Annotated in this window: 53 protein-coding genes (2 of these 53 running past the window's edge); 26 read left to right on the top strand and 27 right to left on the bottom strand. The window is 65.6% G+C overall.

Annotation, left to right across the window (positions count from 1 at the left end):
* Window positions 1–148, top strand: partial view of a DUF3050 domain-containing protein gene (locus ACYVGK_RS00250; protein ID WP_460731213.1) — the final stretch only. Its footprint begins 659 nt before the window's first position; 148 of the gene's 807 nt are visible here — the last part of the coding sequence; the start codon falls outside the window, past its left edge; it ends in the stop codon at window positions 146–148.
* 70 nt (window positions 149–218) lie between these two features.
* On the opposite strand, the gene ACYVGK_RS00255 is transcribed toward ACYVGK_RS00250, so the two are convergent.
* The 3 genes from ACYVGK_RS00255 to ACYVGK_RS00265 form a co-directional block, all read right to left on the bottom strand.
* Window positions 219–1,241 (bottom strand): 3-oxoacyl-ACP synthase III, encoded by a 1,023-nt coding sequence (locus ACYVGK_RS00255; RefSeq protein WP_460731214.1) that lies wholly within the window; start codon window positions 1,239–1,241, stop codon window positions 219–221.
* Window positions 1,242–1,499: 258 nt separating this feature from the next.
* Window positions 1,500–1,823: a DUF4156 domain-containing protein gene (locus tag ACYVGK_RS00260; RefSeq protein ID WP_460731215.1), complete on the bottom strand. Its 324-nt coding sequence runs from the start codon at window positions 1,821–1,823 to the stop codon at window positions 1,500–1,502.
* A 298-nt stretch (window positions 1,824–2,121) separates the two neighbouring features.
* On the bottom strand, window positions 2,122–4,998 hold the full coding sequence (locus tag ACYVGK_RS00265; protein ID WP_460731216.1) for a M16 family metallopeptidase: 2,877 nt from the start codon (window positions 4,996–4,998) through the stop codon (window positions 2,122–2,124).
* Window positions 4,999–5,312: 314 nt separating this feature from the next.
* Here ACYVGK_RS00265 and ACYVGK_RS00270 point away from each other — a divergent pair, with 314 nt between their 5' ends.
* The 9 genes from ACYVGK_RS00270 (at window position 5,313) to ACYVGK_RS00310 (ending at window position 13,929) form a co-directional block, all read left to right on the top strand.
* On the top strand, window positions 5,313–6,020 hold the full coding sequence (locus ACYVGK_RS00270; RefSeq protein ID WP_460731217.1) for an SDR family oxidoreductase: 708 nt from the start codon (window positions 5,313–5,315) through the stop codon (window positions 6,018–6,020).
* 179 nt (window positions 6,021–6,199) lie between these two features.
* On the top strand, window positions 6,200–6,700 hold the full coding sequence (locus ACYVGK_RS00275) for a tRNA (cytidine(34)-2'-O)-methyltransferase (protein ID WP_460731218.1): 501 nt from the start codon (window positions 6,200–6,202) through the stop codon (window positions 6,698–6,700).
* 76 nt (window positions 6,701–6,776) lie between these two features.
* Complete coding sequence (locus tag ACYVGK_RS00280) at window positions 6,777–7,673, top strand: helix-turn-helix domain-containing protein (RefSeq protein WP_460731219.1); 897 nt, start codon at window positions 6,777–6,779, stop codon at window positions 7,671–7,673.
* 79 nt (window positions 7,674–7,752) lie between these two features.
* On the top strand, window positions 7,753–8,112 hold the full coding sequence (locus tag ACYVGK_RS00285) for a VOC family protein (RefSeq protein WP_460731220.1): 360 nt from the start codon (window positions 7,753–7,755) through the stop codon (window positions 8,110–8,112).
* Window positions 8,113–8,537: 425 nt separating this feature from the next.
* Entirely contained in the window at window positions 8,538–8,933 is a 396-nt protein-coding gene (locus tag ACYVGK_RS00290; RefSeq protein WP_460731221.1) for an ArsR/SmtB family transcription factor, read from the top strand.
* Complete coding sequence (locus tag ACYVGK_RS00295; RefSeq protein WP_460731222.1) at window positions 8,930–9,475, top strand: SRPBCC family protein; 546 nt, start codon at window positions 8,930–8,932, stop codon at window positions 9,473–9,475. The genes ACYVGK_RS00290 and ACYVGK_RS00295 overlap by 4 nt, the downstream gene beginning before the upstream one ends.
* 190 nt (window positions 9,476–9,665) lie before the next feature.
* A complete protein-coding gene (locus tag ACYVGK_RS00300; RefSeq protein ID WP_460731223.1) occupies window positions 9,666–11,795 on the top strand; it encodes a TonB-dependent receptor family protein in 2,130 nt (709 codons plus the stop codon).
* A 102-nt stretch (window positions 11,796–11,897) separates the two neighbouring features.
* Window positions 11,898–13,217 carry a PQQ-dependent sugar dehydrogenase gene (locus ACYVGK_RS00305; protein WP_460731224.1) on the top strand — a complete coding sequence of 440 codons (1,320 nt, stop codon included), beginning with the start codon at window positions 11,898–11,900 and terminating at the stop codon, window positions 13,215–13,217.
* Window positions 13,218–13,395: 178 nt separating this feature from the next.
* Entirely contained in the window at window positions 13,396–13,929 is a 534-nt protein-coding gene (locus ACYVGK_RS00310) for an outer membrane beta-barrel protein (protein ID WP_460731225.1), read from the top strand.
* Between the two features lie 58 nt (window positions 13,930–13,987).
* Here ACYVGK_RS00310 and ACYVGK_RS00315 read toward each other — a convergent pair whose 3' ends face one another.
* Window positions 13,988–14,932, bottom strand: coding sequence for a rhodanese-like domain-containing protein (locus ACYVGK_RS00315; RefSeq protein ID WP_460731226.1), 945 nt, complete (start codon window positions 14,930–14,932; stop codon window positions 13,988–13,990).
* Window positions 14,933–15,189: 257 nt separating this feature from the next.
* On the opposite strand from ACYVGK_RS00315, the gene ACYVGK_RS00320 reads away from it, so the two are divergent.
* Window positions 15,190–15,759: an outer membrane beta-barrel protein gene (locus ACYVGK_RS00320; RefSeq protein WP_460731227.1), complete on the top strand. Its 570-nt coding sequence runs from the start codon at window positions 15,190–15,192 to the stop codon at window positions 15,757–15,759.
* Window positions 15,760–15,958: 199 nt separating this feature from the next.
* Window positions 15,959–16,099, top strand: a complete 141-nt coding sequence (locus ACYVGK_RS00325; protein WP_460731228.1) for a hypothetical protein — start codon at window positions 15,959–15,961, stop codon at window positions 16,097–16,099.
* A gap of 48 nt (window positions 16,100–16,147) precedes the next feature.
* On the opposite strand, the gene ACYVGK_RS00330 is transcribed toward ACYVGK_RS00325, so the two are convergent.
* The 6 genes from ACYVGK_RS00330 to ACYVGK_RS00355 all read right to left on the bottom strand — a co-directional run bounded on the left by ACYVGK_RS00330 (window position 16,148) and on the right by ACYVGK_RS00355 (window position 21,407).
* Window positions 16,148–17,176, bottom strand: coding sequence for an NAD(P)H-dependent glycerol-3-phosphate dehydrogenase (locus ACYVGK_RS00330; protein WP_460731229.1), 1,029 nt, complete (start codon window positions 17,174–17,176; stop codon window positions 16,148–16,150).
* Window positions 17,177–17,205: 29 nt separating this feature from the next.
* A complete protein-coding gene (gene secB / locus ACYVGK_RS00335) occupies window positions 17,206–17,721 on the bottom strand; it encodes a protein-export chaperone SecB (RefSeq protein ID WP_460731230.1) in 516 nt (171 codons plus the stop codon).
* Between the two features lie 152 nt (window positions 17,722–17,873).
* Window positions 17,874–18,311, bottom strand: a complete 438-nt coding sequence (locus ACYVGK_RS00340; RefSeq protein ID WP_460731232.1) for a rhodanese-like domain-containing protein — start codon at window positions 18,309–18,311, stop codon at window positions 17,874–17,876.
* An 81-nt stretch (window positions 18,312–18,392) separates the two neighbouring features.
* Window positions 18,393–19,055 (bottom strand): hypothetical protein, encoded by a 663-nt coding sequence (locus tag ACYVGK_RS00345; RefSeq protein ID WP_460731233.1) that lies wholly within the window; start codon window positions 19,053–19,055, stop codon window positions 18,393–18,395.
* 41 nt (window positions 19,056–19,096) lie between these two features.
* A complete protein-coding gene (locus ACYVGK_RS00350) occupies window positions 19,097–19,477 on the bottom strand; it encodes a hypothetical protein (protein ID WP_460731235.1) in 381 nt (126 codons plus the stop codon).
* An 85-nt stretch (window positions 19,478–19,562) separates the two neighbouring features.
* Window positions 19,563–21,407: a 3-hydroxybutyrate oligomer hydrolase family protein gene (locus tag ACYVGK_RS00355; RefSeq protein ID WP_460731236.1), complete on the bottom strand. Its 1,845-nt coding sequence runs from the start codon at window positions 21,405–21,407 to the stop codon at window positions 19,563–19,565.
* A 107-nt stretch (window positions 21,408–21,514) separates the two neighbouring features.
* Between ACYVGK_RS00355 and ACYVGK_RS00360 the strand changes: the two genes are divergently transcribed.
* From ACYVGK_RS00360 to ACYVGK_RS00375, 4 genes are all read left to right on the top strand, one after another.
* Entirely contained in the window at window positions 21,515–22,285 is a 771-nt protein-coding gene (locus tag ACYVGK_RS00360; RefSeq protein ID WP_460731237.1) for a 3-hydroxybutyrate dehydrogenase, read from the top strand.
* A gap of 3 nt (window positions 22,286–22,288) precedes the next feature.
* A complete protein-coding gene (locus ACYVGK_RS00365; protein WP_460731238.1) occupies window positions 22,289–22,744 on the top strand; it encodes a GNAT family N-acetyltransferase in 456 nt (151 codons plus the stop codon).
* Window positions 22,745–22,751: 7 nt separating this feature from the next.
* Complete coding sequence (locus ACYVGK_RS00370) at window positions 22,752–23,411, top strand: response regulator transcription factor (protein WP_460731239.1); 660 nt, start codon at window positions 22,752–22,754, stop codon at window positions 23,409–23,411.
* Window positions 23,412–23,578: 167 nt separating this feature from the next.
* Window positions 23,579–23,803 carry a hypothetical protein gene (locus ACYVGK_RS00375; RefSeq protein WP_460731240.1) on the top strand — a complete coding sequence of 75 codons (225 nt, stop codon included), beginning with the start codon at window positions 23,579–23,581 and terminating at the stop codon, window positions 23,801–23,803.
* A 104-nt stretch (window positions 23,804–23,907) separates the two neighbouring features.
* Here ACYVGK_RS00375 and ACYVGK_RS00380 read toward each other — a convergent pair whose 3' ends face one another.
* The 6 genes from ACYVGK_RS00380 to ACYVGK_RS00405 form a co-directional block, all read right to left on the bottom strand.
* The gene (locus tag ACYVGK_RS00380) at window positions 23,908–24,261 is read right to left on the bottom strand and encodes a hypothetical protein (protein WP_460731241.1); all 354 of its coding nucleotides are present in this window, start codon (window positions 24,259–24,261) and stop codon (window positions 23,908–23,910) included.
* Between the two features lie 85 nt (window positions 24,262–24,346).
* Window positions 24,347–24,736: a DUF1801 domain-containing protein gene (locus ACYVGK_RS00385; RefSeq protein WP_460731242.1), complete on the bottom strand. Its 390-nt coding sequence runs from the start codon at window positions 24,734–24,736 to the stop codon at window positions 24,347–24,349.
* 41 nt (window positions 24,737–24,777) lie between these two features.
* Window positions 24,778–24,993 (bottom strand): hypothetical protein, encoded by a 216-nt coding sequence (locus ACYVGK_RS00390; RefSeq protein WP_460731243.1) that lies wholly within the window; start codon window positions 24,991–24,993, stop codon window positions 24,778–24,780.
* A 91-nt stretch (window positions 24,994–25,084) separates the two neighbouring features.
* The gene (locus tag ACYVGK_RS00395) at window positions 25,085–25,495 is read right to left on the bottom strand and encodes a VOC family protein (RefSeq protein ID WP_460731244.1); all 411 of its coding nucleotides are present in this window, start codon (window positions 25,493–25,495) and stop codon (window positions 25,085–25,087) included.
* A gap of 10 nt (window positions 25,496–25,505) precedes the next feature.
* Window positions 25,506–25,928 (bottom strand): helix-turn-helix transcriptional regulator, encoded by a 423-nt coding sequence (locus tag ACYVGK_RS00400; RefSeq protein ID WP_460732407.1) that lies wholly within the window; start codon window positions 25,926–25,928, stop codon window positions 25,506–25,508.
* Between the two features lie 433 nt (window positions 25,929–26,361).
* Window positions 26,362–27,966 (bottom strand): sensor domain-containing diguanylate cyclase, encoded by a 1,605-nt coding sequence (locus tag ACYVGK_RS00405; protein ID WP_460731245.1) that lies wholly within the window; start codon window positions 27,964–27,966, stop codon window positions 26,362–26,364.
* A 168-nt stretch (window positions 27,967–28,134) separates the two neighbouring features.
* Between ACYVGK_RS00405 and ACYVGK_RS00410 the strand changes: the two genes are divergently transcribed.
* The 4 genes from ACYVGK_RS00410 to ACYVGK_RS00425 all read left to right on the top strand — a co-directional run bounded on the left by ACYVGK_RS00410 (window position 28,135) and on the right by ACYVGK_RS00425 (window position 29,967).
* Window positions 28,135–28,509 carry a hypothetical protein gene (locus ACYVGK_RS00410; RefSeq protein ID WP_460731246.1) on the top strand — a complete coding sequence of 125 codons (375 nt, stop codon included), beginning with the start codon at window positions 28,135–28,137 and terminating at the stop codon, window positions 28,507–28,509.
* A gap of 74 nt (window positions 28,510–28,583) precedes the next feature.
* Window positions 28,584–29,237: a hypothetical protein gene (locus ACYVGK_RS00415; protein WP_460731247.1), complete on the top strand. Its 654-nt coding sequence runs from the start codon at window positions 28,584–28,586 to the stop codon at window positions 29,235–29,237.
* Between the two features lie 9 nt (window positions 29,238–29,246).
* On the top strand, window positions 29,247–29,579 hold the full coding sequence (locus ACYVGK_RS00420; protein WP_460731248.1) for a heavy-metal-associated domain-containing protein: 333 nt from the start codon (window positions 29,247–29,249) through the stop codon (window positions 29,577–29,579).
* Complete coding sequence (locus ACYVGK_RS00425; protein ID WP_460731249.1) at window positions 29,572–29,967, top strand: hypothetical protein; 396 nt, start codon at window positions 29,572–29,574, stop codon at window positions 29,965–29,967. Before ACYVGK_RS00420 ends, ACYVGK_RS00425 begins: the two co-directional genes overlap by 8 nt.
* Window positions 29,968–30,096: 129 nt before the next feature.
* On the opposite strand, the gene ACYVGK_RS00430 is transcribed toward ACYVGK_RS00425, so the two are convergent.
* Window positions 30,097–33,129, bottom strand: a complete 3,033-nt coding sequence (locus ACYVGK_RS00430; protein WP_460731250.1) for an ATP-binding protein — start codon at window positions 33,127–33,129, stop codon at window positions 30,097–30,099.
* Between the two features lie 315 nt (window positions 33,130–33,444).
* On the opposite strand from ACYVGK_RS00430, the gene ACYVGK_RS00435 reads away from it, so the two are divergent.
* Complete coding sequence (locus tag ACYVGK_RS00435) at window positions 33,445–33,996, top strand: outer membrane beta-barrel protein (protein ID WP_460731251.1); 552 nt, start codon at window positions 33,445–33,447, stop codon at window positions 33,994–33,996.
* Window positions 33,997–34,216: 220 nt separating this feature from the next.
* Here ACYVGK_RS00435 and ACYVGK_RS00440 read toward each other — a convergent pair whose 3' ends face one another.
* The gene (locus ACYVGK_RS00440; protein WP_460731253.1) at window positions 34,217–42,943 is read right to left on the bottom strand and encodes a calcium-binding protein; all 8,727 of its coding nucleotides are present in this window, start codon (window positions 42,941–42,943) and stop codon (window positions 34,217–34,219) included.
* 305 nt (window positions 42,944–43,248) lie between these two features.
* The gene (locus tag ACYVGK_RS00445; protein ID WP_460731255.1) at window positions 43,249–43,515 is read right to left on the bottom strand and encodes an HlyD family efflux transporter periplasmic adaptor subunit; all 267 of its coding nucleotides are present in this window, start codon (window positions 43,513–43,515) and stop codon (window positions 43,249–43,251) included.
* Here ACYVGK_RS00445 and ACYVGK_RS00450 point away from each other — a divergent pair.
* Window positions 43,505–43,810, top strand: a complete 306-nt coding sequence (locus ACYVGK_RS00450; protein ID WP_460731256.1) for a hypothetical protein — start codon at window positions 43,505–43,507, stop codon at window positions 43,808–43,810. The genes ACYVGK_RS00445 and ACYVGK_RS00450 overlap by 11 nt on opposite strands.
* Window positions 43,811–44,160: 350 nt before the next feature.
* On the opposite strand, the gene ACYVGK_RS00455 is transcribed toward ACYVGK_RS00450, so the two are convergent.
* From ACYVGK_RS00455 to ACYVGK_RS00465, 3 genes are all read right to left on the bottom strand, one after another.
* Window positions 44,161–44,466: a PepSY domain-containing protein gene (locus ACYVGK_RS00455; protein WP_460731257.1), complete on the bottom strand. Its 306-nt coding sequence runs from the start codon at window positions 44,464–44,466 to the stop codon at window positions 44,161–44,163.
* 193 nt (window positions 44,467–44,659) lie between these two features.
* Window positions 44,660–45,607, bottom strand: coding sequence for an alpha/beta fold hydrolase (locus ACYVGK_RS00460; protein WP_460731258.1), 948 nt, complete (start codon window positions 45,605–45,607; stop codon window positions 44,660–44,662).
* 121 nt (window positions 45,608–45,728) lie between these two features.
* Window positions 45,729–46,133: a VOC family protein gene (locus ACYVGK_RS00465; RefSeq protein WP_460732408.1), complete on the bottom strand. Its 405-nt coding sequence runs from the start codon at window positions 46,131–46,133 to the stop codon at window positions 45,729–45,731.
* Between the two features lie 399 nt (window positions 46,134–46,532).
* Between ACYVGK_RS00465 and ACYVGK_RS00470 the strand changes: the two genes are divergently transcribed.
* Complete coding sequence (locus tag ACYVGK_RS00470) at window positions 46,533–47,156, top strand: hypothetical protein (protein WP_460731259.1); 624 nt, start codon at window positions 46,533–46,535, stop codon at window positions 47,154–47,156.
* On the top strand, window positions 47,153–48,469 hold the full coding sequence (locus ACYVGK_RS00475) for a hypothetical protein (RefSeq protein ID WP_460731261.1): 1,317 nt from the start codon (window positions 47,153–47,155) through the stop codon (window positions 48,467–48,469). Before ACYVGK_RS00470 ends, ACYVGK_RS00475 begins: the two co-directional genes overlap by 4 nt.
* A gap of 173 nt (window positions 48,470–48,642) precedes the next feature.
* Here the strand turns inward: ACYVGK_RS00475 and ACYVGK_RS00480 are convergent, their stop codons facing one another.
* Complete coding sequence (locus ACYVGK_RS00480) at window positions 48,643–49,398, bottom strand: isocitrate lyase/PEP mutase family protein (RefSeq protein ID WP_460731262.1); 756 nt, start codon at window positions 49,396–49,398, stop codon at window positions 48,643–48,645.
* Window positions 49,399–49,445: 47 nt separating this feature from the next.
* A complete protein-coding gene (locus ACYVGK_RS00485) occupies window positions 49,446–50,453 on the bottom strand; it encodes a saccharopine dehydrogenase family protein (RefSeq protein WP_460731263.1) in 1,008 nt (335 codons plus the stop codon).
* A gap of 97 nt (window positions 50,454–50,550) precedes the next feature.
* On the opposite strand from ACYVGK_RS00485, the gene ACYVGK_RS00490 reads away from it, so the two are divergent.
* Window positions 50,551–51,171: a TetR/AcrR family transcriptional regulator gene (locus ACYVGK_RS00490; protein WP_460731264.1), complete on the top strand. Its 621-nt coding sequence runs from the start codon at window positions 50,551–50,553 to the stop codon at window positions 51,169–51,171.
* A 297-nt stretch (window positions 51,172–51,468) separates the two neighbouring features.
* Here ACYVGK_RS00490 and ACYVGK_RS00495 read toward each other — a convergent pair whose 3' ends face one another.
* Together ACYVGK_RS00495 and ACYVGK_RS00500 are read right to left on the bottom strand one after the other, a co-directional pair.
* Window positions 51,469–51,897 (bottom strand): hypothetical protein, encoded by a 429-nt coding sequence (locus ACYVGK_RS00495; protein WP_460731265.1) that lies wholly within the window; start codon window positions 51,895–51,897, stop codon window positions 51,469–51,471.
* Between the two features lie 116 nt (window positions 51,898–52,013).
* On the bottom strand, window positions 52,014–52,565 hold the full coding sequence (locus ACYVGK_RS00500; RefSeq protein WP_460731266.1) for a YdeI/OmpD-associated family protein: 552 nt from the start codon (window positions 52,563–52,565) through the stop codon (window positions 52,014–52,016).
* A gap of 108 nt (window positions 52,566–52,673) precedes the next feature.
* Between ACYVGK_RS00500 and ACYVGK_RS00505 the strand changes: the two genes are divergently transcribed.
* Window positions 52,674–53,693: a DUF4238 domain-containing protein gene (locus ACYVGK_RS00505; protein WP_460731267.1), complete on the top strand. Its 1,020-nt coding sequence runs from the start codon at window positions 52,674–52,676 to the stop codon at window positions 53,691–53,693.
* 46 nt (window positions 53,694–53,739) lie between these two features.
* Here the strand turns inward: ACYVGK_RS00505 and ACYVGK_RS00510 are convergent, their stop codons facing one another.
* On the bottom strand, window positions 53,740–55,740 hold the 3' portion of the coding sequence (locus ACYVGK_RS00510) for a hybrid sensor histidine kinase/response regulator (protein ID WP_460731268.1). Its footprint extends 1,377 nt past the window's final position; 2,001 of the gene's 3,378 nt are visible here — the last part of the coding sequence; the start codon falls outside the window, past its right edge; the stop codon is at window positions 53,740–53,742.

Consider the following 55,740-nt stretch of genomic DNA (forward strand, 5'->3'; position numbering starts at 1 on the left):
GGCGCAGCAGATCATCGATCGCGCGGTCGGCAACGACGCCGGTCGCAAGCAACAGGTGATGGAAGCGGCGGTGGAGGCCGTGCGGGCCCGCATCGCCCTGTGGGACGGCGTGCTGGTGACGCTGCAGGAGCAGCCGCAGGCCGCCTGACCGAACGCACAGGGGAAAATAAAACGGGGCGCTCGAAGCGCCCCGTTTTTTCATGCGTGAACCGCGCGCCTTACCAGACCACTTCGGCCATCGAGCAGTTCAGGCCGGAACCGATGCCGAGCAGCGCCACGCGCGTGCCCTTCTTCAGGCGGCCCATTTCGCGCAGCTTGCTCAGCACGATCGGCACCGAAGCCGGGCCGATGTTGCCGTGCTCGCCGAAGATGGTCATGACCTTCTTCGGGCTGATGCCGAAGGCCTTGAGGAAGGCCTGGGTGTGCGCCTTGCTGACCTGGTGGATGACGAATTCGTCGAGCTCCTCGACCACCCAGCCCAGCGCCTGCTTGGCGGCGGCAAAGGTCTTCTGGCCGAGCTTCACGCCTTCGATCATCAGCATGCGGCCGTCGGCGACCATGCGGTCGTGGGCGACGTCGCCGCGGCACAGGTGATTCCACTCGGTGGCCGAGCGGGTGACGCTGCCGCGGTAGCGCGGCGCACCCGGCACGAGTTCGGCACGCGCCAGCACCATCGCGGCGGCGCCCGAACCCAACGTCAGCGTGGCCATCTCGTCGCGGAACTGCTCGGCGGTGACGCCTTCCTTGCTCAGGCGCTCCATCGTCTTCTCGTAGGCGAGATTGGCGGTTTCGCCATCGACGACCAGCGCGTATTCGATCTCGCCGCGCTCGATCATGCGGCTCGCCACGTCCATGCCGTTGAGGAATGCGAGGCAGGCGTTGGCGATGTCGAAGTTCTGGCAGTTCTCGCCCAGGCGCAGGTTGCCGGACACGATCGAGGCCGTGGACGGCTCGAGGTAGTCGCGGCTGACCGAGGTGTTGACCAGCAGGCCGATGCGGTCGGCGTCGATGCCGGCGTCGGCCAGCGCCTTCACACCGGCGAGGGTGGCGGCATCGGACGGCAGCACGTCGCCGTCCCACAGGCGGCGTTCGTTCACGCCGGCCACGTCCTGCAGCACGTTGGCCTTGATGCCCAGACGGTCCATCGTCGGCTTGAGTCGGGCGTGGATCTCGTCGGAAGTCAGACGACGCGGGGCGTCGATATGGGCCAGACCGGCGATGGCAACGTGTTGGAACAGCATGGCGGGCAACCGTGTGGCGAACAAAGCGCGTCAGATTAACGCTTTGTCGACATGGATGCACCGGCCGCCGGTCGCAAGTCCCGGCAAGGGGTCGGGAAGATGCCGGGTTCAGGCCGGGAAAGCCCCTCAAACGAGCAGGTCAGGGCTACCCGGCGGGCGGGCCTGGCATACGCCAGCGCACGGTTCGCGTCCGGCCGAGGCTGGGCGGCACCCAGCCCCGACCATTCCGATCGGCGCTTGCGGCCGCTCTGGTACCGGTCAACCGGCGCAGCGATAGGCCGCGAAACGCTGCTCGCCGTTCTTGGGCTCGCTCAGCGGCTGCATGGTGTCGGCCTGCAGGGCGGGTGCCTCGTTGCGCGCCGACGTCTCCAGCTCCTCGCGCACGCGCACCGGATTGCGTTCGTAGAAGCCGACCTTGTTGGTCACCGTGACGGTGATTTCGCCGCGCTGTTGGCAGCCGGTCGGTGCCGCGCCGGCGGGGATCACCCGCACCGCGGAGGCGCCCGGGGCCATGTGGACCCAGGTGCAACCCGACAGGGCGGAGAGGACGGTAATGGAAGCGACAACCACGGCAAGGCGCATGCGACATCTCCGGAAGCGATGCGGCTCATTGTTGCCGGCGCGGGTGAATCAGGCAAAAACCGGCGTCATGGACTCAGAAAAAAGGCCCGCGGTGCGGGCCTTTTTTGTTCTTGCCCTTCTCCCCGCTGGCGGGGAGAAGGTCGAAGCGGGCGATAGCCCGCGGAGGGAAGGGCGGATGAGGGGCGCTTTTCGCGATCGCGCCACGGCCCCTCACCCTGCGTTGCTAACGCAACGCGGTCCCTCTCCCCGCAAGCGGGGAGAGGGGTGAAGCAACGCAAGCGGGGTGAGTTCGCCGACCTTACTTCGCCGGCTTACTCGAACCCACCGGCTTGCCGTCGGCGTCGAGGATGATGACCTCGCCGATGTTCAGCGCGCGCACCTTGGCTTCCATCTGCTTGAGGTCGCCGACCACGACCCAGGTCAGGGCCTTCGGATCGATCGCCTTGGCGGCAGTGTTCACCTGCGCCGCGTCCATGCCTTCGATCTCGGCCTTGCGCTTGAACACGTAGTCGTCCGGACGCTGGTAGCGGACGATGCCCGCGATCGTGCCCATCACCGAACCGGCGGTCTCGTACGCACCCGGCAGGCTGCGGATCTTGATCGCCTGGATGCGCGCGACTTCGGCCGGCGTGGCCGGCTTGCTGCCATCGGTGTACTCGGTGATCTCGCGACGCATCTCGGCCATCGACTCGGACGCCTTGTCGATCTGCACCGGCGCGACCGCCAGCCACGGACGCTGGCCCAGCGCATCACGCAGCGAGCTGCGTGCGCCGTACGACCAGTGCTTGTCTTCGCGCAGGTTCATGTTGAGGCGCGCGGTGAAGTCGCCACCGATCACGGTGTTGGCGATGTCGAGCTTGATCGCGCCCGGGTCCATCGTCGACGGCATCAGCTCGCCGGCGTAGATGTTGGCCTGCACCGAACCGGGTTGGTCGATCAGGAACACGCGCGGCTGGGTCGGACGCGCCACTTGCGGGATCTGCAGCGCGGCCGGCTTGGCGCCCTCGACCTTCCAGTTGCCGAAGTGCTTCTCGAGCAGCGGCACGATGTCCTTCAGCGTGGTGTCGCCGACGACGACCAGGGTCGCGCCCTCCGGACGCACCCAGGCGCGGTGGTAGGCGAGCAGATCGTCGCGGCCCAAGGCCTTGATCGACTCCTCGGTACCGGTGCCGCTCAGCGGCATCGCATACGGATGGTTGGCGCCGAACAGCAGCGGCGGCAGCACGCGGGTGGCGGCGCCGTTCGGCTCGGCCTTCTCCTGGGCGATGCCGGCCAGCCAGGTGCCACGCAGGCGCTCGATGTCATTCGCTTCGAAGCGCGGACGCTGCAGCATGTCGGCGAACAGCGACAGCGACGGGTCCAGGTTCTCCTTCAGCGACGACAGGTAGGCATTGCCGCCGTCCAGCGAGGCACCGGCGCCGAGGCTCGCGCCCAGCGATTCGGCGCGATCGCCGAAGGCCAGCGCGTCGTACTGGCCCGCGCCTTCGTCAAGCATGCCCAGGGTGAAGTTGGCGGTGCCCAGCTTCTTGCCCGTGTCGGTGGCGTAGCCGCCGTCGAACAGGTAGCTGAACTGCACGACCGGCACGTCATGGCGCTCGGCCAGGACCACGGTGGTGCCGTTGGACAGCGTGGCGCGCTGCAGCGACGGGAACTTCAGTTCCGGGAAGTTCTTCGGCACCTGCACGCCGGTCTTGCGATCGGCGCCAGCGGTGGTCTTGTACTTGGCATCGACCTTCGGCAGGGTCAACGCGGTCGCCGCGACGGCCGGTTCTTCCGGCAGCGCGGTGCGCGCACCCGGCTCGATCACCAGGGTGTGGTCGCCCTTGCCCAGCCAACGCTGGCCAGCCGTCTTCAGATCAGCCGCAGTTGCGGTCTCGATGGTCTTCAGGCTGTCGCGGTAGCAATCCGGCTTGCCGGTGTAGACGGTGCATTCGGCCAGCGTGTCGGCCTTGCCGCCGAAACCACCGATGCGCTCGATGCCGCGAATGAAGCCGGCCTTGAACACGGTACGGGCTTGGCTCAGTTCGCTGGCGCTGGGGCCTTGCGCGAGCAGCTTCTTCAGCTCCTCATCGATCACCGCTTCGACCTTCTTCGCGTCCACGCCCTGCTTCACGTCGGCGGTGATGACGAAGTTGGAGCCCAGCTGCGAGGCGTAGGCGCCGGCGGAGACGCTGTCGACCAGCTTGTCCTGGTGCAGCAGGCGCTTGTCCAGGCGCGAGCTGCGGCTGCCGCCGAGCACCTGTGCCAGCAGCTGCAGGCGGTCGAGGTCGGTCGCGCCGTATTCGGCGACGTTCCACAGGCGGTAGATGCGCGTCTGCGGCACCTTGTCCTGCATCACCGAGCGGGTGGATTCCGCACGCGGCGACGGATCGATCTTCGGCTGCGCCATGGTCGGCGTGGCGGGGATGTCGCCGAAGTACTTGGCGACCTTCTCCTTCGCGGTCTTCGCGTCGATGTCGCCGGCGAGCACCAGCACGGCGTTGTTCGGGCCGTACCAGGTGCGGAACCAGTTCTTCACGTCTTCGAGCGAAGCCGCGTTGAGGTCGTTCATCGAACCGATCACGGTGTGGTGATACGGGTGGCCCTTCGGATACATGATCTCGGTGAGCACGTCGAAGGCCTGGCCGTAGGGCTCGTTCTCGCCCTGGCGCTTCTCGTTCTGGACCACGCCGCGCTGCTCATCGAGCGTGGGCTGGTCGATCGCGCCGAGCAGGTGACCCATGCGATCGGATTCCATCCACAGCGCCATGTCGAGCGCAGTGCTCGGCACGTTCTCGAAGTAGTTGGTGCGGTCGGTGTTGGTGGTGCCGTTCTGATCGGTCACGCCGACCTGCTTGAAGGGCACGAAGTATTCGCCCGGATGGTTTTCCGAGCCGTTGAACATCAGGTGTTCGAACAGGTGCGCGAAACCGCTGCGACCCAGGGGTTCGTCCTTGCTGCCCACGTGGTACCAGATGTTCACCGCCACGATCGGGGCCTTGCGGTCGGTATGCACGATCACGCGCAGGCCGTTGGGCAGGGTGAATTCCTCGTAGGGGATCGCGACGTTGGCGGCGGGCGCCTTGGCATAGGCCGCCTGCGGGGCGAATGCCGCACCACCCATCGCGGTGGCCAGGGCAACGGCGAGTACGGCGGCACGCGGTGTGGCGGCGCGCTTGAGCGAAGCGAAGGACATGCAAGAACTCCTGTTAATGAAGCGAGATAAACGGGCACACGATGGTTGGCCCCTACCACCGGCTGGCGGCATCGTACGAGCCCCGTCGGGGCGGGGCATGGGTCACAAGTCCCGTTCGCGGCGCGCCGCGAGCCATCCGAAAGCCCGCCACGATGATGAACGCGCCGCAGCGCGCGGCAATATCCCAGTCCTGTCGCTTGATGGCCGATGCCCGTCCGACTGGGCCGGCCAGCCTGCAGTTCCCATGGCCGCGCCCACCCCCTGATTCCGGGGGTGTTTCGCCGATACTGGTGCGGCCTCCGCCGGAGAACCCCATGCCCGCCACGCCTCCCCGCCGCAGCGTCGTCACTGGCGCCAATCGCGGCCTCGGCCTCGAATTCGTCCACCAGCTGCTGGCCCGCGGCGACCATGTCATCGCCGCCTGCCGCCACCCGGGCAAGGCCTACGAGCTGAACCACCTCGCCGGCGACCACCCCGGCCGCCTGCATGTGTTGCCGCTGGACGTGGCCGACGAGAAGTCGCGCATCGCCTTCGCCCACGAGCTGCCGCTGGTCGTGGACGGCATCGACCTGCTGATCAACAACGCCGGCGTGCTGCATTCGGGCGAACGCTGGGGCCATGTCAGTGCGGCGATCCTCGAGGACAGCCTGCGCACCAATGCGATGGGCGCGTTCCTGCTTACCCAGGCACTGGACTCGCAGCTCGCCGACGGCGCCACCGTGGCCAACATGTCTTCGATGATGTCGTCGCTGGGCACGCGCACCGAATTCCGCTCACCCAGCTACTGCATCAGCAAGGCCGCGGTGAACATGGCCACGGTGATGCTGGCCAAGGCGCTGGCGCCGCGCGGGATGAAGGTAATCGCGCTGTGTCCGGGCTGGGTGCAGACCGACATGGGCGGCGAGAGCGCACCGATCACCGCGACGCAATCCGTCACCGGTCTGCTGCGCGTGCTCGCCGGAGTAACCGATGCCGACAGTGGCCGCTTCCTCAATTGGGAAGGCACCTCGATGGCGTGGTGACGCGAGCATCTCCGCCTTGTAGAGCGGAGCTTGCTCCGCTGCCTTTGCGTAGCGCCGAGCCTGCTCGGCGCGCCCTTCCCGCCGGATCAAGAACGATCCGAGCAGGCTCGGATCTACAAGGGCAGGAGCAGCGGAGCAAGCTCCGCTCTACAAAGCAAAACCATCATCCACGCCGACCAATGGCCGCTCGCGACGCCTCCATGTTCCACGTCATCCTGTTCCAGCCCGAAATCCCGCCCAATACCGGCAACGTGATCCGGTTGTGCGCCAACACCGGTGCGCAACTACATCTGGTCAAACCGCTCGGCTTCACCCTCGAGGACGCGCAACTGCGTCGCGCCGGACTCGACTATCACGAGTACGCGACGTTGCGCGTGCACGAGTCGCTGGCCGATGCACTCGCGTCGATCGCCAGCGATACCGGCGCCGCACCGCGCGTCTTCGCGCTGAGTACGCGCGGCAGCGCCCGCTTCGATCAGATCGACTACTGCCCTGGCGACGCCTTCCTGTTCGGTCCTGAGACGCGCGGCCTGCCCGCGGATGTCCTCGAGAGCGTGCCTCCCGAACAACGCCTGCGCCTGCCGATGCGGCCGGACAACCGCAGCCTCAACCTGTCCAACACCGTCGCGGTGATGGTGTTCGAAGCCTGGCGCCAGCACGGGTTCGCCGGCGGCGCGTGAAATCGCGCGCTGCGGGAACGCAGTGCCGCCAGGATCGTTACAGCCGCGCAGCGTGGACCGGCGTACCCTTCGCCACATGTCCGGGCCCCCGCCGCCGATCCGCGATTCCGATCCGACGATGCGCGTGACCGCGTTGCATCGCGGCGCGTTGTCGGTGCTCGATTTCCGCTGCCTCGCCGGTCCGCATACGCCGACGCATGCCGAGCAGCACGACTGCACGTCGGTGTCGTACGTGCGGCGCGGCAGCTTCGGCTATCAGGCGCGCGGCGAGGAATGCGAACTGGTCGCCGGCTCGGTACTGGTCGGTCACGCCGGCGATGAGTTCGTGTGCACGCATGCGCATCATCAGGGCGGCGACGAATGCCTGTCGTTCAAGCTCGCGCCCGAACTCGCCGACGGCTTCGGCGCGAAGCCGCAGCACTGGCGCGCCGGCGGCCTGCCGCCGTTGCCGGAACTGATGGTGCTGGGCGAACTGGCGCAGAGCGCCGCGGACGGTGGCAACGATTTCGGCGTGGACGAAGCCGGGTTGCTGTTGGTCGCGCGCTATCTCGCCGTGGCCGACGGACGTCGGCGGACGCCATTACAGGCCACCGCACGCGATCGTCGTCGTGCGGTGGAGACCGCGCTATGGCTGGACGATCACGCGCACGAGGACATCGACCTCGAAACCACCGCAGCACAGGCCGGCTTGAGCGCCTGGCACTTCCTGCGCCTGTTCGCGCGCGTGGTCGGGGTCACACCGCACCAGTACCTGCTCCGCGCGCGCCTGCGCCGCGCCGCGCGCATGCTGGCCGCGGATGAAACGCCGGTCACCGAGATCGCGCTCGAAGCCGGCTTCACCGACCTGTCCAATTTCGTGCGCAGCTTCCATCGTGTCGCCGGGTTGCCGCCGCGCCAGTTCCGGCATGCCGCGCGCGGCGATCGCGAACGCATCGCCACATTGGCGCAGCGGCTTGAACGTCGCCGGCACTGAGTGGTTTTCAAACCGCAATTTTTGCCAAGAACCGTGCGCGCCGCGGCGTGAAGCTGGGCTCCCCAACCGGAGACCCGCCATGTACGACCATCTCGGACTGCAAGTGAAGGACCTCGACGCCAGCGTGCGCTTCTACGAAGCCGTGCTCGCACCCCTCGGCCATGTGCTGGATTCGCGCTACGACGGCGGCGCCGGCCTCGGCCCCCAAGGCGCGCCGGCGTTGTGGTTGTACGACAACACCAAGGCGAAGGGCGGCACGCATGTCGCTTTCCAGGCGCCCGATCGCAAGGCGGTGGATGCATTCCACGCCGCGGGCGTGGCCAATGGCGGGCGCGACAACGGGGCGCCGGGGCTGCGCGTGGATTACGCGCCGACGTATTACGCGGCGTTCCTGATTGATCCTGATGGGAACAATGTGGAAGCGGTTTGCATGACGTGAGCGGTTGCGCCGCTACGCAGCGCGCCTCTCTGCCCCCCGTGCCGTATCCCTCTCCCCGCTTGCGGGGAGAGGGACCGCGTTGCGCAGCAACGCAGGGTGAGGGGGAGTGACGCAACCTCTAGTTGCCACCTGCGCCGCTGCGCGGCTGCCCCTCATCCGCCCTTAGGGCACCTTCTCCCCGCAAGCGGGGAGAAGGAAAAAGGATTGCCCGCTTGCGCTCCCTCTTCCCGCTTGCGGGGTGAAGGCGGGCGTTTGTGCGCCACTGGCGCACGCCCGACTGAACGCCCTTGCGCTACGCGCAAGGGCCGGGGGCAGAGCGAGGGACCGCGCTGCGCAGCAGCGCAGGGTGAGGGGCCGCCAGCACCCCGCCAACTTAATTCAACCATAAAGTTGACAATCGCCCGCTCCGGCGTATATTCAACCTCATGGTTGATAAATCCGAACAACTCGACGACGTCTTCCGCGCCCTTGCCGACCCGACCCGCCGCGCGATGCTGCGCGATCTCGCAACGCAGCCGCGCACGGTCGGCGAACTGGCGGCGCCGTATGCGATTTCGCTCGCCGGCGCCTCCAAGCACATCCAGATGCTCGAACGCGCCGGGCTGATCCAGCGCGAGATCCAGGGCCGCGTCCACACCTGCCGGCTCGACGCACGTCCGCTGCACGCCGGCGCGGAATGGATCCGCCATTACGAGCGCTTCTGGAACCACAAGCTCGACACCCTCGAGGCCCTGCTCAAGGCCGAGGACGCCGCGAAACGGGCGACGAAGCCGTCCCCGCAACCCACCCGCAAGCCCCGCCCCCCAAGGAGAAAGCCATGAACCTCGCCTTGCTTGAAGCCGACTACGGCATCCGTACCGCCCCCGACACGGTGCGCGTCGAACGCCTGCTGCCTGGTCCGATCGATCGCGTGTGGGACTACCTCACCGATCCGGATCTGCGCGCGCAGTGGTTCGCCGGCGGCACGATGGAGCCGCGTGAGGGCGGCCGCATCGCCCTGCAGTTCCACAACTCCGCATTGACCGAGAACGACGACCCGCCGCCGGCCAAGTACGCCGAATACGACGACGCCCGCATGGGCGGCACGATCCTCGCCTTCGACCCGCCGCGCGTACTCGCCTTCACCTTCGGCGATGGCGAGACGCCCTCGCACGTGCGCTTCGACCTCACCGCGCAAGGCTCCCAGGTCCGCCTCGTGGTCACTCATACACGCCTGGCCACGCGCGAAGGCATGCTCAGCGTCGCGGCCGGCTGGCACGCGCACCTCAACATCCTGCGCGCGCGCATGAGCGGTGGCACGCCCGATGGCCTGTGGCGCACCCACACCCGACTGGAAGCGGAATACGCGGAGCGACTGTCGTAACGAGAGCGCTCGCGTAGCTGGCAACCCACAATCGCGCCGGTGAAATCCGGCGCGATCCGTTTGCGCCCTGCTGCGAATCCTGCGCGCACTGATACTCCGCACGCGCCTTGGCCGCTGTCCCTCGCGGCGCGCTTTCCATCCCAGCCGCATCGCCGTGTACGCTGCGATGCGGCTGGGATGGAAAGCGCGCATGCCAATTGGCCGTTGCCATGGAATCGCTTGGGTCGCGCTGCTCGCCGCCGCGCCGATCGCCGCGGCCGCGCCGCCGCAGGAGATTCCCACGCTGCCCCGCGTGCAAGTGACCGCCACACGCATGCCGGCGGATGTCACGGATGTGCCTGCTGCCGTCAGCGTGGTGCCACTGCGCGAGGCGCACCACGATGGCCTCGGCGCGACGGTCGCCGAGCATATGAGTGGCGTACCCGGTGTGCTGGCGCGTTCGCGGCAAAACTATGCGCAGGACGAACAGCTGTCGATCCGCGGCTTCGGCACGCGCGCGAGCTTCGGCATCCGTGGGGTGCGCCTGTATGTCGACGGAATCCCCGCGACGATGCCCGACGGGCAAGGCCAGCTTTCGCATTTCCCGTTGCTCGACGGCGCGCGCATCGAGGTGCTGCGCGGCCCCTTCTCGGCGTTGTACGGCAATGCCGCCGGTGGCGTGATCCAGTTGTTCACCGTGGATGGCAGCACGCCCGGCGAAGTCACGCTGGATGCAGCCGCCGGCAGTGATCGCAATCGGCGCATCGGTGCCGAACTTCGCGACGCGCGTGGCGGGATCGGCTACGTGCTCGGCCTAAACCATTTCGCCACGGACGGTTATCGCGAGCACAGTCGCGCCGAACGCACGCTGTTGAACGCCAAGCTGACCGCGGAGCGCGGCGATTCGACACTCACGCTGGTGGCCAATGCATTGTCGGCGCCGAATGCCCTCGATCCGCTCGGCCTGGATCGTGCCCAGTTCGAGGCGGATCCGGCGCAGGCCAGCGACGCGGCGAAGCGCTTCGATACGCGCAAGTCGGTCGCGCAGCGCCAGCTCGGCCTCACCCTTTCGCACGGTGAAAGCGTGGATGGCCAATGGCGATTTCTCGCCTATGCGGGCGAACGCGACATCACCCAGTACCTCGCGATTCCGGCCAATGCGCAGGCGAATCCGCTCAGCGGCGGCGGCGTGATCGATCTGTCGTCGCCGTATGCGGGGATGGACGCGCGCTGGACACGCAGCGCGTCGCTGCTGGGCCAGCCGCTGCAACTCGTGGTGGGCCTGGCGCTGGATCGACAGCAGCAGAACCGACATGGCTACGAGAACTTCCTCGGCACCCGACTCGGCGTGCGCGGTGCGCTCCGGCTTTCGCAGGACGACGAGGTGCGCGCGTTCGACCAGTATGCGCAGGCGAGCTGGCATCCGGCGCAGGCGTGGACGCTGATGACCGGGCTGCGTCGCAACGACATCCGCTTCCGCTCGCGCGATCGCTACATCGCGCCCGGCAATCCCGACGACAGCGGTGCAGTGCATTACCGCGCGACTTCGCCCGTGGCCGCGCTTGGCTGGCAGGCATCACCGCATTGGCACTGGTTCGCGGCCTGGGGCCGTGGTTTCGAAACACCGACCTTCAACGAGCTCGCCTATCGCAGCGATGGCGGCAGCGGCCCCAATTTCGGGTTGCGTCCGGCGCGCACGCGCAGCGTCGAGACCGGTGTGAAGTTCGCGCGCGACGCGGCGGTTTCGGAACTCGTGCTGTTCCGCGCAGATACGCACGACGAACTCACCGTCGCCACCAGCAGCGGCGGTCGCACCACGTTCCAGAATGCGGGTGCGGCGCGACGGCAGGGCATCGAATGGTCGGCCGGTTGGCCGCTGGGTGCGCGCTGGCATGGTGAGTTCGCTTTGACCTGGCTCGACGCGAGCTTTCGCGATGGCTTCCTCGCCTGCGCTGCAACGCCTTGTCCCGTCGCGCGCACGCCGGTCGCCGCCGGCACGCGCATCCCCGGCGTGCCGCGCACGAATCTCTATGCAGCCGCGCAATGGGGCGGCGATGCCGGCTGGCAGGTACGTCTGGATGCGCAGCACGTGGGCGCGGTGTCGGTGAACAACTTCGACGACGAGCGCGCGCCGGCCTACACGGTGCTGGGCGCGAGCGGTGGCTATGGCTTCCGCGCGCAGGCGGGCACGGGCCGCGTGTTCGTCGCCATCGGCAATCTCTCCGACCGCCGCTACGCCGGTTCGGTGATCGTCAACGAAGCCAACCGCCGCTATTACGAGCCCGCGCCTGGCCGCAATTTCACCGCGGGTTTCGAATGGCGCTGGCACGCCGCGCGATGACGCGGCGTTCACGCATTCTCACGGCGACTTCATAGTTGCGGGACCACGCTGCGCACGCAGGCGGAGCCCGCGTGGCTTCGCCGCCTCATCGAGGAGGCCGCCATGCACCGCGCCCATCTGTTCCTCTCGACCACGGCCCTGGTGCTTGCACTGGGCGCCTGCGGCGGATCCGCACGGCTCACCGCGCGCGAGGACACCGGCCCTAATCCCGAGCTGGTGAAACCTTCCTCTTCGCTGATACCCACGGTGAAGGTCGCCACCGCCACCGGCTGGCCGGCGGGCGTGACGCCGACCGCGACCACCGGCTTTGCGGTGAGCGCCTTCGCCACCGATCTGGTGCATCCGCGCTGGTTGTACGTGCTCCCCAACGGCGATGTGCTCGTTGCTGAAACCAACCGGCCGTCGACGCCGGATCCGCAGGACAATCCGATCCGCGGCGCCTTCATGAAGAAGGCGTTCGCCAAGGCCGGCGCGGCGATTCCCAGCCCCAACCGCATCACCCTGCTGCGCGACGCCGACGGCGATGGCGTTGCCGAAACGCGCAGCGTGTTCGTGCAGAACCTGATGTCGCCGTTCGGCATGGCGCTGGTCGGCGACGACTTCTTTGTCGCCAATGCCGATGCAGTAGTGCGGTTTCCGTACACACGCGGCACGACGCAAATTTCTGCTGCGCCGGTAAAACTGACCGACCTGCCAGGCGCGCCGCGCAATCACCACTGGACCAAGAGCCTGCTCGCCAGTCGTGATGGCCGGAAGCTGTATGTCGGCGTCGGCTCCAACAGCAACATCGCCGAGCATGGCATGGCGATCGAAGCCGGGCGTGCGGCGATCCAGGAAATCGACATCACCACCGGCGCGAGCCGTGTATATGCCAGCGGCCTGCGCAATCCGGTCGGCCTGGCCTGGCAACCGCAGAGTGGTGCGTTATGGGCCGTGGCGAACGAGCGCGACGAACTCGGCAATGATCTCGTGCCCGACTACCTCACCTCGGTGCGCGAAGGCGCGTTCTACGGCTGGCCGTACAGCTACTACGGCGCGCACGTCGACACGCGGGTGCAGCCGCAGGATCCGGCCCTGGTCGCGCGTGCAATCGCGCCCGACTACGCGCTCGGCGCGCATGTCGCCGCGCTCGGTCTCGCGTTCTACGACGGCAAGCTGTTGCCGGCGCGCTACGCCAACGGAGCCTTCATCGGTCTGCACGGCTCGTGGAATCGCAATCCACCCAACGGCTACAAGGTGGTGTTCGTGCCCTTCGCCAATGGCCGACCCGCGGGGGCGATCGAAGACGTGCTGATCGACTTCCTCGATGCACAGGGCCAGGCGCGCGGGCGTCCGGTCGGGATTGCGGTAGACGCTCGTGGTGCGGTGCTGGTCGCGGACGACGTCGGCAATACCGTGTGGCGGATCGTCCCCGCGCACTGATCGCACGCGCCTTTGCACCATCCCGCTGATGGGATGGATAGTCCGCGATCAACGCAATTGTTCCGCCAATTGCGACCCATACACAGGTTCCGCGGCGATGGCCGTCCGGACATTGGGTCCGGACCCACGCGCCGGTGCGACGGCTCATGCCGCGACCGGACCCAAGGAACCTAGAACCATGCGCAAGACCAAGCTGCTTTCTTCCCTACTCCTCTCCGCCACCCTGGGCGTCGCCGCATTCGCTGCGAATGCGCAGGAACCTGGCTTCTACGCCGGTGCCGGCGTCGGCCAGTCGTTCGTCGACGAAGGCGCCTACGACGATGAAGACACCGCGTTCTCCGTGTTCGGCGGCTACCAATTCAACAAGTACTTCGGCGTCGAAACGGGTTATGTCGACTTCGGCAAGATCGAGCCGGACGTTGCCGGCCCCGCGCTCGAAGGCGACAGCGCCTACCTCACCGCAGTCGGCACGCTACCGATCACCGAAAAGTTCTCGGCCTATGCCAAGGCCGGTCTGCATCGCTGGAACGTCGATACCTCGCTGCCTGGCCTGACCGGCAACAGTGACGACAGCGGTAGCGATCCGACGTACGGCGTGGGCGCGCAGTACCGCTTCACCGATCGCGTCGCGCTGCGCGGCGAATACAGCCGCTTCGAAATCGAGGACGCGGATGCCGACCTCGCGCAGCTGCAGGTCCGCTTCGACTTCTGATCACGACGCGCAACGGAAAACGCCGCCGGATTCTCCCGGCGGCGTTTTCGTGCTCCGTCTACGCGGCTTGGGCCAGCGCCTCCACGACCGTAGGAAGATCGATCCCGCGACCCGAGGCCTTCCATGCTTCGAAACCGCCGGCCAAGGGGCGCACGCGGCGGAAGCCACGGCGCTGCAACTCGCGCGCGAGCACGGCCGCGGATGCCTCGTTCGGGCAATCGCAGTAAACAATGACTTCCTCTCGCACCGGAATATCGGCATCGGCGGGTGTGAACGCGAACACCGCACCGGGAATCCAGCCGCCAGCGCGCTGTTGGGGCGAACGCACATCCAGAATCAGCGGCGGTGCCGCACTCTGCAACAACTGGTGCAGTTCCTCGACCGAGATGCGCGCCATACGCAACTGTTGCAGGAAGTGGCGACGACGCAGCCACTTCCACGCGAGGAATGCGATCACCACGCCCAGCAGCAACGGGATCGCGTAGTGGCCGAGTTGTTCGAGCCGAACCAAAACGCGATCCACCGCTCGGTGGAAGACCACGCCCAACGCCACCGCGACGCCCGACCACAACAGCGCACCGATGCCGTCGAACAGCAGGAAGCGACGCGTGCTGGTGCCCGTTTCTCCGGCCAGCGTGGTCGCTACAGCGGCGAAACCCGGGAAGAACTTGGCCACCATCAGCGACGCCGCGCCCCAGCGCGCGTAGATGCCGCGGGTGCTGCGCACGCACGAATCCGGCGACAGCGACAGCCGGCACATCAGCTGCAGGAGTCTGGCGCCCAGACGCCGACCGCCGACGAACCACATCGCATCGGCGAGCACGGCCGCGAGCGCGGAGACGAGCAGGACCGGCCACCAGCCATGGCCGGCATCGACGGTGATCGCGGTGGTCACGATGATCGGCGGATACGCCGGGATCGGAATCCCGCCCTGGTCGAGAAACACGCTGACGAACACCACCAGCAGTCCATACGTGGCAATCAACTGCAGCAGCGTGTCCATGGAGCGTCTTCGCAGGTTCGAATGCCGACCATCTTAGGCACTGCACGTGACCGTGACGCTCACACGCGCAGCTCGCTGTGTTGTCGCACGCACGCGGGTGACCTCACCCCAGCTGGATAGTTCCTGTACTTGAGCGTTCGCTATTAAGGCCGGATTCGGACCGCCTTTGGATACTGCGAACACCGGATCCGGCCCGTTTCCCCGCGGATTTCCCCAGTCAGGGTCCGGCCCCCAACAAAAGAAAAGGCTGAGACCTTATGAACAAGAAGTTCTTGCTTGCCCTGTCCCTTGCCGCCGCCCTCCCGTTCACCGCTTCCGCGGCCGATGGCCTGTCGTACAACTATGTCGAAGGCGGTTACTCCAACACCCACCGCGATCGCAGCGTGGATACCGATGGCTGGAACCTCAACGGCTCAGCCGCGATCTCCGACAACTTCCATGTCTTCGGCGGTTACACCTCGGAAGAATACGATGGGCTCCCCATCGAGATGGACCACTGGCGCGCGGGCCTGGGCTACAACCGCCCGATCGCCGGCAACACCGATCTTCTCGCTCGCGTCGCCTATGAAAACGACAAGGTTGAAGCGGGTTCTTTCACCGATCGCCGGGATGGCTATAGCACCGAAGTCGGCGTGCGCAGCGCGCTCGCGCCGCACTTCGAAGGCTATGCGCTGGCCGGCTACGAAGATGGCGAACACGCGGATGGCGACTTCTACGGTCGCGTCGGCGCGCAGGTGAAGTTCAACCAGAACTGGGGCCTCACCGGCGACGTGAAGGTCTCGGACCACGACACCCAGTACTTCATCGGTCCGCGACTGTCGTTCTAACCCGGTCGGGTGGAACGGGCCGGTTCCTCCCCTGCCGGTCCGTTCTACTAGACGCTACACGCGACAAATCTCTCTCTCCCCCTCGAAATGTCGCGATTTGAAGCCCGGTTCTGCCGGGCTTCTTTTTGTCTGCACTCCTCCAGGCGAACGTGTCCGCAATCGCGGAACGCTGCCGTTGGCTCAGACAGGGGGAACGCACATGTATCGCGGGGAATACAAGCAATCGCGGCTGCGCAATTGGCTTGCGTTGCTGCTGATGGCCGTGGCGACGATCGCCGCAGGTCGGACGCAGGCAACCGAAGTCCACGCGCAGACGCCGCACGAAATCGTGCAGCGCTGAGCGAGGCAGGCGTTGCGAGAGCCGCAGCAGCGCGGCCGGGAACGTGCGTCAGCCGAACAGGCCGACCGGGTATTCCGGCTTCTGCTCGCGCGAGAGCAGCAGCTTGAGGCCTTCGGCCGGGGTCAGCTCGGCGTGCAGCACCTGCTGCACGGCGCTGGAAATCGGCAGCTCGACGCCATGCTTGTCGGCCTGGCGCATCACTTCGTCGGCGGTCTGCACCGACTCGACCACCTGGCCGATTTCGCGCACCGCATCGGCGATCGACTGACCACGGCCGAGTGCAAGACCGAGGCGCCGATTGCGCGAGAGATCGCCGGTGCAGGTCAGCACCAGGTCGCCGAGACCGGCCAGACCCATCAGCGTCTCCGCCTTGCCGCCGATCGCCTGGTTGAGGCGCAACATTTCGTTGAGGCCGCGGGTAATCAGACCGGCGCGCGCATTAAGACCGAGCTGCATGCCATCGGCGACGCCGGTGGCCACGGCGAGCACGTTCTTCATCGCGCCACCGAGTTCGGCACCGAGCATGTCGTCGCCGGTGTAGGCGCGGAACGCCGGGCCATGCAGCACGTCGGCAACCGCCTGTGCGAATTCCGCGGTATCCGAATGCACGGTCAGCGCGGTCGGCAGGCCGAGCGCGACTTCCTTGGCGAAGGACGGGCCGGTGACTACGGCCAGCGGTACGTCATCACCGAGGACTTCGGCCGCGACTTCGTGCAGGAAACGGCCGCTGCCCGGTTCGAAGCCCTTGGTCGCCCAGGCCACGCCTGCACGCGCGGGCCGGTGCGGCGCCAGGGCATGCAGGGTTTCGGCGAAGGCGTGCGAAGGCACGACCACCAGCACCAGGTCGGCCGCGTCGACGCAGGCGGCGAGATCGGTGGTGGCGGTGAGGCTGTCCGGCAGGGCGATGCCCGGCAGGTAGCGCGGGTTCTCGTGACGGGCGTTGATCGCCGCGATGCACTCGGCATCGCGGCCCCACAGCACGGTCTTGCAACCGTGCCGGGCGATCAGTGCGGCGAGCGCGGTGCCCCAGGAACCGGCACCGACCACCGCAACGGTTGCAGGCGCTTGCGCGACCACGTTGGGGCCGGTGCCTTGCTGCGCAGCGATCAGGCGTTACCGGCGGTCTCGGCGCCGGCGAGGTTCGCAGCATCCGTCGCCTGCTGGGCGGCACGCTGGCGCAGGCCTTCGGCGTACAGGGCTTCGAAGTTGATCGGCTGCAGGAAGAACGGCGGGAAGCCGCCGGCCTGGATCAGGTCGCTGACCAGCTGGCGGGCGTACGGGTACAGGACGGTCGGGCAATGTACGCCGAGCATGCCGTCGAGCGTGGCGGCGTCGAAGCCGGCCAGGCCGAACACGCCGGCCTGCTTCACTTCGGCGACGTAGATGGCCTTGTCGCCGACGGCGCAGGTCAGGTTGATGCCGAGCACGACCTCGTAGGCGTTGTCGTTGAGACGCTGCACGGCCTGCTGCAGGTTCATCTGCAGCTGCGGCTGGGTCTGTTCGTTGAACACGGCCGGGGCGCCCGGCACTTCGAACGACACGTCCTTGGCGTAGATCTTCTCGACCGTGAACACCGGTCCGGTGGCTTCAGGGGCAGTGCCGTTGGCAATTTCTTCGGACATCGGTGTAACTCCAAACAAGAGAAATATCGGAAAAGACGGTGATTATGGCATGGCCGTATGAGTCGGCCGTTTCACTGGGAAGACTGCCGCAGGACTCGACGTGGGGCGGCCCAGCACGATTCGCAAGGGGCGGCCAGCGCCCCCGGCGCAGATCAGGCGCGGCCCTTCACCAGCGGCAGGTCGGCCTGCTGCCAGGCAGCCACGCCGCCGTCCAGCCAGTAGACCTGCTCGAAGCCGGCCTTCTTCAGGCGCTTGGCGGCATCGGCCGAGGCCTGGCCGTTGCGGCAAACCACCACCACGGGCAGCGACTTGGCGCTGGCCAGCAGCTTGTTCTCGGGATCGAACTGGCTGAGCTGCACCGACTTGCTGCCGGCGATATGGCCCTTCTCGAAGTCATTGCTCGCCGACAGGTCGACGACCAGTGCGTTGTCTCGATTGATCAGCGCGGTCAGTTCGGCCGGGCGCAGCGCCTTGTAGCCGCGGAACAGACGTGCGATCTCGGTGTAGATCAGTGCCACGGTGACCGCGACCAGGCCCAGCGAGAGCATGGGATTGCGTTCGGCGAAGGCCAGCAGTTCTTGGACGTTCACGGGTTACGACAGCCGGGTAAACAGAAGGGCGGCGATTGTCGCCTAGCGCGCGGTGGGGCGCAAAAGTCGCCCCGGACTCGCTCAGGCGCGGCGCATCCACCACAGGAACAGCGCGACCATCACGCCGACCGCGGCGACAATCTTCAGAAGTAGCCCGCCGCGGGTCTGCTGGCCGGGCAGGGCCGCGCGGTCGTAGTCGCCGTAGAACAGGCGCGCGCGAATCGCCTTCGGATCGAGGTTCTGGCGCTCCCCCAGCGAGAGCTGCACCTGGACCACGGTGCCGTCGTCGAAGCGGTAGTCGTGCGACTCGCGCCCGACCCAGGTCGCTTCCGGCGTGCCGTCGACCTTGACCACGCTTTCGCCCATGTAGGCGCTGCGAATGCCGATCACGCACTTGTCGATCGGAATCGCGCACGGCGTGCCGGCTTCGGGGCATTCGATCCCCACATCGATGATCGCCTCGCTGTCCGCGCCCTTGTCGGGGCGCGCGCCCGCGTAATCGACGACCAGCGTCACCGGCCCCTTGCCGGCGTCGTACTTGAAGCTGCCCACATCCAGGCGGCTGAACTCGGTCCCTTGGGGGCGCACGTCGTCGCCGGTCCAGGTCTGGTCGGCGAGGATCTCCAGCGGCTTGGCGGGATCCTTGCTTTCAAGCGGCATCGGCAGCGCGCTCGATTGCGCGAAGGCGGCGAGGGGCAGCGCGGACAGCAGCACGAACAACGCGGAACGGCGGAATGGAGTCATTGGCTCGGATCTGATGGCGATGGCATGGGCGAAACAGGCGCTCATTCGATGACCCGCCAACCGCCGGGGCCATCGAACAGCGTGACGGTGGTGGGGACCCACTCCTGTTCGTCCTTCACTGGCGGAAAGCTGGCGCGATACTCGATGTCGCAGACGTAAACCCGCTGCTGGCCCTTGCAGCTGTGCACGATCACGCCGTGCACGCGGATATCGAAGTGCAGATCCTTGAAGCCACCGGCCGAGCCGAGGTTGATGTGCAGTCCACCGCGATCGTTGACGTGATCGACGGCGTCACGCAGCGCAGAGCGAACGTCGGCATTGCCGGGCGGCACATCCCGCGCCCCGCACGCAGCGAGTGTGAGCGCCAACAGGCATGGCGACCAGCGGGCCGCGCCGCGTGGCGTCTTGGTGTCGTTTCGCATCGCATCCCCGGTGCGTGCTGCATGGCCGCGCAGCATAGCCGACGATTCGAGGTTGCATGCCGCGGACTTCGACCCGCTTGATCGGCTAGTGCGAAGGAATCGCCAGGGACCGCGGCGTCAGTCCCGCCGAGGGTACGGTTTCGATCACGGCATCGCCGGGCAACGGTTGCGCGGCGGCGTCCAGGTGTGCGGCCACGCGATCGAGCGCGGCGTACACATAGGGCAGCAGCGGCACATAGCGCGCGCGATAGTCGGGCAACGCCAGAAATGCATCGAAGTGCTGCGCGTGCCGCACCTGCCAGTAGCGTACATCGCGCCCCGCGGCTTGCGCCTTGGCCACGTAGGGGGCGCTGGAGAACGCGGGCGGGACGACGTTGTCGTCGAGACCGTGCACCACGACCACCGGCACGCCTTTACGCGGCAGGCTTGCGCGCACTTCCGCCACGCCGCGGCGCACACGCTGCGCGTCGATTCCGTCGCCGGTCCACAACGCGCGCAGGCATTGCACACCGGGAAAGCTGAAATCCGGTGCGGCCAGCTTGGTGTCGATCAAGCCGACGCCCGCGCCCGGCGGAATCCCGCTGGCATCGCTCCACCACGCCGCGCGTTCGACTGCGGTCGCGGCGCGCGGACTGAAATCCGGATTCTGCGCGGCGAAGGAAAAGCCGCACGGATGCTCACCGACCCCGTAGCGGCCATACGCGGACGCGTAGGTCGCACCGAGAGCACGCCACAGATCGAAATCCACCGACAACGCACTCGCGCGCAGGGTCGCATCGGTCCAGCCGCTCGCATTGAGTTGTGCATGCGCGGCGCGTGCCTGCGCGCGCACGTCGCCGGCCGGCAACACGCCCGCCGCCGCCAGCGAGGCGCAACGCAGCGGCGCGAATTGCCTGATCTGTGCCGACAGCGGCGAGGCCGGCAGATCGTCGACGTCGAGCAACGCGCACGGCATCAACAAGCCCGCTTCGGTGGCGTAGTCGTACATCGGCCGGGCGCCATCGACGGTGAGCTGCGGTTCGCCCGCGACCACGGCATCCAGCCAGTCGGCTTCATCGCCGTGGCCTTCGATTTCGGCCGCGCGCAACACCGCGCCGCCGCCATTGGAAATGCCCGCCGCGATCACGCGCGTGTTGGCGAAGGTAAATGGCGCGAGTTCCGGAAAGGCTTCGTCCAGCGCCTGCAGGCCGAAGCGCGCGGCCTGCTGCACATGCCGTCCCCAATCGGCTTCCGGGTTGTCGCGCGAGTGCGCGTGCTTGAACGCGATGCCGTGGCCACTGTCCGGCGTAGGTGCGAAGGCCAGCGGACCATCGCCCGCTTGCGCAGCGCCGTCGATCGCCACCCCGAGCCCCGCATCGAGATCGAAGTAGTCGGTGCCGGCGCCCTTGTCGGTGTAAGCGACGGCGCAGCCCCTGGGCAGACCCCAACCGCCGGCGACGGAAATCGCGCCGTAGATGCCGCGCGAACCCGACGACGCGGTAACGACCAGACAGCGCCGGCTCCGATCGAACGCGTCGGGCACCTGCACCATCACGCGGTGCGGTTGCGCGGCTCCCGGCACGCTCGCCATCGCATGGAACTCGACTCCGGGCACGTTCGCGGTGCTGCCGTACAGCTCACCGTATCTGCCCGCGGGGGTGAGATCGGCGATGCCGCGCCAGTTGCTCCATATCGCCCGCCGGCGCAGCTCCGCCGGCGTGGGGTACACGGGATCGGCAAACGCGGGTGCGGACGGCACGCGCAGGCCATCGAGGCCGAGTCCGGCAGTCAGCAGATCGTCGTTGCCGCGGTGTTCGCTGGTGCGCAGTGCATAGAACATGGTCGAGTCCTTGCCCAGGCGTGGACCCGTCGAAACGCATGCGACCAGCCCTGTCGCCAGTCCAAGCGTGGCGAGGATGCGCAGCGCGCGATGCGGGTGGGACAGTGTCATGCGACGAGCCTAACAAGCCGTGCCGACCCCGGCATCGTACCTTCGTACCACGTTCGCGCCATGCGCGCTTGCTAGGCTTAGGGTCTCGACGCAAACCCCACACGCCAATGGCTTCCACCCCACGTTGCATCCTCATCACCGGCGCCGGCAGCGGCATTGGCGCCGGCATCGCCGAAGCGCTCGCGCGCGATGGCCACCACCTCGTCGTCACCGACGTCAATCGCGAAGCCGCCGAGACCGTGGCGCAGGGCATCCGCGCCCATGGCGGTTCTGCCGAAGCGCTGGCGCTGGACGTCACCTCCGACGACAGCATCGCCGCCGCACTGGCCGCGGTGTCGCGCCCGGTCGACGTGCTGGTCAACAACGCGGGCCTGCAACACGTCGCCCCGCTGGAAGAATTCCCGATGCAGAAGTGGCAGTTCCTGGTCGACGTGATGCTGGTCGGCGTCGCGCGCCTGACCCGCGCCCTGCTGCCGGGCCTGCGCGAACGCGGCTTCGGCCGGATCGTCAATATCGGTTCGATCCATTCGCTGGTCGCGTCGCCGTACAAGAGTGCCTACGTCGCGGCGAAGCACGGCCTGCTCGGCTTCTCCAAGGTGCTCGCGCTGGAGACCGCCGGCACCGACATCACCATCAACACCATCTGCCCGACCTACGTGAAGACGCCGCTGGTCGACAAGCAGATCGCCGACCAGGCCCGCACCCGCGGCATCCCCGAAGCGCAGGTGGTGAGCGAGGTGATGCTCAAGCCGATGCCGAAGGGCGTGTTCATCACGTTCGAGGAACTGGCGGGGATCACCGCATTCCTGATGTCCGCGCATGCGCGCAACATCACCGGACACACCATCGATGTGGATGGCGGCTGGACGGTGCAGTAGGCCATGCGGATAGCGCGCGCTGATCTGGATAGTTCCGCATTCGTGGCGCTGCTCGAAGAACACCGCGCGGCGATGCAGGCCACCGCGCCAGCCGAGAGCCAGCATGCGCTCGATCTGGACGGTTTGCGTCGCCCGGACGTTCGGGTGTGGGCCTTGCACGATGACGGCGCGCTGTTGGGCTGCGGCGCACTACAGCACCTCGATGCCACCCACGCCGAAATCAAGACAATGCGTACCGCCCGCGCCCATCTGCGCCGGGGCGTCGCCCGCACGCTGCTGCAATACCTGATCGCCGAGGCCCGCGCCTCCGGCTATCGCCGGCTGAGCCTCGAAACCGGCTCGATGGCCTACTTCGAAGCGGCACGCGGGTTGTATGCGTCGGCCGGCTTCGTCGAATGCAAACCCTTCGGCAAGTACGCCGAGGATGCCAACAGTACGTTCATGACGCGCGAGCTCTGACCTCCGCATGCCCACCCTGCTCATCGCCGACGACCATCCGCTGTTCCGTGCCGCATTGCGCGGTGCCGCGGCCGATGCCGTCGCCGACCTGCAGGTACGCGAGGCCGATTCGCTCGAGGGCGTGCTCGCCGCATTGGAAGCCGAGCCCGACATCGACCTGGTCCTGCTCGACCTGCACATGCCCGGCAACCACGGCCTCGCCGGTCTGGCTGCGGTGCGCGCGCAGTACCCGGGCGTGGCGGTGGTGGTGGTGTCGGCCAACGACGATCCGCGCGTGATCCGGCGCGCGCTCGATCACGGCGCCGCCGGCTACCTGCCCAAGAGCTCCGGGCTGGACGAACTACGCGAGGCGATCCGCACCGTGCTCGGCTGCGAACAATGGTTGCCGGCCGCGCTGCGCGCACCGGTGTCGCGCGCGCGTTCCAGCGTGCACGACGCCGACCTCGCCGCGCGCCTGGCCAGCCTGTCGCCACAGCAGTTCCGCGTGCTGGTGCTGGTCGCCGAAGGCCTGCTCAACAAGCAGATCGCCGATCGCCTCGATGTGCAGGAACGCACGGTAAAGGCGCACCTCACCGCGATTTTCGACCGGCTCGGCGTTCGCAATCGCACCCAGGCAGGCGTGGTGCTGCGGGAACTGGAACTGAGCGATCCGGCACGACAGCTGTAGCCGCCCATTTGGCTTTGTCGCGATTGTGCGAATTCCAACCGTCAGCGAGCTGAAGCATTAATGCACGCCGAAGCGGCTGCGCGACCGGCGTGCATCGCCGACTCGGACTTCACGCCAAGCGATCTATTTTTTCCCGGCGTCGAGCGACGCTATTCGAGGGAACCGGCATGAACCGTTTCGACTCCGCGGCCAATGACCTGACGCTGCTTGCCTTGATGCGCATCGCGCGCAACCGCTGTTGCGGAACGCGCTGGGAAGACATCGAGCCCGAACTGAAAGAAAACTGGGAAGTGCTGCGTACACCGGTATCGGCGCCGTGGCAGGAAGTCTCCAACAAGCTTCGCAGCTACTGCGAAGATTACGGGCTGGCCAGGCAGGGAAGTGGCGACTGATCCGTCGTACGCCATGCGACTCGATGGATCGCCGGCCTCTCGGAGGAGACCTTGAAATTGCAGGCTAGCGATCTAGGCGATCGGTCGGCGGATCGCTTGATCCGCTAGGGACAGGAGTCGGTTTCCGTTTCGTAGATCGACTTCGTCTGCACGACTACCCCAGCGTCGCTCGTGCCGGGATGCTTCAGGTCCTTGAGCTCGCTCTTCAATCGGCCCAGACAGGACGCGAGCTGCGAATTCTGCTCGCGCAGCGATGCGATCTCCTCCTGCTGCTTGGCCTGCTTCTGTTGCAGCAGTGCCATCTGCTGCTTGAGTACCGACAGTTGCATGTCGGGATTGCTCAAGGTTCTGACCGCCTGTGGGCTGACCTCGATGGCCTGCGGCCGGGCAGACGGTTTGACCTCCGCTTGCGCCGCACCGGCAATCAGGATTCCGATCAGTAGCACCATTGCTTTCATGCAGATCTCCGCGGCGACTCGGGTTTGGCTAGGGATCAAGTCTGCATCAACTTGACCCACTACGCCGCCCGAATCGTGCCCTGGCTCAGGCAGCGGCATTGAGCGCCACGGCCGCGCGGATCAACGCCTGCAACGCCTTTTCGTCGATCTCGTCGTCGACGCGGATATCGATCGCGCGTCGCGTGTTGCCTTCGAGGCTGGAATTAAACAGCCCGGATGGATCGTCCAGCGAGGCGCCTTGGGCGAAGGTCAGCTTCACCGCGCTTTTGTAGGACTCGCCGGTACACAGGATGCCCGCATGCGACCACACCGGCACGCCCCACTTCCATTCCTCGACCACGTCCGGGTCGGCCTGCTGGATGAGCTTGCGCACGTGAGCGAGCGTCTCGCCGCGCCAGTCGCTCAGCTCCTTGATGCGTGCGTCGATCAGCTGGGCGGCCGTACCGGCAGTCGCACCGTTTCCGGTCTTCTTCATGAGTTTTCCTTTCCTGTGATCCGTGAGAAGTCCAGTCCCACCTATCCGTCGGCGGGCTGCCTACCGCGCCACTTGGCGACATATGGCAGCGCGAACAGATAGAGACCGGTCACTGCGAGCAGGGCCAAGGGCACCAAGGGTACGTAGGACACCCAGACCATCGGCGTCTTCTGTGCCAGGGCGACGAACGTGGCGATGACGGTCAGCGTGAAGACGATCGATGTCCAGCGGTGGAACTGGCGGATCCATTTGTTCACTGCACACTCCTTGATGCTGCACCTTCTGACCGCGCGGGCGATTCGTCGTTCTAAGCCGCCCGCGCGGCATCATTGGTATCGCGTCGGATGTTTAGCCGCGGGCGGCTTCGATCATCTTCCAGCCGTTCCCCGACGGATCACGGAAGCCCGCATCGACGCTGCCGTAGCGCGCCACCGGCTCCTGGGTGAACTCCACGCCCTGCGCATGCATGCGGTCGTACGCGGCATGGCAGTTGTCGACGATCAGTACCAGCGGCGGCATCGCCCCCTTCGCCACCACCTCGCGCAGGGTCTGCGCCGTCGAAGCGTCGACCGTCGGCGACTGCGGGGAAAACAGGCCCAGCTGGAACGACGGCTGCTCCGGATGCTGGACCGTGAGCCAGCGGTAATCCCCATTGCGCGCGTCGGTATGCACGCGGAATCCCAGCTTGCCGACATAGAACTGGAGGGCTTCCTCCTGGTCGCGCACGTACAAACCAACTACGCCTACACCCTGATTCATATGACCTCCGTTAGGTCTTGTTGTCGTCGGTCAGGATGCTATCGGCCGCCTCCTGGCGCCGCTTCTCCGAAACTGCGGAGGTGAGGTTGGGCCGGTAGGCGGCGCTGACGAAGCACGCCGGCACTTCCTCCAGCGCGTGCCGTGCGGCCTTCTCGCGCGCCCGCAGCTCGCCCGGGCTCTCGCCGGTGATATCGCGGAAGGTGCGTCCGAACGTGCCCAGGCTTTGCCAGCCGGTCTGGAACGCGATATCGGTGATCGGCAATTCGGTGTCGCGCAGCAGGGTCTTGGCGCGTTCGATCCGGCGCGTGAGCAGGTACCGATGCGGCGGGATGCCGAAGGCGTCCTTGAACGAGCGCGCGAAGTGCGCCTCGGACACGCGGCTCACCCGAGCCAGCCGATGCACCGGCCACTCCTCGTGCGACGCGGCATCCATGCGGTCCTTCGCACGCAGCAGGCGGCGCAACAGGGCGGGGTCCGGGCGATTATCGGCTCGTGCCGGACTATCGGTGTCCTCAGCGGCTGCATGCACACGATCGGATGCCTTGATCGAAGCGCGGCGTCCGACTTCACGCGAGCGCTCCGTGCCGGTGGAAGCAACGCGACGGCGCGAATTCACGGCGTCAGACCTGTCCCAGTGCCCTGGCGATCTGCGCACTGCCAGTCATGCGGAGAACGGGCCTTGCAGCGGACCGCTTCATGGTTCGCGTGGGATTCGCGTACGCCTTGCCGACCATGTGTCACTCCAGGAATGAGCGGGCGGGCAAGCATAGCGCCGTGGGCGTCTGGGGTTCCGAATCGTCGCGCTACACCGGGCCGACACAGCAAAAGAGATCAACGCGCGGGCAGCGTTCGCAGCGGGCGCAGGATCAGTGCTCGCTTACCGTCTCGCCGCGTCGCATCCGACGACCGTCGTACAGCTGCTGGTCTGCCCGGGCGATGGTCCGATCCAGCGACTCGTCGTCGGAACGCACCGCCCAGCCCAGCGACAGGCCGCAGGGCGACTTTCCCTGGATGACCGCTTCGTCTATGCGTTGGACCAGGGTCGCGGCGGTCGCAGCGGCCTCGTTGCGCAGCAGGACCATGAACTCATCGCCGCCCATGCGCACGACCACGTCCTCCTCGCGTAATTGCGACTTGAGGAATTGCACTACGCCAAGGAGCACCTCATCGCCGCGTTCATGGCCATAGGTGTCGTTGATCTGCTTGAAGTGATCCAGATCGATGAGCAGACACCCCCAGTTCGTCAGTGCGCCGCTGCGGGTCAGGTAGGTCAGATAGCGCCGGTTGCGGGCGCCGGTCAGTGGATCGGTGAGGCTCGCATCCTGGAGTTCCTGCTGATGCCGCACTTCATCGGTCATGTCCTGGGCGTGACCGATGACCAGTGGCGCCGCGCTGCCCTGATCATAGAGACGGTTGTGGAAGCGCCAGGCGCGCCATTGGCCGTCGCGGTGCTGCACCGTCATCATGCCGGTGAAGCTCCCATCGCGTGCGATCGCGCCGAGGTACAGGCCAACCTGTTTGCGGAAGCGTTCCGGCACGATCGCGGTCAGCGACGTGCCGATCAGCTCCTGCGGCTCGTAACCCAGCGCGTTGGCCGCGGCCGGATTGACCGCCACCAGCGTACCGTCGAGGGTGTGCTCGCAGATCAGTCCGAGGCTCATCTCGAACAGTTCGCGATAGCGCTGTTCGCTGGTGGCCAGGGCCTCGACCATGCGTTGGGTTTCGGTGACATCGAGGGCCAGGACCAGGCAGGCGGTACGCCCGCGAAACCCCATGGTGTGCACGCTGACGTCGGCCAGGATCTCGTGGCCGTAGCGGGTGCGATGCCGTTGGACGACACCGTCGAGGCCGGAGTCATCGTCCGTCGGCGACGTCTCCGCATCAGGGTCCTCGGCGATATCGGTCACCCGCATCGCGAGAAACTCTTCGCGGGTCCATCCGTAGTTGCGCTGGGCCGCCTCGTTCACTTCCAGGACCTGCAGCGTTTCGACGTCGTAGACCCAGATCGGCACCGGATTCTGTTCGAACAGCGCGCGGTGCTCCGCCTCGCGTTCGCGCACCTGCTGCTCCAGGCGCTGCCGCGTGATCGCGTAGTTGAGTACGCGCGACAGCGATTCCGCGGTAACCCGACCCTTGACTAGGTAGTCCTGCGCGCCGTGCGCCACGGCGTCCATCGCCGCACTGGGATCGTCCAGGCCAGTCAGCACCACGATCGGCAGGGCGGGAAAGCGCTCGCGCAGCTCGTCGATGGCGGTGGCGCGATCGGTATCGGGCAATCCTCGGTCCAGCAACACGACGTCGAAGCTCTGCCCGGGCCTCGACAGCCGCTCGACCGCCGCGCCGAAGCGGGTGACGCGCTCGATCTGGAAGTGCTGCCCGCCCGAGGGAGCCGCCTTGCTCAGGTAAGCCTCGATCAGCTGCGCATCGATGCTGTCGTCTTCGACCAGCAGGACATTCCATATGTCGCCCATCGGTCCTCCTGAAGCAGCCGGTACCGCTCCCTTCGGCAGTCCCACCTGTTGCAGCCGAGGAACGAGTGCCTCGTTCCGAACCAAGCATACCGCTACCCGGAACCCGAGCGGCGAACTGCGCCGACACGCGGCCGATCCCGGATGCCATCGCGAGCTAGAATCCGGCTCATGCTTCCGCGCGCCCTACTTCGTCTGGCCACGCACTGGCTGGTGATCATCGCGATGATCGCGACGACCACGATGGTGCCTGCGCAGGCCGCGAGCGAGGCGCTGCAAATCGCGGCGGCCGCGCGCATGGCCGCGACGATGGCGGACATGCCTTGCGGCGATGACATGAACGCGTCCGCGGCGAAGCACGAGAGGCCCTGCGATTGCTGCACGGTGGTTTCCTGCGACCTGTCCGCCTGCCTGGGCACGGCATGCCTGCCGACGTTGCCGCGGCTCGCGGCGGCGATTCCGCTCGATGTGGTTCACGCCCAATGGAACGCACCGGCCCCGCCGTCGCGGGTGCTTGATACCCCGCTGCGACCTCCGATCGCGTGATTGCTCCGTAGTGACCCCAACGAGCGCGCTCCGCGTCCACATGCCGCCGTGCGCGGCCTTCACGGAGAATCTCAATGCGTTTCCACCTACGCCGGGCAGCATTGCTGCTGTCCGGTCTGCTGCCGATGGTCGCGGCGGCCAAGCCGATCGCGTTCGCCAACGGCACCACCGCCATGGCCGAATACGGCGCGGGCACCATGAACGAGGTGCAGCTGTTCCATGCCCCGCGCTACTGGTACTCGGTCGGGGGCGGCTGGCTCGAGCTCAACAGCGAAGACGGCCGCAAGCAGCGTCACATCACCTATCTGCGCGGCAATCTGCTGGCCAAGCGCTGGAATCTGCCCGGCGCGCAGGCCAACGTCTTCGTCTGGGGCGGACTCGGCCGTGCCACCGGCAACGACTTCGACGGCAGCATCCTGGCGCGCAATGCCGGCGCGCAGTTCGACTACGAAACCCGCCGCGTGTACGGCGCCTTCCGCTCCGATCTGCAGGAGAGCGATCGCTACTCGCATCGCATCGACACGCTGCAGTTGGGCTGGGCGCCCTACAAGCACGACTACGACACCCTGGCCACCTGGTTCGTCGTCCAGGGCCGCCGCTATACCGGCGGCCTGGTCGAGGGCACCGAAACCGCCCTGCTGGTGCGCTTCTTCAAGCGCGGCACCTGGGTCGAGGTCGGCGCCACTACCGACGGCAAGCTCCAGGCCATGGCCATGTTCAATTTCTGAGGATTGCTCATGAACCGATTCAAGCTACTGATTGCAGCGCTACTGCTCGCCGCATCGCCGCTCGCTGCGGCGGCACAGACAATCGAAATGGACGTGAACGGGCTGGTCTGCGGCTTCTGCGCGCAAGGCATCGAGAAGACGCTGAAGACACTGCCGGCTACCGAAGACGTGTTCGTCAGCCTGGAGCACCGCCTGGTCGCGGTGAAGCTCAAGGACGGCAGCGACATCGACGACGCCACGCTGCGCAAGGCGCTCAAGGATTCCGGCTACACCGTGATCGGCATCCGTCGCACCGCGCACTCGCTCGACGAACTGCGGCAACGGATGCAGGCCGATGACTGACGCGATCCCGATGCAGGCACCGTTGCGGCGCAACCTCGGTGTCGCCGTGCTGACGCTGCTCGCCAGCAGCGGCACGCTGGTGTGCTGCGTGCTGCCGGCGGTGATGGTCGCCTTGGGTGCCGGCGCGGCGCTGGCCGGGTTGGTGACCGCGGTGCCGCAGCTGGTGTGGCTGTCGGAGCATAAGGGCGCGGTGTTTGGACTTGCGTTCGTACTCCTGCTGCTATCGGGCGTGTTGCTGTGGCGCGCTCGCACACTGGCATGCCCCACCGATCCAGCATTGGGGCGAGCCTGCGCACGATTGCGGCGGGCCAGTGTCGTGCTGTGGAGTGTGGCGGCGGCCTGCACGTCGCTGGGCGCGGTGTTCGCGTTCGTGCTGCCTGTGCTGTAGCAAGGGGACGAAGCGCGAACTGCGACCGGGATACTGTCCTTCTCCCCGCAGCAGCGGGGAGAAGGTGGTGCGAAGCACCGGATGAGGGGCGCTTCCCGCGGTTGCACTCACTCCCCTCACCCTGCGCCGCTACGCGACGCTGTCCCTCTCCCCGCAAGCGGGGCGAGGGGTCGAGAAGCCGGGCGCCAGTGTGAAATAGAACGTCGCACCTTCGCCCACCGCCGCGCTCACCCAGATGCGTCCGCCGTGTCGCGCGACGATGCGCTGGATGGTGACGAGGCCGAGGCCGGTGCCTTGATAATCGGCGTCCGCGTGCAGGCGCTGAAACGGTGCGAACAGTTTGCCTGCCTGCGCCATGTCGAAGCCGGCGCCGTTATCGCGCACGAAGAAGACGTCTTCGTCGCCCTGACGCTCACGGCCAATCTCGATCAACGGTGCGGCTTGCCGCGTGGTGAATTTCCAGGCGTTGCCGATCAGGTTTTCCAGCGCGATCTGCAGCAGGCCGCCGTCGCCTTGTACGGTCAGGTGCTCGGCGATGGCGACCCGGACTTCGCGCCCGGGCTCGCGGTGGCGCAACGCCAATACCACCTGCTGCGCCAACATGGACAGATCGATCGGCACCAGCGTCAGCTCACCGCGCGAGGCGCGCGCCATGCGCAACAGATCGGTGACGAGCTCGCTCATGCGGCGCACGCCTTCGTCCATGCGTCGCAGGTAGTGCTGCGCATCCTCGGGCAGGTCGCTCGCGTAGTCCTCGAGCAGCATCTTGCTGAAGCCATCGATCGTCCGCAGCGGCGCGCGCAGGTCGTGCGAGACCGAATAGCTGAAGGCTTCCAGCTCCTGATTCCGCGCTTCGAGATCCTGCAGCAATGCGGCACGGGTCTCGGCGAGCTCCTGCGCAGCCTCGGCCGCGAGACGGCGCATCCGCGCCAACTCCACGTTGCTGCGCACCCGGCTGATCAGTTCCCGCGCCGAGAACGGCTTGACCAGATAATCGTCGGCGCCGGTTTCCAGGCCCGCGACGATCGCTTCCTCGCCCGCGCGGGCCGACAGCAGCACGACCGGAATCGTTGCGGTCGCAGGCTCTTCCCGCAATCGGCGCAACAGCGTCACGCCGTCCATGCGCGGCATCATGACGTCGCTGAGCACCAGATCCGGCGGCTGTTGCAGCGCGCGCGCCAGCGCCTCTTCGCCGTCCACCACCGCTTCCACGTCATAGCGCGGCGAGAGCAGGCGCACCAGATATTCGCGCATGTCGGCGTTGTCGTCGGCGAGCAGCAGGCGGGCGCGTTCGTGCGCAGCATCGTCCGCAGGCACGGCCTCGACCGGCACTGGTTCGTGCAACCACTGCGCCGCTTCCAGCGTGTCGACGCCGCTGTCCGACGCGGCGAGCGGCCCGGCATCGGTGACGATCTGTTCCAGCGGCAGATGCGCCGTGCCCAACGGAATGGTCACTTCGAAGCTGCTGCCTTCGCCCACCTTGCTGTGCACTTCGATCTCGCCGCCGTGTTGCCGGACCAGTTCGCGGACCATGGCCAGGCCGATACCGGTGCCTTCGAAGCTGCGCCCCTTCGCCCCTTCGACGCGATGGAAGCGCTCGAAGATGCGCGACAGCGCGTCCGCCGGAATGCCGGTGCCGGTGTCGCTGACCGTCAACGTGACATGCCGGTCGTGCGCGCGCAGGCGCACCGCGATCCTGCCTTGGAACGTGAACTTGAAGGCGTTCGAGATCAGGTTGAGCACAATCTTTTCCCACTGTGCCCGATCCACGTACACCGGCTCGCGCAACGGCGGACAGTCGACGACCAGGATCAGCCCCGCCGAGGTCATCAGCGATTGGTATGAGCCCGCCAGCCCGGCGGTGAGCAGCGCCAGATCGGTCGGAACAAACGCCGATTGCATCCGGCCGGCCTCGATGCGCGCAAAGTCCAGCAGGCTGTTGACCAGGCGCAGCAGCCGGCGCGCACTGCGGTGCACCGCAGACAACGCACTGCCTTGCAACACAGGATTCGGAGTACTCAGCGCGTCCTCGATCGGCCCAAGGATGAGCGTGAGCGGCGTGCGGAACTCGTGGCTCACGTTGTTGAAGAACGTGGTCTTGCTTCGGTCGAGTTCGGCGAACTGTTCGGCGCGCTCGCGCTGTTCGGCATAGGCGCGTGCATGCGCCACCGCGGCCGCCAGCTGATTGCTGACCAGCTCGAAGAAGTTGCGGTACGCCGCATCGAAGGCACGGCGCGGACTGATGCCGAGCACCACAACACCGGCGGGTGTGGCCGAGCCTGGACGCGGGATCGGCGCGACCCAGGCCTCGTGCGCGGCATCGCCCCACGGAGCGGTGGGCAGACAGTCGAAGCGGTGCGCCAGGCCGGCGACTTCTTTTGGCCGTCCGCTCGCCAGCACCTCGGCCAGCGGCCAGGCGGCCCACGACGATGGCGCCGCCAACGGCACTTCGCGCGGACTGGCGGCGGTGCCCGGCACCAGTCCGGCCTGTCCGAACAGCTGCAATTGCTCACCGCTGCGATCGAGCAGATAGATCAGTCCGAACGGAATGTCGCGCGCGTTGTCGGCCCATACCGCCGCGCAATGTTGCGCGGCTTCCTCGACGCTGTGCCCCTGCGCATTCATCGCGCGCAGCGCCTGCAGGCGGCGTTCGCTCAGCACGCGCGCAGTGGTTTCGGCGCAGGCGTTGAAGATGCCGCAGGGTATGCCGGAGTCGTCGCGGATCGGACTGTATGAAAAGGTGAAGAAGGTTTCTTCCAGATAGCCGTCGCGCAGCATCAGGAGGAACAGGTCTTCCGACCACGTCGGCTCGCCGGTGGCGATCACCTGCTCCATCATCGGCCCGATCACGTCCCACACCTCGGCCCAACACTCCTGGCCCGACGCCCCCAGGTACTGCGGGTGCTTCTTCTCACCGAGCATCGGGCGGTAGGCGTCGTTGTAGAACATCCAACGCTCCGGCCCCCACCACAGCACGATCGGGTGGCGCGAGCCGAGGCAGATGCTGACCGCGGTGCGCAGACTCTGCGGCCAGGATTCCACGGGCCCCAACGGTGTCTGGGTCCAGTCGCGTTCGCGAATAAGGGCCGCGGTTTCGCCTTTGCCGGCGAAGATCCGAGCGGCCAGCTGCGACCGCGGCGCGAGCAGTTCCTTGTCGCTCATGGGCCACCCCTTGGTCCATCCCCTTCGGCCCGGGCGGGTCCCGCCGCGGACGGCCCGATCATAGGGGATCGGCGGTGTCGTGGAGTGTGCCGATCAGATTCCAGGACTCACGGTCGCGCCGCCCCATCTTCGCTCTCCCTTCTCCCAGCACTCGCGGGAAGAGGTGGCGCGCAGCGTCGGATGAGGGGGCTTTCGCCTAACGCGGCGACCGCGACTTGCCCCATCGAATTAATGAAAATTTGACAAACATGAACCCACTCACCACCCTACGCGCCCCCGCGAGGGGGCCCTTTTTTTACGGATTAGCAATTAGCAATGAAGAAGACCCTGGTTCTTTCCTGCGCCCTGGCCCTGGCCAGCCTGTCCACCGCCGCCATGGCCGCTGACGGCCACGCCTTCGTCCGCGCCGAAGTCGGCAACGCCGATTCCGATTTCCAGATCAACGGCGCCAAGGGCAGCGACGACGACACGTCGTACTCGGTGCGTGGCGGTTACTGGTTCAACGCCAACTTCGCCCTCGAAGGCTTCTACAGCAACCTGTACGACCAGTCCGAAAACGGCAGCTCGCTGAAGCTGTCCGCCATCGGCGTGGGCGCGGTCATCAAGAAGCACGTCACAAGCAACGAGACCGGCTTCTTCGTCGGCGCTCGTGCCGGCATGGCACGCCTGAAGGGCGAAGCCGGTCTCGCCGGCGTTGGCAGCGGTAGCGACTTCACGAACGAGTCCTACATCGGCGCGGGCGTGGGCTACGACTTCAACGAGTCGTTCGGCGTCACCCTCAACTACGACGTGCATCAGCGCGCCGACTTCAGCGGCATTTCGGTGAACACCGACAATGTGACGCTGGGCGGCGAATACCGCTTCTGATCGACGCGGTATCGCTGTACGCGAAACGGCCACCGCGAGGTGGCCGTTTCTCTTTGCGCCGCCCTGGCGCGCGACACGGTCGCAATCGCGCGCCCCACCCTCGACGCCGTCAGTGGAGGCCATGCGCTGCCGGCCAGTTCGGACATTCGCGAGCTACTGAATAGCCCCCTGTCGTACGGGGCGCAGCCCGCATTTGTGCCTCGGGCTGCGCATTTCTCCGTTACAGGGGCGATGCAAGCACCAACTCGCCCGGCGCCTTCCGCTCCCAATTTGTGAACGCACCTACCGCGGCATCGTGTGGTGCAAACGCCGCCATCGCCGTGACCAGCAGCTCGACCTGTGCGGCCGTCAGCTTGGATCCGTCAGCGAAGTAGGTTGTCTCGATACGGTTGTCGTTGCCGACGTACCAGTCCTCGATCGTTATCGAGTCGGTTCCGTTCCCGATGGCCATGACCAGATCGTCACCGGTACGGTGGAACTGCAGGTCTTCCTTCGCGATGCCCGCACCGAAACGCAGGCGATCCGCACCGAATGTATCAATGATCGTGTCGTCACCGTCCCCGACATTGAACAGATACGTATCGCCCCCTTGCGTGCCGAAGAGGCGGTCGTTACCAGTACCGCCTTCGTACGTCGTGTAGTCGGCACCCGTACTGCTGGCGCGCAGGGTGTCGTCGCCTGCGCCGCCACGCAAGGTGTTGATTCCCGCCCCTCCATCGAGGGTGTTGTCGGCAGCATTGCCGGTGAGTCGGTTGCGCAGCGCGTTACCGACGCCGTCGATGGCCTGTGTGCCCGTAAGTACAAGGTTCTCGACGTTGTCGCCCAGCGCGTAGCCGAGACTGGAATACACCGTGTCCGTGCCGCTGTCAGCCAGTTCGGCCACGGCATCAGCCGTGGAATCGACGGTATAGACGTCGTCGCCGAGCCCACCTTCCATCAGGTCGTCGCCGGCACCGCCGTTGAGGTTGTCGTTACCGGTGCCACCCAGCAACCGGTCCATGCCATCTCCACCGACCAGAACATCGTTGCCGTCGCCGCCATCCAGGAGATTGTCGCCGGCGTTGCCGGTCACCCGGTTGGCCAACGCGTTTCCGGTGCCATCAATGGCATTCGCGCCGGTCAGGACCAGGTTCTCGAGGTTGCTCCCAAGCAGATAGGACAAACTGGAGTAGACCGTGTCGATGCCTTCGCCGGCCAGTTCGACAATCGCGTCGCCTTCGCTGTCCACGGTATAGCGGTCGTCACCCAGCCCGCCTGCAAGCGTGTCGCTGCCCAGGCCACCGTTGAGGTTGTCGTCGCCCTCACCTCCCCACAGCACGTTATCGGCGGCGTTGCCCGTCAGCACATTGTTCAACGCGTTGCCCGTGCCATTGACCGCGTCCGATCCGGTGAGAGTCAGGTTCTCGACGTTCTCTCCCAGCACGTAAGTGATGGAGGCGTTGACACGATCGGTACCTTCGCCCATCAGCTCGACGACCAGGTCGCCCGCATCGTCGATGGTGTAAACGTCGTTGCCGGTGCCACCGATCAGCGTGTCGGCGCCGCCCCCGCCATTGAGGCTGTCATTGCCGTCGCCGCCGTTCAGTACGTTGTTGGCGGCGTTGCCGGTCAGCGCGTTGTTCAGCGCATTGCCGGTGCCGTTGATGCTACTCGTGCCAGTCAGGGTAAGGTTCTCGATGGCGTCGCCCAGGCTGTAGCTGATCGACGCGTTGACGCGATCGGTGCCTTCGTTCGCCAATTCTTCGACGATGTCCCCGGCGTCATCGACGACGTAGACGTCGTTGCCCAGCCCGCCGGCCATGCGGTCGGCGCCCTTGCCGCCATTGAGCGTGTTGTTGCCGGCGTTTCCGACCAGCACATTGGCCAAGATGTTTCCGGTGGCATTGATGTTCGCCGTGCCGGTCAGCGTCAGGTTCTCGACGTTGCCGCCGAGCGTGTAGCTGATGCTGCTCCGAACCAGGTCGATGCCCTCGCCGGCCAGCTCGGTGACGCTGTCGCCGGTGGCGTCTACGACGTAGGTGTCGTCGCCGCGGCCGCCAATGAGCTTGTCGTTTCCGGCCATGCCATCGAGCGTGTCGTTTCCATCCAGGCCACTCAGGACGTTGTCGCCGACGTTGCCCGAGATCTGGTTGTCGAACGCATTGCCGGTGCCGTCGATCGCCGCACTGCCCGAGAGCGTGAGGTTCTCGACGTTGCCGGTGAGGACATGCGACACGGACGAAATGACCAGATCGATCCCGTCTCCCGCCAGCTCCCTGACCACGTCCCCCGCATCGTCGACGACATAGACATCGTTTCCGGAACCACCGGACATGTCATCCGCGCCCAAGCCGCCCTCGAGGCGGTCGTTACCGGAGCCACCGATCAGGACATCGTTGCGCGCGCCGCCCAACAGGGTGTCGTCGCCCGCGCCGGCATCCAGTACCGAGGTCGCATCCGTGGCGCCGATGAGGGTGTCCGCGCCGGAGGTGCCCAATAGCAGCGCCACCGCCCTCGCCTGGATGTCCGTCACCGTCCAGACGACGCCATCGCTGAAGCGGAACTCTTCGATCACGTTGGCCTGATCGCCAAAGTAGTTCTGCACGACGACGCGGTCGCCCGATCCATAAGCAATCACCAGATCATCGCCATTGCGACCGACGAAGCGGACGTCGCCAGAAGCGACATCGTCGAAGCGGACGATGTCCGCCGCGTCACCGGCCTCGCCCAGATCATGGATGCGATCCTCGCCCGCGCCGCGGCGCAGGACATAGGTATCGCCACGTGCACCGCCTCGCATCAGGTCGTTGCCGGTGCCGCCATCGAGCAGGTCGCTGCCCACGCCACCCGTCATGGTGTCGTTGCCCGCGCCGCCGTCGAGCAGGTCGCCGCCCGCGTTCGCGATAAGCGTGTCGTCGCCAGCGCCGCCATGCAGGGCATCGCTGCGCTCGCCGCCGTAGGCCGAGATGTCGATGTAGTCGTCCCCGCTGCTGCCGTGGACCACGATGTTGTCGTTGTAGACCCAGCGGACCGGCTCGCTGGCGATTCCATGCTGGTCAAGCAGCATCGCCACGTCGGAGACTGTCCAGACGGTGCCATCGGCGAACGAAATCAGGTCGACGCCGTTCGTTCCCAGATCGGGATCACCGACATCGCCGTAGACCTCGAACCACCCGGCGATCCGCACGGAGTCGCCGGTGTCGCGGAGCGTCAGGATCAGGTCGATGCCATCGCGGCTGAAGTCGATGTCGGCGGGCGCGACGTCCGCGCCGAACTGCAGGGTGTCGATGGAGTTGGACGACAGCTCGTCATAGTCCCAGATGATGTCGTGGCCATCGCCCTTGTTGAAGATGTACGTGTCCCGATAGAAGCTGCCGGACAGCATGTCATCGCCGGTGCCCCCGATGATCGTGTTCACACCGGTGGTATCGACGTGGTGCACGCCATCGTTGAACCACCACGGATCGTTGTCGAATCGATAGGCATTGATCTGGTCGTCGCCTGCACCGCCGATCAGGGTGTCGCCACCGGAACCGCCGAAAATGATGTCATTGCCTTCCCCGCCATCCATGCGGTCCGTGGCCATGCCACCGGTCAATCGGTCGTTGCCGCCGCCGCCGCGAATGTCGTTGGGACCATCCGCCGCTCCGGTGATGGTGTCGTCTCCGCTGGTTCCCCAGGTGATGACCTTCGCGAAGACATCCTCGGGGCTCAACATCGATCCGTCGCTGAAGCGGACCTCCAGCTGGGGGTAGAAGTAGGAAACGTAATCGGACGCACCATGCGCGGCGTAGTAGCCGTTTACGCGCAGTTCGTCGCCGCTGCCGTAGCGGATGACCAGATCGATGCCGTTGCGCTCGAAGGCGACGCTGCCGGGCGATACCGATGCGTCGAACTCGATGATGGTTGACTGGGTCGGGGTGACCCAATAGTTGTAGTAGATGAAGTCGGAACCGGCACCCTGATACAGCCGCAGGGTGAAGTTGCTTCCGCCCTGGATCTGATCGTCGCCGACACCGCCATCGATGACGAATTCACCAGTGTTCGAAGGCACGAAGATCGTGTCATTTCCGGCGCCGCCGTGAATCTCATAGGTTCCGGTTCCACGCTGGACATCAATGTAGTCATCGCCATCGCCGCCATCGATGTAGTTGGTACCAGAGGTGCCGCGGACGAGGATCGTGTCGTTGCCATCGCCGCCGTCGATATGGTTCGTCCCTGCGGCGGGCACGCTGACCGAGTCGCTTCCGACGCTGATCCAATCGTTGCCGCCGCCGCCGGAGAGCGCGTTGTTTCCGTAACTGTCCATCAGGCTGTCGTTACCCGACCCGCCTTCCAGGAAGTCGTTGCCGGTGCCGCCCACGATAAAGTCGTTCCCGTCGTCGCCGCGGACGATGTCATCGCCCGCTTCACCGAACAGCTGGTCATCACCGTCGCCACCGTAGATGACGTCGTTGTCGTCGCCGCCCTGCACGGCGTCCCAACCGGCGCCGCCGATGATCAAGTCATTGCCGGCGTTGCCGTTGACGGTGGAAATACCACCGGAATAGATCGTGTCGTCGCCCTCTCCGCCGAAGAGGTTCGCCGCGTACAGGGTGTTCGGGTTGTACTCCAAGGGACGGCCATACAGGACATCGTTGCCCTCGCCGCCGTACAGCGCCGCCCAGTTGCCGGTGCCGCCTGCCATCATCAGGTCGTTTCCGCCCATGCCGTACATGTGCGGGATGGCGCCGTACGGGACCTCGCGCACCATGATCAGTCGGTCGTCGCCTTGGAACCAGGGATTGGTCCCAGGATCGTCGCCGTACACGGTGGACGCCGACAGGAACAACAAAGTGTCATTGCCCGACCCCATCATCGGCGCGTACGACGACCCCCATCGCGTGGTCAAGTCGACGAAGTCATCGCCGTCGCGCGACTCGGAAGAGTCGAAGCCACCCAACGGCAACGGCACCGGTTCCCAGAACGGAATCGGGCCACCCTCGCCCAACACCAGGCCGGTTCCGCCCAACCCTTCAAAACCGACCGATGTGCCGTTTTGCGAGATCTGGTCGGGACGCCGCAGCAGATCCTCGCGCTTAAGCACGACGCCGTTGGCGAAGGTGACCTTGAGGTCGCCGCCCTCGGAGCTGTACAGGAAATGCGGTAGCTTCAGGACGTCGCCGGTGTCGGCGAAGCGGATCTCCACGGTGTCGTCGATGAAGTACAGGCTGCAGTTCTGGTCGAACGCAAACTGGAAGGCGACCGTGACGTCGCCGCTGAAGTTGCCGCCGCCGATGTAAAGGGTGTCGACCCCAAACCCACGATCGAAGATCACCAGGTCATTGCCCTGGCCGGTATGGATCTCGTCGTTGCCGGTGCCACCATTGATGATGTCGGCATCACCCTGGTTGGGGTAGTAGCTGTTGCTCCCGTCGGCCCAGATGATGTCGTTGCCACCGCCCCCGTGGATGTAATCGGAACCGCGGGTGCCGTTGATCGTATCGTTGCCCAAGGTGCCGTTGAACGTCGTGGTGGGCTGCGGCTGGTGGGAGGTATCGGGTTCGATTACGACCACCGTCGACAAGGTTTCGATCTGGTCCACGGTGAAGTGGGTGCCGCTCGCCAGCGCCACTTCATAACGATCGCCAACGAAGAAGCCGGTGATGTTGAGCACGTCGTTGGTGCCTTTCACCGCGATCTGCAAGTCGTCACCGATGCGCGACAGCGTCAGGTCGTTGATGCTCTCGACGCCCAGCAGTTCGATCAGGTCGCGCTCCCCGGAGGCGGCCGTCGAACTCACGATCTGGTCCTTGCCGAAGCCGCTTGCAAAGACGTAGCGATCGTTGCCCTGACCGCCCAGCAACAGGTCGTTGCCGGCGCCGCCCGTGAGGACATCGTTGCCCGCGCCGCCCACCAGCCTGTCGTTTCCGTCGCCGCCCAGCAGCTCGTCGTTGCCCTCCTCGCCATGGAGGATGTCGCTGCCGTCGCCGCCTTCGAGGCGGTCATTGCCCTCGCCGCCCTGCAGCTGGTCGTTGCCTTCCTCACCGAACAGCTGGTCGCTGCCCGTTCCACCGAGCAGCAGATCCTTGCCGTCGCCGCCGTGCAGTTCATCGTCGCCGGCATCACCAGACATGCCGTCATTGCCCGCGTCACCGAACAGCAGGTCGTTGCCGTCCTCGCCATAAAGGTTGTCGACGCCGTCGCCGCCGGAAATCGTGTCGTTGTCGGCGCCGCCCTCGACGTGATCGTCGCCGTCGCCACCGTCCAGATGATCATTGCCGGCGTGGCCGAAAATCGTGTCGTTGCCGGCGTCACCGCGCGCTGTGTCGTCCCCCGCATTGGCTTCAAGGACGTCGTTTCCAAATCCACCCGACAGCATGTCGTTGCCGTCGCCGCCGAATGCGCGATCGTTGCCGTCATCACCGTACAGGCTGTCATCCCCGGTACCGCCCTCGAGGCGGTCGTTGTCGGCGCCACCGTGCAGCTGGTCGTTACCGCCTTGGCCGAACAGGCGATCGTCGCCGGTTCCACCGTAGAGGACATCGTTGCCGTGGAACTGTTCGGGGATCGAGTTGCCATCGCCGAGCAGCGTGTCGTTGCCGGCATCGCCATAGATGGTGTCCTTGCCGCCACCGCCGGCAGCGGTGTCGTTGCCGTCTCCGGCACGGATCAGGTCATCGCCGTCGACGCTGTGGTCCGCGCTGTCGCCTTCCTCGTACTCGCCGTGGATCTCGTCGTCGCCCGCGCCGCCCAGTAGCTCGTCGTTGCCGCCGCCGCCGCGGATGATGTCGTTGCCGTTGCCGCCGTCGATGTAGTCGGCGCCGTTCAGGCCAAGGGGGACGCCGGCCCATTGCGCATCACGGGTAGGTTCGTCGCCGAACAGGATGTCGTTGCCTTCGCCGCCTAACAGGCGGTCGTTGCCACCGCCGCCATGGATCTCGTCGTTGCCGTCGCCGCCGGACAGGATGTCGTTGCCGCCAATTACCGCATCTTCGCGAACGACATGATCCGCGTAGAGACCGTTATAGACCTGGGCGTGATCGCCGAAGATCAGATCGTTGCCAGTGCCACCGTCGATGGTGTCGTGATCCGCACCGCCAATCAGCGTGTCATCGTCGGCGCCGCCACTGATGTGGTCGTTGCCTTCGCCGGAATGGACGAAGTCATTGCCGATGCCGCCATCGATGACGTCATTCCAGTCCTTGAGCGCGCGGAACTCCGCATCCAGTCCCCAGTAGTCGCCGCGGCTGAAGTCGCCAGGCGCGTTCAAGCCGAGGAAGTAGAACTGGCTCGGTCGCGCGTTGGGAACCGCGACCGATCCAGGACCTGTACTCACGTACCAACCGTTGCCGTACGCAGCGATATCCGTCCGTCCGGCCACGTTCTGGTTGTACCAGTCCGCCGGATTGTTCGGCGTCGCCATATCGGAGATGTACGGGCTGCAGATGATGAAATCGTTGCCTTCGTCTCCGTTGATCCGGTTGTTGCCGGGACCGCCCAGTAGCAAGTCATCGCCCGAGCCGCCCCAGATCCGGTCGTCGCCATAACCACCGTCGATGGCGTCGTTGCCGCCGAACCCGTTGATGACGTTGTTGCCGCTGGGCGACGGCGCGGCTGACAAATTCTGCGGCAGATCCACGCTGAAGATGTCGTTTCCGTTGGTGAGTGCCACCCAGGCGTCGGGCTGCTGTTGCGGCGTTTCCAGTGAGATGCCGAGATCGCCGTTGTGCCAGTTCTTGACGACGATGCGGGAACCGGTCGCGCGATGCGTGATGTAGAGCGTCTGGCTGCCTACTTCGCCAGTCACCCAAAACGCGAACCGCTCATCCGATGTGTGCCAGACATTCGTGCTGCTCTGGTAGATCTTGTCGGAGGCAATGCCTGTGCCAGCGATATCGACATCGTTGAAGAGGATCTTGCCTTGGCCATCCGAATCGATGATTACGTCTTCAGTGCCCCCAACGAAGTCGTCGGTATAGAACTTGTACTCGTCGTCGCCGTCGCCGCCATCCAGGTGATCGTTTCCGCGTCCGCCGTTCAACCAGTCGTTGCCGCCAGCGCCGATCAGCTGATCCTCGCCTGCCAGGCCTTCGAGTCGATCAGCACCCTCTCCACCGCCGAGAATGTCCGTGAGTTCGGCACCTGACAACCAGTCGTTTCCACTACCTCCGCCGATGACATTGGTGCGGCCGGAAAGGCCAACTTTGGTGTCGTCACCGGATGTCCCAAGTTGCCCGACGGAGTTGACGCTGTCGAAATGCAGGAATGGGCCTCCGTACAGACGCGCATACCGCTCGACAACAAACGCCGCCTCTTCGTTTCCGAATATGGATTGATAAAGCTCTTCGAACTTGTCGCCATAGAACTTGTTGACCACCCACCCTATCGCAGCTCCGGCGATGACAAACGGCCAAGCGGTGAGGCCTATCGCCGCGGCTCCCGCGGTAATTACTGCATCGACCAGGAAGCCGACACCGATCATCGTGATGCCGGTTGCAATTGCGCTGTAGTTTCTGGTGCGCATAGCCTCCAGGTAATCAACGGCAGTAAGTACCTTTCCGGCGTGACCAAAGAGCTTTCCAAGCTTGGTCTGTCCCACCGATGTGCCCGTCGTTGGAACCGGTAGTTCGTCAAGGACGTCGATAAAGTCGACCATTTTTTGCAGCTTCTCGAAGCTGGTGGCCTCCGCGTTCTGAAACTCCTTGAGCATGTTCTCGAACGAGGCCTTCGTCTGCGCGATCGCCGGTGGCCAGAAGGGACTGTCAGCCAATCTTGGGTCGGCGCCAAAGAGGTCGATCAAATCCAGCGCCTGCTTGGTCGCCACCTCGAACGCGGCGACCGTCTTCTGGGCAATCACCTCATCCGGGGTGTCGTCGGCGAGAACGCTGATCTCCAGGCCAGCGGCTTCCAACGCTTCGCCGTACAGCGCCGCCAGGGTTCGGGATAAATCAGCGGTCAGGTTCTCGATCTGTTCCTTCGTATACATGTCGTCCTCAATACTTGCTGGCTAGCGTTTGACTATCTTCTTCCGATCAGACCCCGCCTCAGCAGGGGGCGTATCGTCTTCATGCTTGCGGCAGTCAACGTCGATGCTCGGCCCCATCAAGGCACCGAACTCATGGCTGAACCGCTAAATTCGTTATCTCTCTCGCATTCCTTTTGCGGGATGAGTACACGGGGGGTTTAACAAGGAGACAACCCTCCGCTTGCCCGCCTTGATCTCCACACTCCGCGCCATCCCCGGCGTGATGCGCACATCGACATCGTCGATGTTCAACGTAGCGCCACGAGCTACAGAGCAAGAGACACGAGACCTAGCTTCTCGTCCTGCGTGGCGTCGTGCGAGATCGACTCCACGGTTCCGGTCAGATAGCCGCATCGGGTGTACGGGAAGCTCCCGCTCCTTACCGTCACCGGCTGACCGGGCTTCACAAAACCGATGCCCTTGTTGAGCACGGTCGCTTCGGCCTCCGGCGACTCTTCGCTCGGCACGACCTCGAGCAGCGGTTGCGCCGGAATGACCACGCCACCCACCGTACGCACAGCCGTGCCATTCATCGGCGCGCACAAACGGCATGAGCCTGTCGCGCTTCGCGGTCTTGATGGCTTCAGGGTTGAACTGCGCCACCCGCAGCGGCGTGGTCTCGCCACAGGGCTCACGCGCGCGGCCGACCTGGACCAACCGCTGCGCATCGGCTGCAATACCGTGAAACTGCGCCAGCAGCACCAAGCCGTTCAAAGACAGGCCGGGCGCACGCCCTCCTGGCATTGCTTCTTCCGCCCCAGCCTCGATTACGGCCAGGCGCGCATTCCCCTGCGCCATTCCTTACCTGCTTCTTACGCGAGCACCTGAAGAAGTGCGTCCCCATGGACCAAGAGAATGGACGGTCCCTTGGAGCGATCAACAGAGGCTACACGGCGCGGCATCCTGCATACAAGTCAATAACTTGCGGCGACTACCGGCCGAGTCTCCGCCATCCAGGTCTCCTCGAGGCACCTGTCTGCGGACGCGTCGAAGATGCCTGAAAACGTGCCTCGAACCCATTGCAGTACTGCACTTCACTGGCATTTCGGCAACACCGACAACCTGACGCTGGCCGGCGGATGCCGCTTCTGATCGACGTTGCACTGCTGTACGCGAAACGGCCACTGCGAGGTGGCCGTTTCCTTTTGTGTCGACTTGGCGTGCGCCGGGAACCTCGGCTACGGCTGACGATGCGACTCGTGCTCTTCCTCTTCTTCCGCTTCGTCGGCCACCGGCGTGATGGCGCCGCTCCGGACATCCACGTGCAGGTGCACGGCCTTGCCGTCCTTCATGGCGTCGGCATCGAAGTGCGCACCCTCGCGCTCCAAGTCATGGACATTGGTGTAGCCGGCCGCCTCCAGTCTGGATTTGACCTGCTCACTGGTCAGGTCATATCCATCGTTGTCGTACTGCGCCGTCGCAATGCCCGAAGCGAGCAGCAGCGCGGCCACCATTACCGCCAATGTAGAGAGTCGCCGTTGCATGACCCTTCTCCGTGAAGAAAGACCCCTTCACGCCACTCGCAATGGCGCGACCGGGACACGGAAAGTACGCCCTGGCGCAGAATCGCCGCGTGAACCTGCGTTGGCGGCACGCCAGCACCGAGTCCGACCGATGAGCCTCTCGCACCACGAAGATCATCGGGCTCATGGCGCCGGCTGCGGCAAATGCACCTGCCTAGAAGAAGCCCTTTGGCAGAGGTGGCGCCACATCGCCCAGGAAGGGTACGACTTGAGACACGATCAGATCCGCCGAGTCTAAGATCCCCAGATGAGACGTGGATGGAAGGATGAGAAGTCTGGCCGGCGGCGGCTCCGTGAGGAATCCCTGTGCCGCAACGGAAGGCGCGCCACCTTTTCGCGAGCGGAACATCGCGACAGCATGCTCCGTCGCCACGACGTCGTAATCGCCCACAACGATCATGGTTTTGTGTTCAATGGCGCTGAAGGCGCGGGTGTAGTCGAATGCCGTGGCATCCAGCGCCTTGAGCTTCGCGACCAGCGAACCGAAGTCCTGCGGACGCGGCGCGAGCCGATCGTAATCGCGGCGCATGGCGGTGTTGTCGAACACCGCGGGCGTGACGTGCGCAATGCCTTGCAGCACTTCAGGGTAGATCGAGTCGAGCGTCGTGCCGGCCGAGACGGTGACGAGCTTGGATACCTTTTCCGGATGGCGGATGGCCAGCTGGATGGCTGCGCCGCCCCCCATCGAGTAGCCGAAGACGTCCGCCTTGGCGACGCCAATGCTTTCGAGCAGCGCCGCCGCATCGTCAGCGAGCGCTTCGTAGGTGATCGGGCCACGCAGATCGGCGGTTCGTCCATGCCCGCGCTGATCGAACACGATCACTGGCCGCGTCTTCGCGAATCGCTCCACGAATGGCGCCATGCCGTCGGAGGACATGTAGGCGCCATGGAGCACGAGTAGCGGCGTCGTTTGCGCGTCTATGTTTCCGTGAATCACGTAATGGAAGTTTCCGCCGCGAATCCGGGCGATCCCCGATCGCGTGGTTGACACAGTGCCTGGGCTGGCAAGTTCTGCGCCCGTGTTGGCGCTGAAGGCGACGCGCGGCGCAAGGGCGAGGCAAGCGGCGATCGCGACGGAGAAGGCAGCAATTAAAGGCTTCATGCAATGAATCCTGGGTCATTGGCCAACCCTCTCGCTTGCGCGGCTAAGTCGCGCAGTGGGAGGGTTGGAGGTGTAGTGACAGTGAGGGTATGTCGTAGCAGGAACACGGCTCGTCCAGCGCTTACGCGCTTGGGATCGCCGCTTCGGGATTCATCCACATCAGCTCGAAGGTATGGCCGTCGGGGTCTTCCAGGGTGCGCAGGTAGAGGAAGCCCAGGTCCTGGGGCTCACGGATGTCGGCCTTGCCACCTTCCCGGCCAGCCGCCGTTGCGATTTCGTCCACGCGCGCACGGCTGTCCTGCGGAAGCGCGATCAGCATCGCGCTGTTTGCGTGCGCATCGCCGATCGGCTTCTTCGTGAACGTGGCATAGCGGTCGCGCGTCAGGAGCTGGAAGGTGATCGCATCGGACCAGACCATCGAAGAGGAACTCTCATTGCTGAATTGTTCGTTCTTCTCGCAGCCGATGGCTTCAAAGAAGCGGGTGGACGCCGCCAGGTCTTTCACGGGCAGGTTGACGAAGATCATCTTGGACACGCGGGTTCTTCCTTAAGGGTGGGCTCCAGGGTCGGCACTCTGCTTTCCGGGAGCCCGTGGAAAGACAGAGTTTTTCGGTCGGCCAGTGGTCCAAAGCTCCACTGGATTGATACCGGTTTTGATCTATGACGAACGACGGTCCGCGAAATCGACATCGAATTAGGAAAAGTGTCAGTCAGGCTTCACGGCGCGAGGCGAAGGCGGGAACAGAGGGGCAACAGCCCGACTTCATTGTGTAGTTGCGCTGCCGGGGCATCGCGTTTAATCGAGTCCATACGCTGTCGCAGTACGAAGGCCCCCGACGTCGTCCGCCGCCATGCGCAGGGCCCCACGGCCGGTGCCGGCGTACGCACGCGTGCAATGTAGGTCGGACGGCTCATCCGCGGGCGTATGTGCGACACGCGCAAGGTGCCGGTGCTCGGCGCTGGCGGCGGGCTGGCGCTGGGAGCCTTCGCGACGCTGTCCGCGCGTGGTCGGAAGGACGGCCTTGTCCGAGTTCATGACTCCCCTGCGTTAGCCTCGCTGGAGTATGCGTCGGAAGCGTCCATGCGCGCCGTCGCGGGGCACACCATCGACTGCACGCAGTCGCCGAACAGTTTGAGTACCGTCATCTCCGCGTCCGGCCATGGAGTAGGGCGTTCCGCAATCGACAAGGAAAACGTCATGACAGTTGGGGAATCCACGGCATTTGAGGACGCGAGGCGCGCCCTGCGCTGCGCCATCTGGAGGCGTCACGGTCGCAGGGTCGAGGGCAGTGCATGGATCTCGAGCACGCCGGGCGGCGATCCGCCCGGAGACCTGGGATGCAACAAGCAGGCATGGACGAAAACACTACGGATCGCCGCCAGCACGCTGAGGAGCTGGGAGTACACGCTGCCCGAAGTAAGCCTGGATGACGCCGAGTCCGTGCTCGACGAGAACTTCAACCGCAGCGTTCGCCTGTTGTTCGAGGCGATGACAGCCTATCGCCCAACGGGCGTAGCCATCGCCTGCGACGATGGGGGTGGCGCATGAAGCGGTCACTGCTATGCCTGGCCTGCCTATTCGCGCTGCCTTGTGCAGCAGCCGCGGATGGAATCGATCTCGCGCGCCTGTGCCCGGCCGCAGCGGATGCAAGCCACCCGGTCGATCCGGTCAAGGTGGTGTATGTAGCGCTTGATGCGGCGTCGACACCGGTCTCGCGCGGGGCATTCGACACGAATCAGGACGGCAACGAGACCTTGCGCGAGCGCGTCGATGCGATTTTCGACGTCGGATATTGCAACGGTGCCGGCAAGGACCTGTGCGCGGACGGCGATGCCGGTTCGTTGGACGATGTCCGCCTGCTTTTGCAGTCTGCGCTCGGCGCGGACATCGTTGCCGAACGCGTCGCGACGCCCTCGGCGCAGGACAAGCTCGATTGGCCGCTCCTGGCGGATCCCGAGTACGGCGGAATCGCGGAGATGCTGGACGAACGGAAGCGCTTCCGCCGACTGTCCTGCGCGGAACGCACGGCCTCCGCGTCGGCAAAACCGAAGCCTGCGGCTTCCGGCACGGACAGGCTGCGCCTGACCGGCGACATCGAAAGTCTGTCCCTGCCCCGCGGTGGCCCGCAGGAACTCCGAGCGGTCACCCAGGCCGAAGTGGCCTACACCGACAACCGCCTCGAGGACAGCCAGACCTTCCAGGTCTCGGCATTCCTCGGCTACGACTTTGCGAAAGCGCCGCATCGCCAGGCGATTCCGTTCCTGGGATACGAGCGTGAGCAGACGAAGCAGTCCGGCCCCGACGACGATGGCACCTCGAAGATCAGTGCCGGTTTTCTGTACGCGGCGGAGTTCGAGTCCCTGGACCAGCTCAGCCTCGCGCCGTTGTACGTAGCGGATCGGATTCAGGACAGCCGGATCGCGACACTGCGTGCGGCCTGGACTCCGGGATTCCTGTACGGGATCGACGGACTGCCCATGGATGGCACGAAAGACATCGGTCCGTTCGCGGTCAGGATGAATTTGCAGCTTCGTGCCCAGGCCGGCCGCGTGATCGACGCCGGGACCAGCGAGGACCTGCTGGACGTCGACGACTACGTGCGACTGGGCCCAGCATTCAAGCTCGAACTGTGGCCGCGTACCGAGCGTTGGCTCCTGTCGCGGATCACCGCCGATGCCGCCTACCGACATTTCTTCCGATTGTCGGGTCCGCACGATGTCGAATGGTGGAGCGCCGGCATCAACTATTCGATCGAGCCGACCGACCATGTGACCGTGCGCTATTCCTATGAGCAGGGCGAGGACGAGGAGACACTCGAGAAGAGCAAGCTGTGGAAGCTCACCTTCGGTGTCCGGTTCTGAGCGCCTTTGATCGGATGGAGTGCGTGCGCAGAGGCGGTTCAACATAGCGCGACAGGTGCGAGCGACCGGTTTCGTGCGATCCGGATCGCTCGCGCTTAGTGTCTGCGTCGAATCGCTTGCTGCCTGATCAGGACTACCGGCGCTAGGCAACTGCTTCCAACGCCCTGGTTGGACTACGCGGGAACACCGTGCGCTGCAGCGCGCACTGCTTCCATCGCGTGCAAGTAGGGTCCGGGGCCATGACTGATGCGGGCTACGCCTGCGTTGGCCAATGTTGGTACGTCAGGCAACCCCGGCATGCTCATTACGTTCAGCGGCAGGTCGATCGTGTCGCACAGCGCTGCGATGGCGTGCAGGTCGATCAGGCCAGGCACGAAGAACCCGGAAGCCCCGGCCTTGGCGTAGGCCTTGGCGCGTTCGCGAGCTTCTGCCAATAGTTCCTTGGACACGTCGGCACCAAAGAAGAGGTCGGTCCGCGCGTTGATGAATAACGGGATGCCGCGCGTGTCCGCCATGCGACGGATCGCCGCAATGCGTTCGCTCTGCGCCTGGATCTCGTGCAGCCCGGTTCCAGCGACGATGCGGTCTTCGAAGTTGATGCCGACCACGCCACGATCGACCAGGCGCGCAACGTTTTCCGCGCACACCTCTGGATCGTCGCTGTATCCACCCTCGACATCCACGGTGACTGGAACGTCGACCGCGCCGACGATGCGGGCCGTAATTTGTTCCACCAGCGACAACGGGATGGACTCTCCGTCTTCGTAACCATGTGCCGCGGCGACGGCCCAACTGCTGGTCGCGATCACCGTCGAACCGGCACTCGCGATGGCCTTGGCACTGCCAGCGTCCCATGCGTTGTAGAGGACCAGTGGATTGCCCTTGACGTGGAGGGCAGCCAGACGCTGCGCGCGTTCTTTCTGTTGCATGACGTGGTTTTCCTTGGTTGGTAAGTAGAAGTCAGGATCGGAAGCGATCAGGCGGGGTCGAATGCCACCGCCAGGTGAGTGGGTGCAAGGGCGCGCAGGAAATCCCGGGCGTCGAACGCCTGGCCCAGCGCAAGCGCACCGCGACGCTGGAAAGAGGGATCGAGGATGCGTGCGGCCGCTTCCGCCACGATCGGCGCCGACACGGCGTAGATGTCCTGGCCGTGGGCGGTCGCGCGACGTGTTCCGCTCGTGCCGACGGCGACGACCTCCATCGCGAACTGCTGCGCGGACCGTCCCTCAGTGTCGATGCCCGTCGGCGGCGGCGTAGCCGCATCGCGAATTTCGCTGAGCGCCACCGCGCTGAGATAGCTGTGCACGCGGCGCACATCCAGATGTCGCGCGATGGTGATGATCTCGCTGAAGGGCAACTCCACCACCGGCTGCACGCCGTGCGGCGCAGCGAACGACCAGTCCATGTTTCCTGGCGTCGTCGCCATCGGTGCGAGTTGCCCGTTCTCGATCACCACCCGCGGCACGCGATTGCGCTCGCCCGTCTTGCGGGTACCTTCGGTCGGCCACCAATGATCGAGCGCGACGGCGGTCGTGATCTCGTCCACCGGCTCGTCGCCTACCAATGCACTGGCGAGCAGATCGGCAAGCCCACCGTAGAAGCCGGCCGCGGGGATGACGGTGGTTCCGGCATCACGCGCAGCCCGGTCATAGGTCTCGAAGGTCGACTTCGCGCTGGCCTGCTCCGCGGTGACATCCAGATAGGAGCAGCCGGCGCGCAGCGCGGCTTCCACGACGGGGGCGGCCGTATCGAGGAACGGCCCGGCGCAATTGATGACCATGGCGCAGCCCGCAAACGCGCGGTCGAGTGCCGCCGGGTCGTCGATCGCGGCCGTGCGACCGGGCAGGTCCGCGGGAAGCCGGGAGGGGTCGCGGCCCACCGCGATCACCGGTAGGCCACGACGGCGAAGCTCGGCAACAACGAATTTCCCGGTGTGCCCGCTCGCGCCATAGACCGCGACGGGGGCTGCGTGTTGATGGTTCATGGACTCTCTCCGAAAGTGACAATACAGACCTGTCTGTTTCGCACAACCTACAGACAGGTCTGTATCCTGTCAACCACAAATCTTGGCCTCCGTACCCATGACCGCCCAGCCGCCCTCCCAAACCCGCCGCAGCGCTCGCGACGCCAAGCCGCAGGACCTGCGCGAACACATCCTCAAGACCGCATCGGACTTGTTCTACATGCGCGGAGTCCGCGCTGTCGGCGTCGACCTGGTGATCCAGGAGGCCGGTGTCGCCAAGACCAGCCTCTATCGCTACTTCCCCACCAAGGACGATCTGATCGTCGCGTTCCTCGAGCGCGAGGACGTCGACTTCTGGTCGGTCTGGGATGCGGTAACCCAACAGCACGCCGATGACCCGCTCGGCGAACTGGAGGCACACATGCGCTGGATCGGCGAGCGGCTGTCGCGTTCGAACTACCGCGGCTGCCCACAGATCAACGTGGCCGCGGAGTTCGCCGAGCACGACCACCCTGCGCGTCAGGTGTCGCGTGCCCACATGCAGGCACTTCGAGCACGCCTTGCGTCCACTGCACGCCGGCTGGATGTGCCGCGACCGGAGGAACTCGCGGCCCAGCTGGCGTTGCTGGTCAACGGCGCGTTCGTCAGCTCCGGTCTGCTTGCGCCTGAGGAGGCGACTGGTGCGTTGTTGGCTTCCGTTCGAGCGCTATGCCAGGCGGCGCAGAGCGCAACTCGCTAACGCGGCGAATAGCAGCAAAACAAGGTGAGTCGACGTTCGCGGAAGTGCACTTTGACCCCTGTTTTCCCACCGCTGTACGCGAAACGGCCACCGAGAGGTGGCCGTTTCTTTATGTGCCCAGCTGATGCAACCAAGTTCCTTCTCCCCGCACCAGCGGGGAGAAGGTGGCGCGAAGCGCCGGACGCCCGAAGGAAGCACCCTTGGGGTGTGAGGGGCGCTTTTCGCATTGCGCCCTCCACGCGACACTCACGCCCACCCGGGATAAACGACGACGCCTGAGGTCGTGCTGACTCCCGCTCAGCGCCTTCCCGCACTCTGCACGCGAGGGAAGTAGCGCATCACGAAGAACAGGTACACCAGCCAGAGCGCGAACCAGACCGACGCGACGGCCAGCAGCCCGATCGTGAAGAGGATCAGACTCGGCGTCAGGAACAGCAGGACGCATCCGAGCAGCCAGAGCCGATCGCCTCGACGCGCGTACCGCGCGCGTTCGAGATCGTCGATCTGGTCATGAAGCGAGGCGCCGTAATAGTGGAAGGACGAGAACGCGAACGAGAACGTCGCCACGCCCATCACGATCAACGAGGCCTGATACCAAAGGGCGTCGATCTGGCCGCTGGCGAACTTCGGATACAGAAAGAACAACAGGAACGTAAAGATCGCGATGCTCGACGCCGCGAGCTGATACGAGCGATTGACGTTGGCGGCTGCAAGATCGTCACTCATGGGATCTATCCTCACGTCGCATTCGCAATACTCGTGGAGTTCACGAGATAGTGGTTGAACGTGCGCGCTCGATTTCCTCCGGCCCGTGCCCGCCGAACAGCGCGCTCTGATCTGCTTTACTCCGCGGCTTCGGGCGGACCCATGTTGCCCTTGCTGTACTTGCCCGAACGATCGAAACAACAGGCGCGGCGATTGCCGCAGCTCAGCTTGTCGCAGGCGACGGCGATGCGCTTCGCCCGTGTCTCGGCCTTCTTGCCCGAAGTGATCCAGTGAATCCAGTCGCGCCGCGCCACCGGCGTGATGTCGTCCCAGGTGGCCTTCGCGGCTGCGTCGTCGACCAGCGCCTGCTTCAGATCCGCCGGCACCTTGGGCTCGGGCTCCTTTGCCACCGGCGCCAACTCCAGCGCCACCGTATCACCGGCCGCGACGCCGGCCGCATCCAGCAGAGCTTTCTCGACCTTCAGCCAGTGGCTGCCCGCGCCGTCGGGTTCCAGCGTCACCTGGAACGGCTGCCCCGCGAACACACCCTCGACCGTGACCATGCTGCGCGTCGGCAACTTGGCGCTGGCAGCAGCGGGCAGCACGAGGAACGCCCACGTCGCGTTCTTGGGCGATGCGGGGCGATGCAGCTTGGCTTTGAAGCGAATGTTGGTCGCGGGGTTTGGCATGGCGGCAAGGTAGCACTGGCGTCAAGACATGGTGAGCGCCATTTTTCCCAAGGTCCGGCCGATACTGGAGAGAGTCGACTCTGACTCCTGTCTTGCACGCCGAAGCCAATGCACCAGTTCCGCAAGGACAACCACTACGTTCCAAAGGTTTATCTCAAGCAGTGGGTGACGGGCGGGGTTATCCCTACCTATCGCTTGCTCGTTCAGAACGACGCCTGCCCACTTTGGAGGTCTCACTCCCTTAAGGGCGTTGCTTACCGCCAACACCTCTACACATATTTGATAGGGGATGAGGCTACTGATGAATTTGAGCGTTGGCTTGACAGCGAGTTTGAGGGGCCCGCAGAGGAAGCCATCGATCGCGTTATTCGCGAGCAACGGTTGACGAAAGATCACTGGAGACGATTGGCGAGATTTGCCGTTGCGCAAGATGCGCGTACGCCGGCGCGATTGAAGGAATTCTTGGCAAGGCAAGCGAAACTGATGCCTGATCTGATGGACCGAATCGTTCTAGACACGGCTCGGCAACTGGAGGATAGCGTCGAGCGCGCAACTCTTGCGAAGAAAACGCTCGCAATCTCGAAGGACTTTCCACTGAAGGTCTCGGTTGGTCGAGAAGCGGACGGCAAGGGCACCCTGTCAGCTAAAACAGTCGTAGGACGGAGATTGTGGATATGGAGCCTTCGCCACCTTCTCACAAACACCATTGAGAAGCTTCCGACCAACCGCTGGACGATACTCCACGCGCCAGAAGGCGTTTCGTGGCCAACGACGGACAACCCGCTTGTACGACTGAACTTCTTTAGCCCCAGCAACTACAACTTTGATGGCGGATGGGGAGTTCCGAATGGAGACATCCTGCTGCCCTTGAGTCCTAAGCACCTCCTCTTTGCCTGCATCGGGAGAAAGTCATGGGTGCGAGGGACCAAGCTGAACTTGTCTACCGCGCTCCTTATTCGTCGAATGATCATCGAGCACGGCGATCGTTACGTGTTTGCGAAAGAGCCCGGAGACATCCATCTAATTCGCCCCCGTATCGTCAGTCCGGATGGCTACAAGGCTGAACAAGAAGCATGGAAGAAATGGCACAGCGAGCAAACTCAATCCGAGATTGAGCTGCACCGTTGAAACAACGCGTCTGCGGTGTCGCCCGGCTTAGATTCGAAGCGGACTTTTAGGCGATTGACGAGTACGACACCGCCCGCGCCGCCAACAGCCTATCCAACACCGACTTCAACGCCAGGGGCTTGAGCGGCTTCATCAGCAGCGGCAATCCGGCCTCGTGCACCGCGCGACGCACGGACTCGGTGTGGTCGGCGCTGAGGATCACGGTGGGACGGGCACCGTGGCGCTTCTTTAATCGTTCGTGCAGGGCGACGCCGGTGTCGTCGTCGAGGTGGTAGTCGAACAGCCAGGCGTCGGCGGGGTCGTGGTGGATGGCGATAGCGGCTTCGGTTTCGCGCGCGGCGGCACTGACACGGCAGCCCCAGCCTTCGAGGACGCGGCGCAGGGCGTCCATCGCGATGGGTTCGTTGTCGACGATCAGCACGTGCAGGCCAGGCAGGCGTGCGCGTGGCGAAGGTGAGGCGATAGGTTCGCGCGCCTGCGCGGGGACGCTCGGCACGGTCACCGCGAACATCGTGCCGCGGCCGGGTGTGCTGCGCAGGGTGAGTGGCGCGCGCAGCAGTTCGGCGATGCGCTCGGCGATGGCCAGGCCCAGGCCGAGGCCCTGCCCCGGGGCGTCGCCGCCGCGGCGGAACTCCTCGAAGATCAGTTGTTGCTGATCGAAGGCGATGCCGGGGCCGGTATCGTGCACTTCGATGCGCAAGGTGTCGCCGGCACGGCGCACGCCGAGTAGCACGCGGCCGCGCGCGGTGTAGCGCACGGCGTTGGCGAGGAAGTTCTGCAGCACGCGCCGCAGCAGGTGCGGGTCGGTGTCGATCCACAGCGTGCTGGGCATGTAGTGGAAGGCGAGACCGTGTTCGGCGGCGAGGGCGCGGAATTCCGAGGCGAGCGGATCGAGCACGTCGCTGAGCGGCAGCGCGCGGCGTTCGGGCACGAGGCCGCCGGCTTCCAGGCGCGACATGTCGAGCAGGCCGGTGAGCAGGTCGGTGGTGGAATCCAAAGCACCGCGAATCTGGGCGACGGCGTGTTGTGTGCCGGCTTCGCGCGCGTGCGATTCGCCCAGTTGCTGTGCGAGCGCGTCGGTGAACAGATGTGCGGCGTGCAGAGGTTGCAGCAGGTCGTGACCGATCGCGGCGAGGAAGCGGCTCTTGGCGTCGTTGGCGGATTCGGCTTCGCGCTTGGCTTGTTCGAGCAGGGTGGTGCGTTCGGCGACGCGCTGCTCGAGGGTTTCGTTGGCCTGCAGCAGTTCGGCTTCGGCGCGGCGGAACGCGGTGACGTCGGTGAAGGTGGCGACGAAGCCGCCGCCGGGCATGGGGTTGCCGCGGATTTCGACGATGCTGCCGTCGGGGAAGATGCGTTCGGACAAGTGTGGCGAGCCGGCGCGCATGAAGGCGAGGCGGCGTGCGAGCGCCTGTTGCAGCGGGCCCTGGTGCGGCATGCGTTGCAGGGTCCACGCCGAGAGCTCGGCGATGGGCGTGCCCACGCGCAGCAGCGTGTCGGGGTAGCCGAACAGTTGCGCGTAGCGGCGGTTCCAGGCGACCAGGCGCAGTTGCGCGTCGACCACGCTGATGCCCTGGCTCATGTTCTGCAACGCGGCTTCGAGCACACGCTGGTTGAAGCGCAGGTCCTGCGCGGCGGTGTCGACGATGGCGGCGACGGTGTCGAGGTCGTGGCCGTTGCCGCCTTCGCGGCGCGCGGCGTCGAGCAGCACGCGTGCGGAGGCGGAGCCGAGCACGGCGGCGAGGTCGTGTTCCATCGCGGCTTCGATCGCGTGCGGGACGGCGCCGGTTACGGGTGCGGCGGCGAGCAGTTCGGCGACGCGTTCGCGCGGGAGGAAGCGGCGGCCGGCGTTGCGCAAGGTGGCGGCATCGAGGCCGCGCGATTCGCGGCGCATTGGGGCCGTGCGCCACACCGCGACCAATGCGGTGACGAGCGTACCAACGAACAGGCTGGCGCCGACCGCGCGGCCGAGGCGGCTCCAGCCGGTGAGGCCGAACAATGCATCGGGTGCGAGCCATTGCGCATTGAACGGGCCTTCGCTCACCCACGC

It is taken from the genome of Lysobacter tyrosinilyticus, assembly GCF_054779815.1.

What these genes read in the sequence shown, in the direction of transcription:
- ACYVGK_RS00490 (WP_460731264.1), top strand. Translation starts at nt 50,551, where the DNA reads ATGACCGCCCAGCCGCCCTCCCAAACCCGCCGCAGCGCTCGCGACGCC.
- ACYVGK_RS00470 (WP_460731259.1), top strand. Translation starts at nt 46,533, where the DNA reads ATGTGCGACACGCGCAAGGTGCCGGTGCTCGGCGCTGGCGGCGGGCTG.
- ACYVGK_RS00315 (WP_460731226.1), bottom strand. Translation starts at nt 14,932, where the DNA reads ATGGACACGCTGCTGCAGTTGATTGCCACGTATGGACTGCTGGTGGTG.
- ACYVGK_RS00475 (WP_460731261.1), top strand. Translation starts at nt 47,153, where the DNA reads ATGAAGCGGTCACTGCTATGCCTGGCCTGCCTATTCGCGCTGCCTTGT.
- ACYVGK_RS00270 (WP_460731217.1), top strand. Translation starts at nt 5,313, where the DNA reads ATGCCCGCCACGCCTCCCCGCCGCAGCGTCGTCACTGGCGCCAATCGC.
- ACYVGK_RS00500 (WP_460731266.1), bottom strand. Translation starts at nt 52,565, where the DNA reads ATGCCAAACCCCGCGACCAACATTCGCTTCAAAGCCAAGCTGCATCGC.
- ACYVGK_RS00355 (WP_460731236.1), bottom strand. Translation starts at nt 21,407, where the DNA reads ATGACACTGTCCCACCCGCATCGCGCGCTGCGCATCCTCGCCACGCTT.
- ACYVGK_RS00365 (WP_460731238.1), top strand. Translation starts at nt 22,289, where the DNA reads ATGCGGATAGCGCGCGCTGATCTGGATAGTTCCGCATTCGTGGCGCTG.
- ACYVGK_RS00440 (WP_460731253.1), bottom strand. Translation starts at nt 42,943, where the DNA reads ATGTATACGAAGGAACAGATCGAGAACCTGACCGCTGATTTATCCCGA.
- ACYVGK_RS00325 (WP_460731228.1), top strand. Translation starts at nt 15,959, where the DNA reads ATGTATCGCGGGGAATACAAGCAATCGCGGCTGCGCAATTGGCTTGCG.
- ACYVGK_RS00345 (WP_460731233.1), bottom strand. Translation starts at nt 19,055, where the DNA reads ATGACTCCATTCCGCCGTTCCGCGTTGTTCGTGCTGCTGTCCGCGCTG.
- ACYVGK_RS00455 (WP_460731257.1), bottom strand. Translation starts at nt 44,466, where the DNA reads ATGCAACGGCGACTCTCTACATTGGCGGTAATGGTGGCCGCGCTGCTG.
- ACYVGK_RS00395 (WP_460731244.1), bottom strand. Translation starts at nt 25,495, where the DNA reads ATGAATCAGGGTGTAGGCGTAGTTGGTTTGTACGTGCGCGACCAGGAG.
- ACYVGK_RS00255 (WP_460731214.1), bottom strand. Translation starts at nt 1,241, where the DNA reads ATGCTGTTCCAACACGTTGCCATCGCCGGTCTGGCCCATATCGACGCC.
- ACYVGK_RS00405 (WP_460731245.1), bottom strand. Translation starts at nt 27,966, where the DNA reads ATGGGCGACATATGGAATGTCCTGCTGGTCGAAGACGACAGCATCGAT.
- ACYVGK_RS00375 (WP_460731240.1), top strand. Translation starts at nt 23,579, where the DNA reads ATGAACCGTTTCGACTCCGCGGCCAATGACCTGACGCTGCTTGCCTTG.
- ACYVGK_RS00435 (WP_460731251.1), top strand. Translation starts at nt 33,445, where the DNA reads ATGAAGAAGACCCTGGTTCTTTCCTGCGCCCTGGCCCTGGCCAGCCTG.
- ACYVGK_RS00300 (WP_460731223.1), top strand. Translation starts at nt 9,666, where the DNA reads ATGCCAATTGGCCGTTGCCATGGAATCGCTTGGGTCGCGCTGCTCGCC.
- secB (WP_460731230.1), bottom strand. Translation starts at nt 17,721, where the DNA reads ATGTCCGAAGAAATTGCCAACGGCACTGCCCCTGAAGCCACCGGACCG.
- ACYVGK_RS00380 (WP_460731241.1), bottom strand. Translation starts at nt 24,261, where the DNA reads ATGAAAGCAATGGTGCTACTGATCGGAATCCTGATTGCCGGTGCGGCG.
- ACYVGK_RS00400 (WP_460732407.1), bottom strand. Translation starts at nt 25,928, where the DNA reads ATGGATGCCGCGTCGCACGAGGAGTGGCCGGTGCATCGGCTGGCTCGG.
- ACYVGK_RS00445 (WP_460731255.1), bottom strand. Translation starts at nt 43,515, where the DNA reads ATGAATGGCACGGCTGTGCGTACGGTGGGTGGCGTGGTCATTCCGGCG.
- ACYVGK_RS00495 (WP_460731265.1), bottom strand. Translation starts at nt 51,897, where the DNA reads ATGAGTGACGATCTTGCAGCCGCCAACGTCAATCGCTCGTATCAGCTC.
- ACYVGK_RS00480 (WP_460731262.1), bottom strand. Translation starts at nt 49,398, where the DNA reads ATGCAACAGAAAGAACGCGCGCAGCGTCTGGCTGCCCTCCACGTCAAG.
- ACYVGK_RS00280 (WP_460731219.1), top strand. Translation starts at nt 6,777, where the DNA reads ATGTCCGGGCCCCCGCCGCCGATCCGCGATTCCGATCCGACGATGCGC.
- ACYVGK_RS00260 (WP_460731215.1), bottom strand. Translation starts at nt 1,823, where the DNA reads ATGCGCCTTGCCGTGGTTGTCGCTTCCATTACCGTCCTCTCCGCCCTG.
- ACYVGK_RS00505 (WP_460731267.1), top strand. Translation starts at nt 52,674, where the DNA reads ATGCACCAGTTCCGCAAGGACAACCACTACGTTCCAAAGGTTTATCTC.
- ACYVGK_RS00465 (WP_460732408.1), bottom strand. Translation starts at nt 46,133, where the DNA reads ATGATCTTCGTCAACCTGCCCGTGAAAGACCTGGCGGCGTCCACCCGC.
- ACYVGK_RS00295 (WP_460731222.1), top strand. Translation starts at nt 8,930, where the DNA reads ATGAACCTCGCCTTGCTTGAAGCCGACTACGGCATCCGTACCGCCCCC.
- ACYVGK_RS00290 (WP_460731221.1), top strand. Translation starts at nt 8,538, where the DNA reads ATGGTTGATAAATCCGAACAACTCGACGACGTCTTCCGCGCCCTTGCC.
- ACYVGK_RS00350 (WP_460731235.1), bottom strand. Translation starts at nt 19,477, where the DNA reads ATGCGAAACGACACCAAGACGCCACGCGGCGCGGCCCGCTGGTCGCCA.
- ACYVGK_RS00460 (WP_460731258.1), bottom strand. Translation starts at nt 45,607, where the DNA reads ATGAAGCCTTTAATTGCTGCCTTCTCCGTCGCGATCGCCGCTTGCCTC.
- ACYVGK_RS00275 (WP_460731218.1), top strand. Translation starts at nt 6,200, where the DNA reads ATGGCCGCTCGCGACGCCTCCATGTTCCACGTCATCCTGTTCCAGCCC.
- ACYVGK_RS00410 (WP_460731246.1), top strand. Translation starts at nt 28,135, where the DNA reads ATGCTTCCGCGCGCCCTACTTCGTCTGGCCACGCACTGGCTGGTGATC.
- ACYVGK_RS00285 (WP_460731220.1), top strand. Translation starts at nt 7,753, where the DNA reads ATGTACGACCATCTCGGACTGCAAGTGAAGGACCTCGACGCCAGCGTG.
- ACYVGK_RS00360 (WP_460731237.1), top strand. Translation starts at nt 21,515, where the DNA reads ATGGCTTCCACCCCACGTTGCATCCTCATCACCGGCGCCGGCAGCGGC.
- ACYVGK_RS00265 (WP_460731216.1), bottom strand. Translation starts at nt 4,998, where the DNA reads ATGTCCTTCGCTTCGCTCAAGCGCGCCGCCACACCGCGTGCCGCCGTA.
- ACYVGK_RS00430 (WP_460731250.1), bottom strand. Translation starts at nt 33,129, where the DNA reads ATGAGCGACAAGGAACTGCTCGCGCCGCGGTCGCAGCTGGCCGCTCGG.
- ACYVGK_RS00425 (WP_460731249.1), top strand. Translation starts at nt 29,572, where the DNA reads ATGACTGACGCGATCCCGATGCAGGCACCGTTGCGGCGCAACCTCGGT.
- ACYVGK_RS00370 (WP_460731239.1), top strand. Translation starts at nt 22,752, where the DNA reads ATGCCCACCCTGCTCATCGCCGACGACCATCCGCTGTTCCGTGCCGCA.
- ACYVGK_RS00420 (WP_460731248.1), top strand. Translation starts at nt 29,247, where the DNA reads ATGAACCGATTCAAGCTACTGATTGCAGCGCTACTGCTCGCCGCATCG.
- ACYVGK_RS00485 (WP_460731263.1), bottom strand. Translation starts at nt 50,453, where the DNA reads ATGAACCATCAACACGCAGCCCCCGTCGCGGTCTATGGCGCGAGCGGG.
- ACYVGK_RS00305 (WP_460731224.1), top strand. Translation starts at nt 11,898, where the DNA reads ATGCACCGCGCCCATCTGTTCCTCTCGACCACGGCCCTGGTGCTTGCA.
- ACYVGK_RS00415 (WP_460731247.1), top strand. Translation starts at nt 28,584, where the DNA reads ATGCGTTTCCACCTACGCCGGGCAGCATTGCTGCTGTCCGGTCTGCTG.
- ACYVGK_RS00310 (WP_460731225.1), top strand. Translation starts at nt 13,396, where the DNA reads ATGCGCAAGACCAAGCTGCTTTCTTCCCTACTCCTCTCCGCCACCCTG.
- ACYVGK_RS00320 (WP_460731227.1), top strand. Translation starts at nt 15,190, where the DNA reads ATGAACAAGAAGTTCTTGCTTGCCCTGTCCCTTGCCGCCGCCCTCCCG.
- ACYVGK_RS00385 (WP_460731242.1), bottom strand. Translation starts at nt 24,736, where the DNA reads ATGAAGAAGACCGGAAACGGTGCGACTGCCGGTACGGCCGCCCAGCTG.